The sequence below is a fragment of the Streptomyces sp. NPDC051576 genome (genome assembly GCF_040681835.1).
Classification (GTDB): Bacteria; Actinomycetota; Actinomycetes; order Streptomycetales; family Streptomycetaceae; genus Streptomyces.
The window spans coordinates 285075-341726 of record NZ_JBFAZO010000014.1; the positions used below are offsets into that span (position 1 = coordinate 285075).

A 56652-nucleotide genomic window follows, 5' to 3' on the forward strand; every position below is an offset into this window, starting at 1 on the left:
TCAAGGACCCGTCCTACAAGGACACCCTCTACGTCGACGAACTGGTCGCGCCCGGCACCGTCAACACCATGCCCGAGGCCACCCTGAACGCCACCGCCGACCACGGCGACATCCACGGCGACACGGTGACCGGCGGCTACGCACAGGCGCGCGCCGACCTGGACGCCGTAGAGCGTCTGGGGATTTCCTACGACACCGTCGTCAAGCAGCTGGAGGACGAGGGCGTCGCCAAGTTCGAGGTGGCCTGGCAGGACCTGCTGGGCGCCGTCGCGAAGTCGCTGAGCGGCAAGGGGGTCGACGGGGAATGAGTGAACAGGCGCTGACCGTCGAGGAGTTGACGGACACCCTCGCGGCCGACTGGGACAACCCGCTGCGGGACCCCCGCGACCGCCGGCTCCCCCGTATCGCGGGCCCGTCCGGACTGGTCATCTTCGGGGTCACCGGTGACCTCTCCCGCAAGAAGCTGATGCCGGCCGTCTACGACCTGGCCAACCGGGGCATGCTGCCGCCGGGGTTCTCCCTCGTCGGGTTCGCCCGGCGGGACTGGGAGGACCAGGACTTCGCGCAGGTGGTGCACGACTCGGTGCGCGAGCACTCCCGCACCGAGTTCCGCGAGGAGGTCTGGCAGCAGCTCGCCGAGGGCATGCGGTTCATCCCGGGCGACTTCGACGACGACACCGCGTTCAAGCAACTGCGCGCCGCCGTCGACGAGTTGGACACCTCGCGCGGCACCAGTGGCAACTACGCGTTCTATCTCTCCGTACCGCCGAAGTTCTTCCCGAAGGTCGTCAAGCAGCTCAAGAAGCACGGCCTGGCGGACGCGCGGGAAGGGGCCTGGCGGCGCGCGGTCATCGAGAAGCCGTTCGGCCGCGACCTGAAGAGCGCGCGCGAGCTGAACAAGATCGTGCACGAGGTGTTCGACCCGGACCAGGTGTTCCGCATCGACCACTACCTCGGCAAGGAGACCGTCCAGAACATCCTGGCGCTGCGCTTCGCCAACCAGATGTACGAGCCGATCTGGAACCGGTCCTACGTAGACCACATCCAGATCACGATGGCCGAGGACATCGGCATCGGCGGCCGGGCCGGCTACTACGACGGCATCGGTTCGGCGCGTGACGTCATCCAGAACCACCTGCTCCAGTTGATGGCGCTGACCGCCATGGAGGAGCCGATCGCCTTCGACGAGGAGGCGCTGCTCACCGAGAAGCTCAAGGTGCTCAAGTCGGTGCGGCTGCCCCAGGAGCTGGGCGAGCACACGGTGTTCGGGCAGTACGCGGAGGGCTGGCAGGGCGGCGAGAAGGTCGTCGGCTACCTCCAGGAGGACGGTATCGACCCGCAGTCGAAGACCGACACCTACGCGGCCGTCAAGCTGGAGGTGGACAACCGCCGCTGGGCGGGCATCCCCTTCTATCTGCGCACCGGCAAGCGCCTCGGACGGCGCGTCACGGAGATCGCGGTCGTCTTCAAGCGGGCCCCGCACTCCCCCTTCGACTCCAACGCCACCGAGGAGCTGGGCCAGAACGCGATCGTCATCCGCGTCCAGCCCGACGAGGGCATGACGGTCCGCTTCGGCTCGAAGGTGCCGGGCACCTCGATGGAGATCCGGGACGTGTCCATGGACTTCGCCTACGGCGAGTCGTTCACGGAGTCGAGCCCGGAGGCGTACGAGCGGCTCATCCTGGATGTGCTGCTCGGCGACGCCAACCTGTTCCCCCGCCACCAGGAAGTGGAAGAGTCCTGGAAGATCCTCGACCCGATCGAGGAGTACTGGGCACGGCACGGCAGGCCCGCGCAGTACTCCTCGGGCAGTTGGGGTCCCGAGGAGGCGGACGAGATGCTCGCACGAGACGGACGGAGCTGGCGCAGGCCATGAAGATCGACCTGAGCGACACCACGGCAAGCAAGATCAACAAGGCGCTGGTGCAGGGTCGCCGCGACATCGGCACCCCTGCCGTGGGCATGGTCCTGACGATGGTCATCGTCACGGACGAGGAGAACGCCTACGACTCGATCAAGGCGGCCGAGGAGGCCTCGCACGAGCATCCCTCGCGCACCCTGGTCGTCATCAAGCGGCAAGCCCGCACCCCGCGCGACCGCACCGACTCCCACCTCGACGCCGAGGTCCGGGTGGGCGCCGACGCCGGCACCGGCGAGACCGTTGTCCTGCGGACCTACGGCGAGGTGTCCGAGCACGCCGACTCCGTGGTGCTGCCGCTGCTGCTGCCGGACGCGCCGGTCGTCGTGTGGTGGCCGTCCGAGGCCCCCGAGGTCCCGGCGAAGGACCCGCTGGGCGCCCTCGCCCAGCGCCGGATCACCGACCTGTACGCGGCGGAGAACCCCCTCGAAGCCCTGGACACCCGCGCCCGTTCCTACGCGCCCGGCGACACCGACCTCGCCTGGACCCGGCTGACCCCCTGGCGCTCGATGCTGGCGGCGGCCCTCGACCAGGCCAAGGCGAAGATCACCTCGGGCGCGGTGGAGAGCGAGGCCGACAACCCCGCCGCCGAACTGCTGGCACGCTGGCTGGAGGCCCGGCTCAAGGTGAAGATCGACCGCGTGGTCACCGCGGGCCCGGTCGTCACGGCCGTCCGGCTCGGTACCGCCGCCGGCGAGGTCGTCATCGACCGCCCCGAGGGCCCGCTGGCCACGCTGACCCTGCCCGGGCAGCCCTCCCGCACCCTCGCGCTGAAGGTCCGCACCACCTCCGAACTGATCGCCGAGGAACTCCGGCGCCTGGACGCCGACGAGATGTACGCCATCGCCCTGCGGGCCGAGGGCACCAAGGAGACCCCTGCTCATGTCTGACTCCCCCAAGCTCGTGCGGCGGCCCGAGTGGACCGCGCTCGAGGATCACCGCGCGGGTCAACTGCACCCGCAGTTGCGTGAGTTGTTCGCGGCGGACCCGGGGCGCGCGGAGCGCTACGTCGTAGGCGTCGGCGATCTGCGCATCGACTACTCCAAGCACCTGATCACCGACGAGACCCTCGCCCTGCTCCAGGAACTGGCCACCGCCACCGGCGTGTTCGGGTTGCGGGACGCCATGTTCCGCGGCGAGAAGATCAACGTCACCGAGGACCGCGCGGTCCTGCACACCGCGCTGCGCGCCCCCCGGGATGCGGTGATCGAGGTCGATGGCGAGAACGTCGTGCCGCAGGTGCACGCCGTGCTCGACAAGATGGCCGGCTTCGCGGACCGGGTCCGCTCCGGCGAGTGGACCGGATACACGGGCCGCCGTATCCGCAACGTCGTCAACATCGGCATCGGCGGCTCCGACCTCGGTCCGGCCATGGCCTACGAGGCGCTCCGCGCCTTCACCGACCGCTCGTTGACGGTCCGCTTCGTGTCGAACGTGGACGGCGCCGACCTCCACGAGGCGATCCGCGACCTCGACCCGGCGGAGACGCTGTTCATCGTCGCGTCGAAGACGTTCACCACGATCGAGACGATCACCAACGCGACGTCCGCCCGGAGTTGGCTCCTCGACGGGCTCGGCGGCGACGACAAGGCCGTGGCGAAGCACTTCGTGGCGCTGTCGACCAACGCCGGGAAGGTGTCGGACTTCGGTATCGACACGGACAACATGTTCGAGTTCTGGGACTGGGTCGGCGGCCGTTACTCCTACGACTCGGCGATCGGCCTCTCCCTCATGATCGCCATCGGCCCGGACCGCTTCCGGGAGATGCTCGACGGCTTCCACACCGTCGACGAGCACTTCCGCACCGCGCCCGCCGAGTCCAACGCGCCGTTGCTCCTTGGCCTGTTGGGTGTCTGGTACGGCAACTTCCACGACGCCCAGTCGCACGCCGTGCTGCCCTACAGCCACTATCTGTCCAAGTTCACCGCGTATCTCCAGCAGTTGGACATGGAGTCCAACGGCAAGTCGGTGGACTGGGACGGGAATCCGGTGGAGTGGCAGACCGGCCCGGTGGTGTGGGGCACGCCCGGCACGAACGGGCAGCACGCCTACTACCAACTCATCCACCAGGGCACCAAGTTGATCCCGGCGGACTTCATCGGCTTCGCCAACCCGGTCGGTGAGCTGAGCGAGGGGCTGAAGGCGCAGCACGACCTGCTGATGGCCAACTTCTTCGCGCAGACACAGGCGTTGGCGTTCGGCAAGACGCCCGACGAGGTGCGCGCGGAGGGGGTGGCGGAGGAGCTGGTGCCGCACAAGACGTTCAAGGGCAACCACCCCACCACCACGATCCTGGCCCGCGAGCTGACCCCCTCCGTCCTCGGCCAGCTCATCGCGCTCTACGAACACAAGGTGTTCGTGCAGGGCGCCATCTGGAACATCGACTCCTTCGACCAGTGGGGCGTCGAGCTGGGCAAGGTCCTCGCCAAGCGCGTCGAACCCGCCCTCACCGACGGCGCCGACGTGCCGGGCCTGGACGCGTCGACGACAGCCCTTGTGGCCACTTACCGCACTCTCCGCAATTCCCAGGATTCTCAGGAAGTGAACTGACATGCAGCTCGGACTCATCGGTCTCGGCAAGATGGGCGGCAACATGCGCGAGCGGATCCGCCGCGCCGGCCACACCGTCATCGGCTACGACCGCAACCCCGAGGTCTCCGACGTGAGCGACCTGGCCGAACTGGTCGCGAAGCTCGAAGCCCCGCGCACGGTCTGGGTGATGGTCCCGGCCGGCGCTCCGACCCAGTCGGTCGTCGACGAACTGGGCGAGCTGCTCCAGCCCGGCGACACGGTGGTCGACGGCGGCAACTCCCGCTGGACGGACGACGAGAAGCACGCCGAGGAGCTGGGCGCCAAGGGCATCGGCTTCGTGGACGCGGGTGTCTCCGGCGGTGTGTGGGGTCTCCAGAACGGCTATGCGCTGATGGTCGGCGGCGACGCCGAGCACATCGCCAAGGTGCAGCCGGTCTTCGACGCCCTCAAGCCCGAGGGCGACTTCGGCTTCGTGCACGCGGGCAAGGTCGGCGCCGGGCACTTCTCGAAGATGGTCCACAACGGCATCGAGTACGCCATGATGCAGGCCTACGCCGAGGGCTGGGAGCTGCTGGAGAAGGTCGACTCCGTCACGGACGTACGTGAGGTCTTCCGCTCCTGGCAGGAAGGCACCGTCATCCGCTCCTGGCTGCTCGACCTCGCGGTCAACGCCCTCGACAGCGATGAGCACTTGGACAAGCTCAAGGGCTACGCGGAGGACTCCGGCGAAGGCCGCTGGACCGTCGAGGCCGCCATCGACAACGCCGTGCCGCTGCCCGCGATCACGGCCTCCCTCTTCGCGCGCTTCGCGTCCCGTCAGGACGACTCGCCGCAGATGAAGATGGTTGCGGCGCTGCGCAACCAGTTCGGCGGCCACGCCGTCGAGTCGAAGGAGTAGCGCGCCGTGGGGGATCTTCTGCTGGTCCGCCACGGTGAGACGGAGTGGAGCGTGTCGGGCCGGCACACCGGTTGGACCGACCTGCCCCTGACCCCGCACGGTGAGGAACAGGCCAAGTCCCTCGCTCCGCTCCTCTCCGGCCGGACCTTCGCACTGGCGCTCACCAGCCCGCTCGACCGCGCGATACGCACCGCCGAACTCGCGGGCATCACCGGGGCCGCACCCGACCCCGACCTGCACGAGTGGGACTACGGCGGCTACGAGGGCGTCACCACCGTCGACATCCACCGCACCCGCCCCGACTGGTACCTGTGGACCGACGGCGTGCCGCCGGGACCGGCCGGACACCCCGGCGAGTCCCCGGACGAGATCTCCGAGCGGGCCGACCGGGTGCTGAAGCGGGTGGACGGCGCGCTCGTGGACGGTGACGTGATCCTGGTGGCGCACGGCCACTTCCTGCGCGTCCTCACGGCCCGCCGACTCGGCCTGCCGGCGGCGGACGGCCGGCTGTTCCAACTGGCGACCGGCACCGTCAGCCGCCTCTCCACCGAGCACGACCGTCCCGTGATCGCGGAGTGGAACACCCGCCCGTAACGGCACAACTCCACGGCCCGGACCGCGCGTTGGCGCGCGGTCCGGGCCACCGCCGTCCCTGGGCCCACGGCATCCGCCGGGCTAGAGTCGCCTGTTGATGGAGATCAACGATCTGACACCGGCCGAGGAACAGGTCTGGCGGGCCTTCCCGTTGGGCGAGTCCGTGGACTTCCGTACGGCGGAGGACGAGGACGTGGCGGACGGCCGCGACTGGGGGCCCGAACGGACCGTCCGCGCCGAGGTGTTGCGGGCCCTGCTGCTCAACGGGCCGCAGGAAGCGGGCGAGATAGCCTCCCTGAGTCTCGCGGGCGCCCGGGTCGTCGGCCGGCTCGATCTGCAGTACGCGACGATCGACCACGCGGTCCGGCTGCGGTACTGCTACTTCGACGAGGCACCCCGCTGCTACGCGGCCCGGCTGCGCGAACTCAACCTCGGCGACTCCGTCCTGCCGGGGCTCACCGCACACGCGATGCGGGTGGACGGCGTGCTGCGGCTGACCCGGGCCAGGTTCCACGGACTGGTACGGCTCGCCGGGGCGAAGATCGCCGGGAGCCTGTTCATGGAGAGCGCGCGGATCATCGCTCCGGACGCGGAGGAGCCGGTGCTCCAGCTCAACCAGGCTGCCGTCGGCGACGATCTCCGGGCGGCCGGACTGCGCACGCTGGGTCAGATACGGCTCAGTGGCGCGAGTGTCGCCGGGTCGGTCAACCTCAACACGGCGCACCTCTCCAACCCCGGGGGCTCCGCCATCGACGCCGAAGTACTCGTCGTGGAGGGCAACATCGTGTTCCGGGAGGCCCGGGTGGAGGGCTGGACCGGTCTGCGCGGAGCCCGGATCTCGGGCCGGCTCGACCTGTCGTACACCACCCTGTCGAACCCCGGCGGCCCGGCGCTGCTGGCGAGCAGCATCACGATGGGGGAACTCTGGCTGCGCGAGAGTCCGCCCGTCGAGGGGAGTGTCGTGCTGCGCAACGCCCAGATCGAGGTCCTGCTGCTGGACCCGAAGGTGCTGCCGGACCAGGTCTTCCTCACCAGTCTCGCCTACACCACGCTCATCCCCCACGAGCCCGCCGAACGCCGGCTCACCATGCTGGAACGCGACGGTGACGGCTATGTCCCGCACGCCTACGAGGAGTTGGCCGCCGCCTACCGCCGCGTCGGCGACGACCACGCGGCCCGCTTCGTCCAACTCGCCAAGCAGCGCCGCCTGCGCCGCACCCTCCCGTGGTACGGCCGGCTCTGGGGCTACGTCCAGGACGCCACCGTCGGCTACGGCTTCCGCCCGCTGCGCGCCTGCGCCTGGCTGCTGTCGCTGCTGGCCATCGGCTCCGTCGCCTACGGCCTGCACCACCCCCGCGCCCTCAAGGTGTCCGAGGCCCCGCACTTCAACCCGGTCTTCTACACCCTCGACCTGCTGCTGCCGGTGATCTCCTTCGGCCAGGAGGAAGCGTTCGCACCGGCCGGCTGGTACCAGTACCTCGGCTACGGCCTGATCATCACCGGCTGGATCCTGGCCACGACCGTCGTCACCGGCGTGACCAGGACCGTCAGCCGCCAGTGAGGTGCTTCGCCGCCCGCGTCCCGGTCGTAGAGGATGCCGAGGTCCTGGTACGTGTCCAACTAGTCCTCGGCGACGTTGAATCGGGCCGCGAGGTCGACCCTTCGAGTGTGCAGTCAGTCGACAGCGAGGATATGGGAAAGACTCACGGCGGGGCGGCCAAACATGTCTGTCAGCGTGCGCTGCTGGCGCTCGGTCAAGGAGGCCAAGAAGATCACTGCGTCAGCGTCGGCCCGGTCGCAGGCCTGAGCTACCTCGCGGACTTTTCCGTAACTCAGCAGAGTCCGTGAGGAGTAGGGCAGACCCATCTTCTGGACCCCACCATCCGAAACGCCTCGTCGTTGCGTAATCTGCACGACGACCCGAGCGCCGCGCGCTGCCAGTTCTGTGGCTGCCGCTGCCATGAGTGTTTCGAAGTCCTTCTGCTTCGCAGAGAAGTAGCCGACCAGGACTACATCAGCGCCCGCGGACGTGAGTCGGAACGCTTGGCGCCGGGCCGGCTCCGGCCCACGGCGAGCCAGGCACCGGTCGCGCCTACGGGGCTGATGCATGCGTCATAGGCTAAATGCCTGGCCAACTGCAGCGATACCCCGTTTCTCTCTGGCCGAGCTTGGCGAGCAGGGTCACAGCCACTCGTTGATGACGGCGATGGTGACGGTGGCTTCGTAGCGGACGGCGAGCTTGTCGTATCTCGTGGCCACGGCCATCTGGTCGGACTTCTCCGGGATGGTGCAGCGGATCCCGCGTTTGCGCAGGTAGTCGCGGTTGGCTCGGGATCCGGAGGCCTTGTCCGCCCTCACGGGAACGTCGCGCCAGCGAGCGCCGGTCCGCGTCCGTCAACGTATGCCGTTGGTCAACTGCCGCTTGGCCCACCGCCGACACCGTCCAGACCGTCACCGCCCCGAGCGGCTGAACTCCGCCCCCTACCCCGCGAGTTCGGCTCTCGCCGTGGGATATGGGCATCGACTCGCGCAACTCCTGCGGCCGACCGGACACCCCGCCCCGCGAACACCCCGAGCCGACACCATGCGGATCGCCCCCGCGACTCCCACCCCCCGGCCGGACGACGGGCCCCCGAACACCCCGGGACATCGAACACCTCACGGGCTCCGGCACCCGTGGGTTGCCACGCCTGCCACGCGCTCACCAGCGCCCACCGTCCAGACCGCCACCCCCGCAAGCGGCTGAACTCCACCCCGCCCAAAAAAACCTACGCGTTGGACCACCCCCGCGTACACAGCACCAGCCGGTACCCGTCCGGGTCCTCGATCGTCACGCCCCACTCGTTCCAGTACGGGTTGGGGGACGGCACCCGCTTGCCGCCGTGGTTCTCAAGCCGGGTGATCAGGTCGTCCGGTACCGGGCCGTCGAGGTAGATCACGAGGAGGTCCTCCTCCGTGGGGCGTGGCTCGACCGGGGTGCCGGGTTCGTGGACGAGTTCCAGGTGCCAGTCGGCGTCGGGCCGGCCGAGCATCAGCAGGTCGTGTTCGCCGGGTTCGGTGCCGGCCTCGGCCCGCCACAGGACAGCGAGCCCGAGGCCGTCGGACCAGAAGCGACCGGCCACGGCGAGGTCCCTGGACGGGCGGGCGATCCTGATGTGGCTGCGGCCGTTGACGGGCATCGTGACCTCAACTCCCTTGCTCCCGAACTTCGGTGACAGGCCTCGCAGCCTAGGCGGACCCCGATCGACGGACCATCGGCCATCCGTCCTGCGCCTCATGTCCTAGGACCGCCATCCGGGACTCACCCCCCGTTGACAGTTGACGTTTCGCGCAAGAACATCGGCCGGAACGAGCAGAAAAGAACAGCGCCGCTGCACGGCAACACCCTGGACTCTCCCGTCTCCCGCGGAAGGACACGAGTGGTGCGCATCCTTTCCCGCAAGTTCGGCTGCCTCCTCGCGACCGCGCTGACCGTTGCCTTCCTGCCGTCGACGGCGCACGGCACCCCGGCGAGCGCCCCGGCCGGGCCGACGGTTTCCGCCTCCTCCGCCAAGGTCTCCCTCCACGTCCCGCCCACGCACGGCGCACCCGGCTACTCCGTCACCATCCCGATCACCGGCCAACTCGCCCTGTCCACCAGCAGATCGGGCCACACCGTCCTCGCCACCGCCGCCGACGCCCTGCGCTTCAGATCCGGTTCCGGCTCCGGCGACACCTGGCAGCACGCGACCGCCCTCACCGACTGGCACTGGCGCGACGGAACCCTCACGTTCACGACCGGCACCACACTCCCCGGCACCGAGATCGAGGCACAGCTCACCCCGACCTCCGACCGCTACCAACTCGACTGGGCGGTAAGGGGTGTTGAGGCGACAGAACTCAGCCTCAGCTACGACCTCCCGGCCTCCGGCCACTGGTACGGCCACGGCGAGACCAGCACCCCGTCCGGCGGGCCGTACACCGACCAGCCGTGGCCGCTGGATGCCGGGCAGGTAGAGCAGCCGGACTTCGGCCCGGCCTCGTACCAGATGGTGGATCCCTTCTGGTACACGGAGAGTTCGGCCGGTCTGTACGTGGACACCGGCGACACCATGGATGTCTCCCTCAACGCCGGCCAGGACGGACTGGGCCGCTTCGGCATCGACTCGGGCGGCACCTACAAAGCCACCGTGTTCGTCGAGTCGACCCCTCGCGCGGTCTACGACGACTACATCGGCATCGTCGGCAAGCCGCGCCAAAGTGACGCGACGTACGAGCAGTTCGAGAAGCCGCTGTGGAATTCGTGGGCGCAGTTCTACACCGGCGTCGACCAGGAGAAGCTGCTCGCCTACGCAACCGCCCTGCACAGCAAGGGACTTGGCGGCCACACCGTCCAGCTCGACGACAAGTGGGAGTCGAACTACGGCAACATGACCTTCGACCCGAAGGCCTACCCCGATCCGAAGTCGATGTCGGACCGCATCCACGCCCTGGGCTACGACTTCGGCCTCTGGGTCACGCTCTGGATCAACCTCGACTCCACCAACTACCAGTACGCGGCCGACCACGACTACCTCCTGCACGACGCGGCCGACCCGACGAAACCCTGCACGGTCACCTGGTGGAACGGCACCGCAGGGATCGTCGACCTCGGCAACCCGGCGGCGAAGGCCTGGTACCAGGGCAACCTGAAGACCCTGATGGACAGTTACGGCGTCGACGGTCTCAAGTTCGACACCCGCTTCTTCGACGACCACTGCGCCCCGCGCGCAGGCCACACCCGCACCGACTACCAGCGGCTCGGCTCCGAACTCGCCGACTCCTACGACCTCCAGGGCGCCGGCATCCGCGTCCACTGGGGCAGCGCCGCGCACCAGGCCGGGTTCGTCGTCCGCCAGATAGACAAGGGCACCGGCTGGAACTCCCTCCGGGCGTCCGTCTCCCAGAACCTCGCCCTGTCCACCATCGGCTACCCCTTCGTCGAGACCGACATGATCGGCGGCTCCGACGGCCAACCCCCGCCGACGAAGGACGTCCTGGTCCGGTGGGCGCAGTCGGCCTCGTACATGCCGCTGATGTACGCGTCGACATCCCCCGCCGGCACGACGGATGTGACGACCGGTCAGGAAGTGTCCTACGACGGGCAGACCGTCGCCCTGTACCGCGAGGCGATCGCCCGCCACGAGCGGCTGGCGCCGTACATCTGGGACCAGGTGCGGCGCACACTGCGGACCGGTGACCCGATCGTGCGGCCGCTGTTCTTCGACTTCCCTCAGGACAGGGCGAGTTACACGATCACCGACGAGTGGATGCTCGGCCCGGCGATCCTCGCGGCCCCGAACCTCACGGGGTCGGCCGCGCGCGACATCCACCTCCCGGCGGGTACGTGGTACGACACCGTCCGGGGTACGACAGTACGGGGACCGGTGACACTGAAGTCGTACGCGACTCCGCTGACCGTCACCCCCGCCTTCGTGAACCTGCGCGCGCGGGGCGCCGACAAGGCGCTCGCCGCCCTGCGCCGCCAGTAGGGGCCTCCGCGCGCACCGGCCGATTTCAGGGGCGGCCGGTGCGCGCGGGCCCGGGGCCGACTGTCGTTTCCCCCGACCGGCTCCCAGGCCAACTTGCCGGTCTCGCTCGCCATCCCCGGGCCGACGGCCCCGAACACCGTACCGATAACGCCCACGGACACCAGGTCCATCACCTCGTACACTCCCCCGTCGTCCGCCCACCGCACGACGGATCAACCCTGGCGCCGGTGCGGACAAAGGAAAGTGACGACCGCTCAGCCCCGGTTCTCCCCCGCCGGAATCCCGTAAGCGCGCTCCACCCGCAGCCGCAGCACCAACCGCCGATCCCGCACCATCGCCGCCCGGTACTCGTCCCAGTCCGGATGCTCGCCGCTGATGTCGCGGTAGAGCCGGACGAGCTCCTCCACCGTGTCGTCGTGCGGGTCCGCGGCGACCGGTGTGAGGTCGGCCGTGCCCTCGGCGACCGTGTACGCGCGGAAGTCGGGGCTGGTCACGTGGTACGAGGCGCGGGGGTCGCGGCGGAGGTTGCGGGTCTTGGCGCGGTCGTCGGTGATCGAGACGCGGATGACGCGCTCGTCGGGGTAGTAGACGTGGCCGACGTTCGACAACTGAGGCCGGCCGTCGCTCTTGAGGGTGACCAGCACCCCGCCGTGACCGTCGGACAGCAGCCGGAGGAGTGGTGCGTCGTCCTGTGTCGTGTTCTGGGTCATATCAGCGACAACGGGTGCGGCGCATTCACCATTCCCGGTAGACACTGTCTGCGGCGGCCTGGTAGACAGTGTCTATGAGTGATTCGGAAACAGCGGCCGGACTGCGGGACCGGCTTGTCGACGTCGGTGTGGAGCTGGTGGCGGGGGAAGGGGCGCAGGCCCTCACGCTGCGGGAGATCGCCCGGCGGGCCGGTGTCTCGCACGGGGCGCCGCGCCGCTACTTCCCCACCCACCTGGAGCTGCTGTCCGCCATCGCGCGGCGCGGTTTCGCCGAGCTGGGCGAGCGGGCGGCGGGGGTGGTCGGGGACGGTACGGCGAGCCCTCGGGAGCAGGTCGCGGCGCTGGGGCGGGTCTATCTGGAGTTCGCGCTCGGCAATCCCGGGATGTATGAGCTGATGTTCCGTCATGACCTGCTGGAGAGCGGGCACTTGGGGCTGCGGGACACCAGCCTGCCGTTGTTCGGGGTCCTGGTGGATCTCGTCGGCCGGGTCCGTCCCGGTGCGGACGCCCACCCGGTCGCGGGCGCGCTGTGGGCGAACCTGCACGGCATCGCCCAGCTCTGGAGCTGGGGCAGTCTCCAACTGGCCACCGGCGCCGACGACTTCGTACCCCTGCTGCGGTCCGCTCTCGACGCGCACCTCGGTCCGGAGGCCGCCCTGTGACCGCGCGTCGGCGGCTGATCCTGGCGAGCAGTGCGGCGGGGGCCGCGATCGTCGCGCTGGACGGGACCGTACTCACCGTCGTACAGCCAACGGTGCAGCGGGAGTTGGGGGCCTCGCTCGCCCAGGTCCAGTGGACCGGCACCGCGTATCTGGTCGCCGTGGCGGCCCTGTTGGTGTCGGCGGGGCGGATCGGCGACCGGTACGGACATCAGCGGGTGTTCGGGCTCGGCATGCTCGGCTTCGGGGCCGCCTCGGCCGGGATCGGACTTGCCCCGAACGTCGGGTGGATGATCGGACTCCGGGCCGTACAAGGGGTGTTCGGCGCGCTGCTCCAGCCGGCCACGCTCGGCATGCTGCGTGCCGCGTTCCCGCCGGACCGGCTGGGCATGCCGATCGCCGTACGGACGAGCGTGATCGGTCTCGCGGCGGCCGCCGGGCCGCTGGTGGGCGGGGCGTTGGTGGGTGCGGTGGGCTGGCGGGCCGTGTTCTTCCTCCATGTCGTGCCCTCGCTGGTGTTCGGGGTGCTCGCCCTCACTGTGCGCGGGCCGGAGTCACGGGAGTCGAACGGCGTGCGGCTGGATCTGCCCGGGGCCCTGCTGCTCGCGCTGTCCCTGGCCGCGCTCGTCCAGGCGCTGGTGGATCTGCCCGGCTCGGCCGGCGGACTCGCGGTCTGCGTGCTCGCCGGTGCCGCCTTCGTCCGGCACGAGCGCCGTACCGCGCATCCGCTGCTGCCGCCGGACGTCGTCGGGTCGGCGGCGGTCCGCGGTGCGCTCGGCATGCTCCTCGCGGCCTCGGCCGCGTTCTCCGGGACGCTGTTCGTCGTCACCTACGTCCTCCAAGGGGCGTTGGGGCTCAGCCCCTTCCAAAGCGCCCTGCGGGGACTGCCGTTGGCGGCGGCGATGGTCCTCGCCGCACCCGGCTGCGCGATCCTGCTGCGCAGGGCGGGGGCCCGCCGTACGGCCGTAGCGGCGACGGTGGTCCTGACCGTCGGGGTGCTCGTGCTGGCGCGGGCCTCGGGGACGGTCGCGGTGTGCGCCGGATTCGCCCTGCTGGGGGCCGGGTTCGGGACGGTGATGGTGGCGGCGACCCAGGTGGTGGTGCGGGCGGCCGCCGTGGAGTCGGCCGGGGTGGCGGGCGGGCTCAAGCAGACCGTGGCGAACGTCGGCCCGGCGCTCGGCGTCGCCGCAGGGAGCGCTCTCATGGCCGCGAGCGGCCGGGAGTGGGCGCTCGGTGTGCTCGCCGCGACGGCTCTGACCGGCGCTCTCGCGGGTCGCGCGCTGCCGGGCCGGACAGTCGCGTCGCTCACACATCCCCCCGTTACAGGAGACCGCGCAGGTGTTCCTGAGCGACGATGAGTTCCGAGGTGTCCGGGGCCGGGTATGCGGGACCCCACCTCGTGAACGTACTTCGGAGGAGAGCCATGGCACAGCTGCGACAAGAGGTCGACCCGGACGAGGTCGGACTGGACCACAAGGCGTTGGACCGCCTGGACCAGCACTTCGCCCACTACGTCGACGTGGAGCGCCTGCCGGGCTTCCTGGTGTCCGTGGCCCGCGGCGGCCGTGTCGCCCACCTCACCGCCCACGGGCACCGCGATGTCGCGGCCCAACTGCCCGTCACGCCGGACACGTTGTACCGGATCTACTCCATGACCAAGCCGGTCACCGCGGTCGCCGCGCTGCTCCTGGTCGAGGAGGGCAGGCTCTCCCTGGACGACCCGGTCGGCGACCATCTCCCGGCCTTCGCCGACATGCGGGTCTACGACAGCGGTTCGGGTGCCGACGTGAAGACCCGGCCGGTGGAGCAGCCGATGCTGATCCGGCACCTGATGACCCACACCTCGGGCCTGACCTTCGCCTTCTACCACTCGCACCCGGTCGACGCCCTCTACCGGGAGGCGCACCTGGAGTCCTCCGTGCCGCCCGGCGCGAACCTGGCCGAGACGGTCGACGTGTACGCCTCTCTCCCGCTCCAGTTCGAGCCGGGCACGCAGTGGAACTACTCCGTCGCGTCCAATGTGCTGGGCCGGGTCATCGAGGTGGTGTCCGGGCAGCGGCTCGACGAGTTCTTCGCCGAGCGGATCTTCCGGCCGCTCGGCATGCGCGACGCCGGCTTCCAGGTCCCGGACGAGAAGGCCGACCGGCTCTCCGAGTTGTACGGCGACGCCGACGGCGGCGGGATCGAGCCGATCGCCGGACTGCCGCTGCGGGGCGGCCGGCCGCGGTTCCTGTCGGGCAGCGGCGGGATGGCGGCGAGCCCGTACGACGTGCACCGGTTCGCGGAGTTCCTGCGGCGCCGGGGCGAACTCGACGGCACCCGGCTGCTCGCCCCCGAGACCGTCGACCTGATGACCAGCAACCACCTCCCCGGCGGCGCCGACATGCGCGCCTTCGGCAGCCCCGCGCACCAGGAACCCGGCAACGACGGCATCGGCTTCGGCCTCAGCGTCTCCGTCGTCATCGACCCCGAGCGCACCCAATCCCCCACGGGGCTGGGCGCGTTCGGCTGGAGCGGGGCGGCGACGACCACGTTCTGGGTGGACCCGGGCCGCGATCTCACCGTGCAGTTCATGACCCAGCTACGGCCCAAGTCCTCCCTGAAGATCGTCCCCGAGCTGAAGCAGCTGGTGCACGAGGCGATCGTGGGCTGATCCGCGAAGGGCGGTCTACCGGTCCACCCTCAGCGTGAACTCCAGCCCCTCCCCCGCCAGTTCGCTCAGCCACTCCCTCGACCGCTCCGCCGTCTCCGCCGCCCGGTTCAGATCGGACGGCAGGTCGTCGGAGAGGATGTGGCGGACGGCGAGGGACAGGGGGCGGGAGACACAGCGGGCCATCGCGCTCTCCTCCTCGTCGCCGACCAGGTCGAGGAGGTAGCCGCCGGACCAGGTCGCACCCGTGTCGGCCCGGACGTCCAGGGACACGGCGAGGACGACCCGGTCGTGGTCGGCGTCCGTGGTCGGGTAGGTGGCGGCCAACTCCCGTGCCAGCGCGGCGATCCGGGTGTCGTCGCCCGCCTTCAGTTCCTCGAACACGGCGTCCCAGGCCCGCAGCCAGCCCTCCAGCCGCAGCGTGCCGCGCACGAACGTGCGGGGTGTCCAGGCCGCCGGCAGCCCGTACTGCTCGATGAACGGCACGCTGTCCCGGTTGGGATAGACCTCGAAGGTCTCGCCGTCGACGACATGCGGCCGTGTCACCTCCCACGGCCGGTCGGCGACCGTCTCCGCCCCGTCCTCCAGATACCGGGCCGGCGAGCGCAGCGCGCCCAGCACTCCGGCCGGGGCCCAACTGAAGCGGTACCGGAAGTCGTTGGGCACCGCGGGGACCCCGCCGCAGTACGAGGTGAGGCTGTAGGTGGCCGCCGTGTCCGCACCGATCGCTTCCCGGGCGCGGGCGACGAGGCTGTGCGCGAAGAGGTGGTCGATGCCGGGGTCGAGTCCGGCCTCCGTGAGGACGACGATGCCCGCCTCGGTAGCCGCCGGTACCTGTTCCAGGACGGCGTCCGAGACATAGCTGGAGCAGGCGAAGTGCGCCCGCCTCCGCACACAGACGGCCAGCAGCGCGGCGTGTTCGGGCGCGGGCAGCATGGAGACGACGATGTCTCCGGGCGCCAGTTCCGCGGTGAGCGCGGCGAGGTCGAACGCGCGCGGTTCGGCGCGTCCGGTCAGGCCCAGGTGGTCGAGGGCCCGCGCCGCGCGGTCCTCGGTACGGTGCCAGAGCCGCACCCTCGGGGCGGCGTCACAGAGCAGGGCGAGCCCGCTGCCGGTGGACAGCCCGGCGCCGATCCAGTGGACGGTTCCGCTCGCGCGCACCACGTCAGACATGGTCCGACTCCCCTTCCGCGACGGCGATTCCGAGCGCACGGGACGTCGTACGGAACAGGTCGAGGCAGCGCCCCCACGCACCGCCGGTCCCGAAGGCCAGGAGTTGGGGCAGTAGCGCGGCCGAGAAGTCGGTGCTGGACTCCCTCGGCAGCAGCGACGGCAGGTTGTCGATCGCGATGAGGTCGAGCGGGGGCCGCTCGCGCAACTGCCGTACGGGGGCAGCCCATTCGGTCGTACGGTCGTAGACCGGCAGCACGTTGAGGGGTGAGCCCACGTCGCAGGTGACGTCGGAGACGGTGCGCAGGCGGCGGGTGGTGTCGTCGAGGTCCTCCTCGCGGAGGAAGGGCGGTACGGGGGTGGTCGCCAGGACACAGTTGACCAGTGCGTCGTGGGCCAACAGGGCGGGGCGGTCCAGGGCTTGGGTCTCGGCCAGATCCCAACAGGTCGGGTCGATGCCGGCCGTGGCGAAGGCGGCCCGTGCTCCCCGGCCGCTGCGGCCCAGCGCACCGATCACCAGTGCGCTGAACTCCGCGTCCCCGGCGGTGGGTTGGAGCGTCTCGTCCAGCTCCTCCTTCGAGGTGGGGGTGAGCGGTGCGCGCAGTCGGCCCCGGTGCTGGAGCACGGCCAGGGCCGCGCCCAGGTAGCCGGCCCAGAAGCCGAACGCGGCGAGGCGGCGTCCGTCGTCGTCCACCAGGTATTCGAGGTCGAGCAGTGCACCGCCCCCGGCGCCGAAGCGCCGCAGCAGGTCCGCCGCTCCCGGCTGGCCCTTGTAGGCGTGCCCGAAGAAGATGTGGCGGTGCCTCAACTCGACGGGTTCGTCCGGGAGTTCCTTCAGGCCGAGGATCACCGCGTCGTCCGGCGCCGACACCCAGGAACCCGCGGGCGCCACTTTGGCGCCGACCGCCTCGTACTCCTCGATCGGGAAGATCCGCTGCGGCGACTCCTCGACCGTCAGGGCCACCCCGCTCTCGACGAGCCGGCGGGCGTCGGAGGGGACGACCGGGGTGCGGCGTTCGGTCGTGCGGGCCTCGTGGCGCAGCCACAGATGCAGCTCGGTCATACCAGGTTGTCCTCCGGGCGCGGGGCGTCGGCCGCGAACCGGCCGGCGCTCAGGGGGCTGACGTCCACGAAGGGTACGTGGCCGAGGTACAGGTCGCGGAGCACCTCGCCGACGGCCGGTCCCTGGAGGAAACCGTGGCCGGAGAAGCCGGTGGCGTAGAGGAAGCGGGAGACCGAAGTCGCCTCGCCGATCAGGGCGTTGTGGTCCGGGGTGTTCTCGTACAGCCCCGCCCAGCCGCCGGTGCGGCGCAGGTCCAGGAGGCCGGGGGCGCGTCGGCGCATGGCCTCGGCGAGGCGCGGGATCCAGCGGTCGTGGGTGTCGGTGGCGAAGCCGGGACGCTCGTCGGGGTCGGACATGCCGACGAGGAGGCCGGGGCCCTCGGTGTGGAAGTAGAGGCTGGTGGTGAAGTCGATCGTCATGGGGAGGGTGGGCGGCAGCCCCGGCACGGGTTCGGTGACCGCGATCTGGCGGCGCAGCGGCTGTACGGGCAGATCCACGCCGGCCATCGCGCCGATGCCCCTGGACCAGGCGCCGGCCGCGCAGATCACCGTGCCGGTGTCGATGCGGCCCAGGGTCGTCAGCACGCCGGTGATCTGGTCGCCGTAGGTCTCGATGCCGGTGACGTCGGTGTGGCGCAGGATCGTCGCGCCGTGGGCGCGGGCGGCGGAGGCGTAGCCGTGGACGACGGCTTCGGGGGTGCAGTGGCCGTCGTCGGGCGAGTAGGCGGCGGCGAGGAGCCCCTCGGTGCTGATGAGCGGGGAGAGGCGGCGGGCCTCGGCCGGGTCGATCATGCGGCTGGGCACACCGAGGGAGTTCTGCAGCCGGACGCCCTTTTCGAAGGAGGCGACCTCCTCGGGCGTCGACAGCAGGAACAGATAGCCGACGCGATGTAAGCCGATGTCGTACCCGGTGTCCTCCTCGAAGCGTTCGAAGGCCTCCAGGCTGCGCGCGCCCAATTGCACGTTGAGCCCGTCGGAGAACTGGGCGCGCACTCCGCCGGCCGCCTTCGAGGTGGACCCGGCACCGAGTTCGTCCCGTTCGACCAGGACCACGTCTCTCACGCCGGCGCGGGCCAGGTGGTAGGCGATGCTGGTCCCGATGACCCCGCCGCCGATGACGACGACCTCAGCCTGACGCTTCACGGGCGCTCCTTCTTGCCGCGTCGACGACGGCCCAGGCCGCGGCCGCGTCCTGGATGCCGAGTCCGACGCTGTTGTAGTGGACGATGTCGTCCGGTCGGGTGCGGGCGCGGCGGCGTCCGGTGAGTACGGCGCCGAGCGGGATCAGGTCGTCGGCGGTGAGCAGTCCCTCGCGCAGGGCGTCGATGATCGGTCCGGCGTGTCCGGCGGCGGTCTCCGGGTCGTCGACCACGACGGCCGCGGATCGCCGGAGTACCTCGGGGTCGACCTCGCTGCGGGTCGGTTCGAAGGAGCCCACGCTGACGACGGTGCAGCCGGGCGCCAGCCAGTCTCCGTGCACCACGGGTGTGGTGCTGAGGGTGCAGGTCGCGACCAGGGACGCGCCGGTGACGGCCGCCCGCGCGGTGTCCACCGGCTCGACGGGGAAGGGCAGTTCGGCGGCCAGGGTCGCGGCGGCGCGGGTGCGGCGCTCGGGGTTCGGGCTCCACAGGCGTACGGACTTCAGGTCCCGGACCCGGGCGATCGCGCGGACATGGGCGAGGGCCTGGGTGCCGGAGCCCAGGACGGCGAGGTGCGCGGCGTCGGGGGCGGACAAGGCATCGACGGCGACGGCGCTGCCCGCGGCCGTGCGCAGGGTGGTCACCGCCGTGCCGTCCATGACCGCCACCAGCTCACCCGTGACCGGGTCCAGTGCGCTGATCACCGCGTGCACGGTGGGCAGTCCGGCGCGGGCGTTGGCGGGGTTGACGCTGCCGAACTTCGCCACCGCCCCGGTGTCCGCCGACAGCCGGGAGACATAGGCGAAGACAACGCTGTCGTCGAAGCGGCTCGGGTGCATGATCTTGCCGGGCAGATCGGCTTCGCCGTCACCGAGCGCGGTGAAGGCCGCGCGCTGCGAGGCGATGGCCGCGTCAGCACCGAGCAGGCGGGTGACCCGGTCGCCGGAGAGGAAGAGGACGTCGTCGGTCATTCCCTCTTCCTATCCGGACCGCGCTCGCCGGAATCAGGACCAGTGCGCCACCGCGTCCAGATGGGGCAGGTGGTGGTCGAGACGCTCACGCTTGGTGCGCAGGTAGGTGATGTTGTTCTCGCAGGGCTCGATCAACAGCGGTACCTCTTCGGAGACTTTGATGCCGTGTTCCAGCAACGACTCGCGTTTGCGCGGGTTGTTGGAGAGCAGGCGGACGCTTGCCACCCCCAGGTCGTGCAGGATCTCGGCGGCGACGCCGTAGTCGCGGGCGTCGACCGGCAGGCCGAGGGCGAGATTCGCCTCGACGGTGTCCAGGCCCTCCGCCTGCAATGCCATCGCACGCAGCTTGGCGAGCAGGCCGATGCCGCGGCCCTCGTGCCCTCTCAAGTAGACGACTATGCCCCGGCCTTCGGCGACCACGGCCCGCATCGCGGCGTCCAACTGATCGCCGCACTCGCAGTGCTGGGAGCCGAAGGCGTCGCCCGTCAGGCACTCCGAGTGCAGCCGGGTGAGTACGTCGTCCGTGCCGATGTCGCCGTGGACCAGGGCCACTTGCTCGTCACCGCGGTCGTGGTCCAGGTAGCCGATCGCCTGGAACTTGCCGTACACGGTGGGCAAGGGAGCATTCACGACGCGCTCCACGCCCGTGGGCTGTGGAGACTTCTTCTTGCCGAGTACGCCAATGTTTTCTGTCATGATCTGGTTCCTAAGCAGAGACGAAAGGCCGTGAAACAATGAATGGTTCGGGCTCACGGACGGCGGCATACGGACTGGTGCCGGCGGACACCACACAGGACGTACGGGTCAGGGGGGCAGGTGTCTCAACGCAGGTCGCTGTCCTTCCGGTCGGCAGTTTCGAGCAGCACGGCCCGTTTCTTCCGCTGGCGACCGACACACTCGTCGCCTGTGCCGTCGCCCGGGAGATCGCCGCGGCGTACCCGGTGCATCTCCTCCCTCCGGTGACCATGTCCTGTTCGCACGAGCACGCGGCCTGGCCGGGGACCGTCAGCATCTCTTCCGTGACCCTTCATGCGGTGGTGCGGGACATCGCGGACTCGCTCCGCCGGTCGGGGGTCGAGACCCTGGTGGTGGTCAACGGTCACGGCGGAAACTACGTACTGGGCAACGTCGTTCAGGAGTCCTCCGCGCGCGGTGAGCGGATGGCGCTGTTCCCTGCCGCCGAGGACTGGGAGACGGCGCTGGAGCGGGCCGGGGTGCTGACCTCGCCGCTCACCGATATGCATGCGGGGGAAATCGAGACCTCCATTCTTCTGCACGCTCATCCCGAATTGATCCGTCCCGGTTATGAGACCTCCGATTTCGTCGCCGACGACCGTCGCCATCTCCTAACGCTCGGAATGTCCGGCTATACCGAGTCGGGCGTCATCGGGCGGCCTTCCCTGGGTTCCGCGGAAAAGGGGAAGACCTTGCTGGCGAGCCTCGCCGATTCCTTCGGCGCGTATTTCTCGATGCTGACCGCCGACGAATGAGCGGCTGCCGGGTCCGGTACGTCGGCGCCGGGCCCGGCGGTGCGCAGTCCCGCGTACCAGCGGGCGACCAGGACCAGCAGGCCCGGTGCGGCGGCGGCGAAGCTGAGGACGCCGTAGATGACGGCGACGGACAGTCCGCTGCTCGCGCCGAGGCCGGCGGCGCCGAACGCCCAGGCGGTGACGCCCTCGCGGGGCCCCCAGCCGCCGACGTTCAGCGGCAGGCCCATGGCGACCAGCGCGAGGACCGCGATCGGCAGCAACTGGGCGACGGAGGCGGCCGATCCGGCGGCATGGGCGGCGACCACGAACATCGCGAGGTGGCCGGCCAGGATGACCAGCGAGGAGAGGGCGACGCCGGGCCAGTTGGCGCGGGAGAACAGTCCGGCGCGGACCTCGTCGAGGGTGGTGCGCAGGGCGCGGCCCCGGCGGGCGGCGGCGGGCGAGCGGTTCATCCGTACGGCGGCCACGACCGCGAGCGCTCCGACGGCGGCGAGCAGGACCAGCGGGGCGATGCTGCGGGCCTCGGACATCACCGGGGAGTCCAGGCCCAGCAGGACCGTCACTCCTACGAGGGCCAGCGCGAGCTGGCCCGCGACGCGTTCCAGGACGACGGCCCGTACGGCGCGGCCCATGTCGCCGGCGCTCTGTCCGTGGCGGACCGCGCGGTGCACGTCGCCGAGGATGCCGCCGGGCAGGGCCGCGTTCAGGAACAGGGCGCGGTAGTAGTCGGCGACGGCGGGGCCGAGCGGCAGCTTGATGCGCAGCCCGCGTGCCACCAGCGCCCAGCGCCAAGCGCTGAACACCGTGGTGACCAGGCCGATGCCGAGTCCGATCAGCAGGGTCGGTACGTCGATGCGGCGCAGGCCGTCCAGGAAGACGCCGGTGCCCAGGCGCCAGAGGAGGACGCCGAGGATGGTGATGCCGGCGACCGTGCCGAAGTGGGTGCGTACCGCGCGGGAGTTCACCCGGTTCAGGATCGCGCGCAGGACGCGGCGGGCGCGGGAGGCGGGGTCGGCGGCGGGGCGCGGGGCGGTGACGATCACCCCGATGCGGTCGCCGGAGACGGCCGCGCTGTGCAGCGGCGGGGTGTGCGCGGGGCGTCGGCGCACCTCCTCCACGGGGGCCTGGGCGCGCAGTTCGAGTGCGACCGGCGCGGTCCGGTCGATGCGCGCCCGGCGGGTCCTGGTGCCCGTTCGCGGTGCGACCGTCCGCATCGTCTCGACGCTCATGACGTCCCCCCTGTGGGCCGGGCCAGCGCCAGCAGATCGCTGTGGTGGACCAGCACGGTCAACTCCCCTGCCGCGCAGGCCGCGAGGCGCCGCGCGAGATAACGGTCGGCGCGCTCCTTCAGTTCGGGCCGCTCTTCGACGGCCGCGCCGACCCAGCCGCGCAGCCACTCGGCGGTCAGCGCGAGATGGTCCGGGCCGAGCCGCCAGGTGCTGGGGTGGACGCGGACCGTCGCGCCGTGCGCGGCGAAGGCCTCGCAGGTGACGGTGACGGCGTCCGGGCCGAGGAGTCCGTCGCGCCGCTGGTGGGCGTTGAAGGCGTCGGCGATCTCGGCGTCCATCGGGTCGGCCGGGGTGAGTTCGACCCGCCCGGCGACGGACAGGGTGAGCAGCGCGGGGCAGCCGGCACCGACACAGGCGGCGACGAGGGCGTCGACCTCCTCGCGGGTGAGGACGTCGAGCAGGGCGGATGCCGTCACCAGCGAGGCGCCGACCAGCGCGTCCGGGGTCAGCCGGGCCACGTCGCCGCGCCGGGTCTCGACCGTGACGCGGCTGCCGTCGGCGGCGGCGCGCGGGGAGGCCACGGCGGCGAAGTGCAGGAGGTAGGGGTCGCGGTCGTGCAGGATCCAGTGCTGGGCGCCGTCGAGGCGGGGGGCGAGCCACCGCCCCATCGAGCCGGTGCCGCAGCCCAGGTCGTGGATGACGACCCCGGACCGCCCCGGCAGATTGGCCAGCCGGATCCGCAGCGGGTCGAGCAGCTCGGGCGCTCGCGCACCGGCGTCGGCCCCCTCCCTCAACTCCAGCCACTCGGGCGCGTACCGCGGCGGATCGTCGGGCCCCACATCCCGCAGCCGTACGGTGGCCCGCTCACCGGGACGGCTCGCGGGACCGGCACCGGGGATCACGGCACCGGACACGGCCGACACTGTCGGCCCGCCGACCGTCGGCAGAGCGGACCCTGCCGAGGCCGGAGCCTTCGCCGCCGCGGCCGCCGCGACCGCCCCGTCCACCGGCGCTGGGTTCGCCATCACGTCCTCCGGTCCCGTCTGTTCGGCCGTCGCGTTCATCGGCGCGGGCTGCGTCGGCGGGACCAGCATGCCCAGGGGTACGCCCCTGGGTCCCGGCTGTGCCGGAATGCGCCGGCCCACGGCCTCGGTGGTCGTCGTCTTCCTCATGCCGCCCTCCGGGATTCGCTGGGAAGCCGGGTGAGTACGCCGGCGAGGCTGCGGGCCGTGGTGGCCCAGCCGTCGAGGGCCGCGCGCCGGCCCCGGGCCGCCGCCTTCAGACGCCGGCGTACGTCGGCCTCGCCGAACCAGCCGCGCAGTTCGGCGGCGAGGGCGGCGGGGTCCTCCGGCGGGACGAGGATGCCGGGCACACCGCCGTCGGGGGCGCGGCCGACCGCCTCGGGGAGGCCGCCGACGTCGGTGGCCAGCACGGGGATGCCGCGCGCGAGGGCCTCCGTGACGGCCATGCCGTAGGTCTCGGCGTACGACATGAGGACCATGAGGTCGGCGGAGGCGTAGCTCGCGTCGAGTTCGGCGCCGGCCTGCGGGCCCGCGAGGTGCAGCCGGTCCTGAAGACCGTGGCGCTGGATGAGGCCGCGCAGGTGGTCGACGTATTCCGGGTCGTGGCCGAGGCCGCCGACGCAGACGCAGGTCCAGGGCAGGTCGGCCGCCGCGGCGAGGGCCTCGATCAGCCGGTGCTGGCCCTTGCGCGGGGTGACCGCGGCGACGCACAGGAGGTGGGAGACGCCGTCGGTGCCGGAGGCGAGCGGGGCGATGTCGGCGCCGGGGGTGGCGACATGGACACGCTCGGGGGCCAGGCCGTGGTGGGAGACGAGGCGGCGGACCGCCCAGTCGCTGGTGCCGATGACGGCGGACACCGCGCGCAGGACGGTGCGTTCCTTGGCGTCCAGCTCGGCGGCGACGGCGGCTTCCAGGCCGGTCTCGTCGCCGAGCGGGAGGTGGACGAGGACGGCGAGGCCGAGCCGGTCGGCCTCGGGGACGACGATCTCGGGGACTCCGCAGGCCACGATCCCGTCGAGGAGCACGGCGGCGCCGTCAGGCAACTCGCGCAGCGTCCGGGCGAGTTCCGCGCGGGCGGCCGCGTCCGGCCGGGGCCACTCGCCGTCCACGGCGTGCTTGTGGACCTGCCAGCCGAAGCCGGGCAGGTCCAGGCTGACGCGCCGGTCGTAGGCGTTGCCGCCGCTCGGCGCGGCCGGGTCGTCGACACCGCCGGGCATCACGAAGTGCACGGTGCGCAGGGACATGGGGATGATCTCGGCATTCCGGGAGGCCGCGCGCTGCGCGGGCAGGAATCCCAGCGAGGGGGCGCGGTCGATGGTCACGTCGCTCACAGGGCACGCTCGTAACTCGCCCAGGCGACGTGCGACTCGTGCAGGGTGACCTGGAGAGCGGCGAGTCCGCGCGCGCCCTCGCCCAGCGCGCCCTTGTCGATCCGCTCGGCGAGCCGGTCGGCGATGACCTTCGCGAGGAACTCCGTCGAGGTGTTGACACCGGCGAAGTCGGGCTCGTTGTCGAGGTTTCTGTAGTTCAACTCGCTGACCACTGCGCCCAGTTCCTGGGTGGCCAGTCCGATGTCGACGACGATGTTGTCGTCGTCCAGCTCTGCGCGGCGGAAGGTGGCGTCCACGAGGAACGTGGCTCCGTGCAACCGCTGCGCGGGCCCGAACACTTCGCCGTGGAAGCTGTGGGCGATCATGATGTGATCGCGGACGGTGATGCTGAACAACGGACGACCCTCCAGGTGCGGCGCGTCTGGTCCCCCGGCTGATCCCTGCCGGGGGATGCCGTGTAGTACGGCTGCACGCCTCCCCCTGTTCAGCCCTCTCTCACTCTTTTCTCAGGTCAGACGCTCTTGTCGTAGGGACTGGTGGTACGGAATTGAACGTTTCTCAGCCGAGGTCGGCGTAGCGGACCCGGTGGCACAGGGCCACAAGCTCTCCTGAGGCGAGTCTCGGCAGCAGCTGGGGCAGCTCCTCGAAGTCGCTCTCGCCGGTGACCAACGCGTCGAGCGCGGGGTCGGCGAGCAGGTCCAGGGCGAGGGCGAGCCGGTCGGCGTAGCTGCGCTGGGCCCGGTTCGGGGAGACGGTGCCGACCTGGCTGCTACGGATGACCAGACGGCGGGAGTGGAAGGCCTCGCCGAGCGGGAGGCTGACCTTGCGGTCGCCGTACCAGCTCAGTTCGAGCACCGTGCCCTCGGCGCTGAGGAGTTCGAGCGCGCGGGCGAGGCCCTGTTCGGTGGCGCTGGCGTGGACGACGAGGTCGCACTCGCCGAGCGCGTCCCCCGGCAGCGCGAACCCGACCCCCAGAGCCTCGGCGGTCTTGGCGCGCTCCGGGTCGGCGTCCACCAACTGGACGCGTACGCCCGGGAAGCGGGCCAGCAGCGCGGCCACCGAGCAGCCGACCATCCCGCCGCCGACCACGGCGATCCGGTCGCCGATCAGCGGGCGCGCGTCCCACAGGGCGTTGACGGCGGTCTCCACGGTCCCGGCGAGGACGGCCCGCCCGGCGGGCACGGAGTCGGGCACCGGTGTCACGGCGCTCGCGGGGACGACGTAGCGCGTCTGGTGCGGGTAGAGGCAGAAGACGGTACGGCCGAGCAGCGCGTCCGGGCCCTCCTCCACCACCCCCACATTGAGGTAGCCGTACTTCACCGGACCCGGAAAGTCGCCCTCCTGGAAAGGGGCCCGCATCGCCGCGTGCTGGCTCTCGGGCACACCCCCGCGGAAGACCAGCGTCTCGGTGCCGCGGCTCACGCCCGACCACAGGGAACGGACCAGCACCTCGCCCTCGGCGGGGTCCGGCAGGTCCACCTCGCGGATCTCGCCGTGACCCGGAGCGCCGATCCAGAACGCCCGTGCGGTGCGCTTCATCGGAATCCTCCTGAACGATCGGGAAGCTGTTCACGTACGGGTAACCACAGGCCGCGCACAGTACGCGGCGTTGATCGACTCTGTCATCTGGCCGGAGGGTGTGCGGTGGCCCTGAACAACACATACGAAGCAAGGCTGGTCCAGCAGGAGACCGCTGTGGGAGCGGGCGTTCAGATCCTGTTGCTGGCGTTGCTCGGCACGGCGATCGGGATGGGCCCGGCGGGCTGGCTGACCGGCCTGGCGTTCGCGATCGCCACCTGGGCCGTGCTCTCCCAGGCGCTGCACCGGACCCGGACCCGTTCCTTCGGTCCGGCCAACCGGGTCACGCTCGGCCGGGCCATCCTGGTCGGCGGGGTGACCGCGCTGGTCGCGGACTCCTTCGAGAGTTCGCCGCCGGTCACGCTGCTCGTCGGACTGACGGCGGTGGCCCTGATCCTGGACGGCGTCGACGGCAAGGTCGCCCGGCGCACGGGCACCTCGACCGCGCTGGGGGCGCGCTTCGACATGGAGGTCGACGCGTTCCTGATCCTCGTGCTCAGCGTCTACGTCTCGACGCGGCTCGGCCCGTGGGTGCTGCTGATCGGCGCCATGCGCTACGGCTTCGTCGCCGCGGCCCGCGTCTGGCTGTGGCTCAACGCCCCGCTCCCGCCGAGCACGGCCCGCAAGACGGTCGCCGCGATCCAGGGCATCCTGCTGCTCCTCGCGGGCGCGAACCTGCTGCCGCACGCGGCCAACATCGGCGTGGTCGCGCTCGCCCTGGGCACGCTGGTCTGGTCGTTCGGCCGGGACATCCTGTGGCTGTGGCGGACCTCGCGGGTCGAGGAGATCCCGGCGGAGGAGAAAGTGCTGGAACTGGTCGCGCAGTAGGACCACTCGCACCGAAGGGCCCGGACCACCAGCCGGTGGTCCGGGCCCTTCGTCATGCCGTGACTGCTTACTTCGGTGCTACGTCGGCTACGACCGCGGCGACCGGCTGCGGACGACCGCGAACGCGCCCGCCGCGAGGCCGAGTACGCCCACGATCAGCCCGGCGATGCCGAGCCCCCGGGCGGTGGAGTCGCTGCTCGAACTCGACGAGGAGGCGGAGGTCGTCTTCGTGTCGGAGGCCGACGTCGAGGCGGAGGCGGCCGGGGCCGCGTCGCCGTCCTCGCTCTCCTTGGCGGTGAGCTTGAGGACGGGCGCCGGGTTCTCCGGCTCGTCGTCGCCGGCCGCGGCCTCCTCGATCCAGCGGACGACGTCGCCGTCCGAGTAGGTCTGGAGCGTCTTGAAGGACAACTGGTCGGTGTCGTCGGGCAGTTGACCGAAGGCGACGTTGAAGTCCTCGTACTGCCCGGCGCCGATCTTCCCGCCGGTCCAGGTGATCTCGGAGACGGCGTCGGTGATGGTGCCGTCGTCGGTCTTGACCGGTGTCTTGAGCTTGCTGGTGGTGACCTTCGCGGTCCAGCCGTTCTGCGGGGTGACCAGCACGCCGAGGACGGGGTGGTCGGTGGGCAGATAGACCTGGACCTTGGTGGTGCTGGCCTTGTCCTCCTCGTTGGGGACCCGGAAGGTCAGCACGCCGTCCGTGGCGCCCTTGGCGTAGCTCTCGGGGTGGACGGTGACATGCGCGGAGGCGACACCCGCGGCGGCCAGGACTCCGGCGGTGGCGAGCGCGGCGACGGTTCCTGCGCGGCGCAGGGTGGTGCGGTATGCGGACATGGTGAGGTGATCTCCGTACGGGAAAAGGAAGTTGGGGGGTCAGGCGGGGTACGGGATCGGAGCCGGTGGTCCGCGGCGGTTCACCGCGTGCCGGAGAAGGAGTTGGCGCAGAGGGCTCGCGTCGGCCGCCGTGCGCCCGGGACGGACCAACCGTGCGGGCAGTGGTGCCGGGGCAACCCGCCACCAGGCCACCAGCCCCGGCACGAAGGCGACGGCCCAGCGCAGCAGCGACCACAGCGCGGCCTCCCCGCGCCGCAGCCACCAGGCCGCGACGAGGGCGGCGAGGACGTGGGCGGCCACGGCGTGCGGGGTCATCGCCTGCGTCTGCCGCATCGGAGCCATGGTGTGCCCCGACATGTGCGCCATGCCGGCCATCGCCATCCCGGCCCGGGGCCGCGCGAGGTCGAAGCCGAGGTGCAGCCCCGCCTGGGTGGCGAGCATCGCGGCACCGATACCGGCCAACGACCGCTCCCGGCCCCCGAGCAGACACCCCATGAAGAACACCACGACGAACCCGGCGCCGTCCGCCCACAGCGGAGGCGTCGCCCCGGTGGCGAGTCCGTGCCCGGCGGCAGCCAGGAGCACACACACAGCGGCGAACACCGCGGCGCGCAGACTCCGTACCGCCGGGGAAGCGCTCATGGTGACGGATCCTCCCACGGGCCGCTGCCGCCGCAGCCGTCGATGGCTGTTTAGGGGGCAGCTCATATCTGGTTCATGGCTTGGTACGGGGGTGAGGGGTGGGGCGTTCAGCCGGGGTGGGCGGACTCGGGCGGGGATGGGGCTGTTTACCGGGATACGGCATCGGTCCGGCCGCGTGGCAGCGCCGCCATCGCCGCGAGCGGTACGGCTGCCGGCGCCAACCACGGGACGGGCGCCGGGAGGCCCGGGTCGAGGAGGGTGCCGGTGGCCGCGCTGCCGAGGAGGACGATCAGGCCGGAGACGGAGGACAAGGCTCCGGTGTAGAGGCCGAGGCGGCCGGGTTCGGCGAGGTCCGGGAGCCAGGCGCGGGCGACGGGGGCGATGAGCATCTGGCCGAGGGTGAGCAGGACGACGAGGGCGGTGGCGGGCAACAGGCCGGTGGTGCCGGTCAGTTGGGCCGGTCGGGCCACCGCCACGGCCGCGAAGCCTACGGCGATCAACGCCAGCCCGGCCGCCATGGACCGGCGCGGGTCGAGCCGCTCACCGGCCCACCGGGTGACCGGCAACTGCGCGGTCACCACCAGGAGCGAGGACAGTGCGAACAGCCAGGCCAGCGGCGCCTGCGAGCCCGTCGCGCGCTCCACCTCCTCGGGGAGGGCCAGATAGAGCTGGTTGTAGGCGAGGAGATAGGCGCCGTAGGCACAACACAGCGCCAGAAAGGGCCGGTTGCGTGCGAGCGCCCGCGCACCGCCCCTGTCCGTCGCCCGGGTGCGTCCGGGGATGTGCTGCGGCAGCAGCCACGCGTGGCCCGCGAGGACGAGCACGAAGATGCCGGCTCCGGCGAGACAGGTCACCCGGAAGTCCACCGCGAGCAGCAGCGCACCGAGCAACGGCCCTGCGAACGCGCCGAGTTGACCCGCGACGGTGAACAGTGCGAGCACCCGCGTCCGGGACCCGCCGCCCGACTGCTCCCACTCGACCGCCTGGCGCACCACCTCCGACTCCACCGCCGGTGAGAACAGCGCGGCGGCGAACCCGATGAGCAGGACCGCGCCGATGACCGCCGAGGTCCGTTTGGCATACCCGAGCCAGCCGAACCCGGCGATCCGGAGCACGCACCCCGCGAGCACCACGGGCCGTACGCCGTACCGGTCCGCCAGCGCCCCGCCGACCACGAACAGCCCCTGCTGGCTGAAGGTCCTGAGCCCCAGCACCAGTCCGACGAGCCAGCCCGCCATGCCGATCACCTCCGCGAGATGCTCGGCGAGAAACGGCAGCACGGCGAAGAAGCCCAGGTTGAAGGCGAGTTGAGTGAGGATCAGCAACCGCAGCAGTGGCGAGAGCGGGGTCCGTACGAGGGTGGCTGTGCTCACCGCGCCGCCAACTCCCGCCGCCCGGACCCCCGCAGGCTCCCGACCGCCGTCACCGCTAGCGCCCCGAGCAGGGCGAGTACGGCGGCGGGAGCGAGGACGGCCCAGGGGGCGCGCTCGGCGTAGGGCTGGTTCTCGGCGAGGAGCAGACCCCATTCCGGGGAGGGCGGTTGGGCGCCGAGGCCGAGGAAGCCGAGCGAGGCGAGGGCGAGTGCGACACCGGGCAGGCGGAGCAGGGCGTGCCGGGTGACGGGTGGCAGGACGGCGGGCAGCAGTTCGTGGCGCAGGATGTACCAACTCCCCGCGCCCAGGCCCCGGGTGGCGGCCAGATGCAGGGTGGCGCGTTCCTGCCGCAGCAGCGCGGAGGTGTGCGCGGCGAGCGGGGTCCACGCGAGGACGGCCACGGCGAGCGCGGGCGTCCCGCTCCCGCCGCCGGCCACGGCGGTGACCAACAGTGCGGCGAGCACCGGCGGTACGGCGTTCACCGTGTCGACGAGGGGTCCCGACAGCCGGGGCAGCATCCCGAGCAGAAGACCGGCACCCAGCGCGACGGCACTGATCGCGAGCGCGAGCAGCAGGGTGTCGACCGCGCCGTGGGCGACCCGCGCGAGGAGATCCCGGCCGAGCGCGTCGGTGCCGAACGGGTGGGCCCAGGTGGGGTGTTGGAGACGCAGTCCGGTGTCGAGCGCGAGGGGATCACGGGGCAGCCCGAGCGCGACGACACCGAGCAGCAGGGCGCCGTACACAACAGGCAAGGCCCGTCCGGGTGTTGGGGCCGGCCCGTGGAGAGACGGCAGCGCGCCTGCCCTCAGTGCCGGTCCGACGAGGAGGCGGGTCGCGAGGCGGGCGAGTCCGGCGGCGACGGCGGCGAGCAGGAGGAGGGCGAGAGTGCCGGCCTGGAGGACGGGCAGGTCCTGGGCCAGGGCCGCCTGGAGGGTGGTGCGCCCGAGTCCCGGAATGTCGAAGATCTGCTCGACGGCGACGGCCCCACCGGTCAGCCCGACGACGAACAGTCCCATGTTCGGCAACAGCCCCGGCAGACAACGCCGTACGGCCTGCCGCGCGATGGTGCGCTGCGTCAGCCCCCGCGCGGCGGCGGCCCGCGCCCACGGCTCCTCGAACGCCCCGGGCAACAGATCGTCGAGCAACCGCCCGAGCACAGCCCCGGCGGGCAGCCCCAGCGCAAGAGCCGGCAACACCATCCACCGCGGCCCGTACCACCCGAGAGCCGGCAACCACGCCCACTGCACACCGACGACGGTGGCCAGCACGGACGCGGTGAGGAACTCGGGGAGCGCGGCGAGGACGGCGGAGCCGCTGCCACCGGGAGGCCCGGACTTTCGTACGGCGGGCCGACCCGTCCGTCCACCCGTCCACAACGTCCGGGCGCACACCACCCCGGCGGTCCCCACGGCCACCACCATCGCCGCGCCCATCAACAGCAGGGACGCGCCCAGTGCTTGGAGGACTCCGGGCAGGACCGCGTCGCCGGAGATCCACGACCGTCCGGCGTCACCGCGCGGCAGGCCGCCGAGCCACTGGATGAGGAGCTTCAACGGGCCTTCGTCGATGCCGAGTTGGGCACGGACTGCGGCGAGCACCTCGGGGTCGGGGTCGCGTTCCGCCGAGCGGGCCTTGAGGACGGTGAGGGCGGGGTCGGTGCGGGAGAGCCAGGGCAGCAGGCCTATGGCGCACACGAGGGCGGCCGCGAGGAAGGCGCGCCACAGGAGGGCGGTGGTGCGGTGCGGCATGGTTCAGCGCCGGGTTCCGGTGCCGACGAGGGTGCGCTCGTACGGGTCGAGGAGGACGCCCTCGACGGAGGTGCCGACGCCGGTGACGATCCGCTGGTGGACGAGCGGTACGACGGCGTCGGTGCCGAGGATCCCGGCCTCGGCCGCCAGCGCGGCGCTCTGGCGCGCGGAGGTGTCGGCGGTGCGCTCGGCCTTCGCCACGGCCCGGTCGACGTCCTTGTCGCACAGCAGGGCCAGGTTGTAACCGCCGTCGCAGGTGTAGTCACTGGCGAGCACGGCGACCGGATCACCGGTGTCCACCAGGGTGTTGCGGGCGACGACGAACGCGTCGAACCTCCCGGCCAGCGCGTCGCTCTCGATCCGCGCGTACTCGCGCACCTCCAACTCGACCGCGAATCCCGCCTTTTCCAACCGCTGCTTCAACACCTGGGCGACTTCGGGGAGTTCGGGCCGGTTGTCGTACGTCGCGAGGGTGATCGCCGTCCCGTGGGGTGCCGTCGGCTTCGCGCGCCCGACCGGCTGCTCGCGCTTGCCCGCGGCCCAGGTGACGGCGGGGCCGTAGATGCCCGTGCCGGTGTCGGCGTGGCTTTCGTAGACGCCCTTGGCGAGGGCCGCGGTGTCGACGGCCTCGCGAGCGGCGGCGCGGAGCTTCGGGTCCTTGAACGGGCCCGTACTGGTGTTGAGTTGGAGGCCGGTCGTGCGGGTGGTGGCGGTCTCGCGGCGGGTGGCCGCGTCGAGGGTGGCGGCCTGGGCGACGGGTATCGCCTCGGCGATGTCGACCTGTCCGGTGCGCAGGGCGTTGGTGCGGGCGGTGCCGTCGGCGATGAACCGTGCGTCGATGCCCGAGGCGTGGGCGAGGCCGCCCCAGTAGTCGTCGAAGCGGTCGAGGGTGGCCGCCGTGGCGCCGGTGACCTTCGTCAGTTCGAAGGGACCGGTGGCGGTGCCGACCGGATCGGCACGACCCTTGGTGTCGTAGGCCTTCGGGGAGAGGACGGCGAGGGCGGGGCCGGCCAGCCGCAACGGCAGTACGGGATCAGGGGAGTCGGTGGTGACGCGCAGGCGGTCGCCGCCTGCGGGTTCGGCGGTGAGGGTGACGCCGGAGAGGGCGGCGGGGGCGGGCCTGGCCTCGGTGGCGTGGGTGAGGGCGGCGGCCACGCGGGCCGGGGTGACGGCGGCGCCGTCCTGGAAGGTGGCCTCGCGCAGGGTGAACAGCCACGCGCGGTCGCCCTCCCGCTGCCAGGAGCGGGCGAGCGCGGGGGCGGCTGAGCCGTTGGCGTCCAGGGCGGTCAGTCCCTCGGTGACGCCGAGGCGGCTGAGGATGGTGGCGTCGGCGCCGTACGGGGAGAGGTTCTCGGCGGGCGGGAACGCGAGGGCGACGCGCAGCCGGGGACCCCGCTCCCCGGTCGCGTCCCCGCTCTCCTCACCGGCGGAGGCGAAACAGCCGGTGAGGAGTGGGGTGAGGGTGAGCGCAAGGAGCAGTCGGGCGGGTCGAGTTCGTCGTCGGAATCGCATCGCGTCTACCGCCCCGTCGCCAGCTCGAAGTGCACGATGCTCTGCCCGCCACCCGGGTCGTCCCGCTCGTCGTGCACGACCTCGCCGAGCGACCGCCAGAAGGCCTCGGCGCCGGGCACGGCGGGATCGGTGTGCAGATATACGGCGCGGTATCCGCCGTCGGCCGCGGCGAACGCGAGGAGTTCGGCGACGAGGTGCCGGGCGAGGCCGCGGCGCCGGTGCTCGGGGCGGACGTAGACGCGGCGCAGTTGCGCGGTCTCGCCGGAGGGGTAGCGCTCGGCGAGGTGGCGCGGGTTCGGCGGGTGGGCGGGGCCGCGGGAGTCGAGGGCCGCGGTGGCCACGACGGTGCGGTCGGCGGGGTCGAGCGCCACGAGAAGGGTGTGGCGGGCCGAGGCGAGATAGGCGGCGGCCGGGTCGATGATGTCGCCGTGCCAGCGGGGCACATAGCCGGTGTCGAAGTCGCGGTAGACGGTATCGAGCATCACGGCACGCGCACCGTCGAGGTCGTCCGGGCCCGCGGCCCTGATGCAGTAGTCAAGCACTTGCACATCATATGCATTAAGACTCCGGTCCTTGATCGCTCTCGATTTGACAGCCTCGCGGCCACCCCCTAAAACCTAGCCACATGACATTCATTTTCAAAACCGCCAACGCGGCGAACGCGGCGGACCGGTAGTGCGCGTCGCGTTCGTCGGCAAGGGCGGCAGCGGCAAGACCACCCTGTCCGCCCTCTTCGCCCGCCATCTCGCCCGCTCCGGCGCCCCCGTGCTCGCCCTCGACGGCGACATCAACCAGCATCTGGCCGAGGCCCTGGCCCCCGACACCGAACCGGTCACCGCCCCACCCCTGAGCGCCCACCTGGGCGAGCTCAAGGACGTCCTGCGCGGCACCAACCCGCGCATCGCCTCCCGCGAGGCCATGATCAAGACCACCCCGCCGGGACGCGGTTCACGTCTCCTGCGCCTGCTCGGCGACGACGAGGTGCACGCCCGTCATGTGGTCCGTGCGGGTGACGTGCCGCTGATGGCGACGGGCGAGTTCGAGGAGAGCGACCTCGGGGTCGCCTGCTACCACTCCAAACTCGGCGCGGTGGAGCTGTACTTGAACCACCTGGTCGACGGACCCGGCGAGTACGTGGTCGTCGACATGACGGCCGGCGCCGACGCCTTCGCCTCCGGTCTGTTCACCCGCTTCGACCTGACGTTCCTGGTGGCCGAACCCACCCGCAAGGGCGTCTCCGTATACCGCCAGTACCGCGACCACGCACGGGAGTTCGGCATCCGGATCGCCGTGATCGGCAACAAGGTGACCGGCGAGGACGACCTGCTCTTCCTCAAGGAGGAGGTGGGCGACGACCTCCTCACCCACCTGGTCCACTCCCCCTGGGTCCGCGCGGCCGAACAGGGCCGCGCACAGGCCGACTTGGACGCCCTGGAACCCCACAACCGCCACGCCCTGACCGTCCTCCGCGAGGCCGTCGACGGCCACCCCCGGGACTGGCCCACCCTGCACCGCCACGCCGTCGACTTCCACCTGCGCAACGCCCGCGCCTGGGCGGACCGGGCGACGGGCCTGGACCTCGCGGCCCAGGTCGACCCCGACTACGTGCCGGGCCCGACGGCACTGACCTGAAACCACCACCTGTTCACCACTCGTCAACTACCCGACAGGACACCCCTTTTCATGTCTCTCGACGTCTCCCCGAAGCTCCTCGCCGAAGCCGAACAAGGTGACATCCGCGAGGCGGACTTCGTGAACACGGTCCGCACCTCCCTCCCCTACGCCTACGACCTCGTCGCCGGCCTCGCCACCGAACTGCACGACGGCACGGCCGAGTTCACCGACAACCAGACCCCGCCCCCGTCCGAGGCGGAACGCGGCCAACTCCTGCGCGCCCTCGCCAGCGACGCGATCCGGGGAAGCCTGGAACACCACTTCGGAGTGACCCTGGCCTTCCAGAACTGCCATCGGGTGGCGGCGTTCCGGCCGGGGGCACGGGACGGGGAGACCTATGCGCGGTTCACGTCGTCGCGATCCCAAGTGCTGAACCAGTCACCGGAGTTCAGGGACTGCTGACGCACGGCCAACGGGCCGGTCCGGCGCCGCGCTCCGGACCGGCCCAGTCCTCACGGCTTCTGTTCCACCCGAACCCAGTCCACCTCCGCCTGCACTCCCCCGCCCGCGACCTTGTCCACGCTCGACTGCGGCAGCCCCCAGTACGGCGTGGTCACCTGGTTCCAGCCGGCGGGATACGCGCCGCCCAGGGCGAGGTTGAGGACGACGTACTGGTTGTGGTCGTAGACCCACTGGCCGCGGGTCGATTCGAGTTTGTTGCGGGTGGTCTCCTGGACGAGGTTGTCGTCGACGTAGAAGCGCATCGCGGTCGGGGTCCATTCCACCGCGTAGGTGTGCCACTGGTCGGCCGTGCCGCCGGCGGGGTACGTCTGGCGGGCGCCGATGTTGCCGTCGGCGGAGTAGCCGGGGCCGTGGAGGGCCGTGCTCGTCCAGGTCGGGTAGCCGATGTTCTCCATGATGTCGGTCTCGCCGGAGGCGGGCCAGGACACCGACGGGTCGTCGACGTTGCTGCCGAGCAGCCAGAAGGCGGGCCAGAATCCGTCGCCGACCGGGAGTTTCATCCGGGCGCTGACCTTGCCGTAGGTGAAGTCGAAGTGCGTGTTGGTGTCGATGCGGCCGGAGGTGAAGTCGTAGGTGCCGCCGCCCGCCTGGGTGCAGCCCTTGCAGTACTTGGCGGCGAGGATCAACTCGCCGTTCTGCGTGCGAATGTTGTCCGGGGAGTCGACGTACGCCTGTGACTCGCCGTTGACCGGACCCATTTCGGTGCCGGTGCGCACGACCCGCCACTTGTTGCGGTCCAGGGCGGCCGAGGTGAAGTCGTCGAAGAACGTCGTGCGGTATGTGCCCGACTGGTCCCCGGGGAGTGCCGGGTAGGCGGCGGACGCGTTGCCGCCGGTGCCCCAGACCTGGAACTCGTAGAGCGAGTAGCCGAATTGGGCGGTGTAGGGAGCCGGGTTGTAGAAGGAGCGGCGCTCCTTGCCGAGCATGCGGACATAGCGGCCGGTGACCGGCTGGGGCAGGGTGACCGTGTCATGGCGGCCCGTCGCGTCGGCGGGGGCCTGAACATTCGCCCGCCGCGCGGCGATGTCGGCGGCCGACGGTTCGTAGACCGTGCGCCAGGTGGTGTTGTCGTCGGAGACCTGGACCAAGTAGTCGACGGCGTAGGCCGATTCCCAGTAGAGGTCGACCGTGTCGATCGTCGAGGTCGCGCCGAGGTCGACCGAGACCCAGCGGTCGGCGTTCCAGTCGCTGGACCAACGGGTCGCGTCGTCCTTGAGGTTGGCGGGCCAGCCGCCGTCGGTGACGTACGCCGGTGAAGTGCCGTTGTGCTGGTAGTAGTTGGAGTACGCCGGGTGGTTCAGGGCGAGGTTGGTGCGGGTGGTGGACGCGGGGGCCGGTTCGCCGCCGTAGACCTTGAAGGAGAAGAGCGAGTAGCCGTAGGGCGTCGCGCGTTCCAGGCCGCGCAGGCGGACGTAGCGGCCCGTCACCTCCTGGGGGTAGGTGCTCGTGGTGATCGAGCCGCCGGTGCCCGCCGTCTCCGTGTAGAAGGGGGTCCAGTCGGTGCCGTTCTTCGAGACCTCCAGGACGTATCTCTTGCCGTAGGCGGCCTCCCAGTCGAGGGTGACGCGGTCTATGCGGAGGCTGGTGCCGAGGTCGAGGCGGATCCAGGCGTCGTCGGCGAAGTTGCTGGACCAGCGGGTCGAGCCGTCGCCGTCGAAGGCGAGACCGGGGGTGGTGCCGGCGTTCTCGCTGCCGGAGGCGGTGACCGCTGCCGGGTTCACGGCGTAGGCGGCGGCTGCCCGGTCGGTGTCCCAGGTCGCCGCCGCGGCGGCCTGCGGGGCGGGGGCCGCGAGGGCCGGGGTGGCGGTGAGCAGGGCCAGTGCGGTGAGAGCGGTGAGCAGGGTGCGGGAAGGCATGCGGGTCTCCTTGAGGGGCGGGTCTCCTTCTGGGGGTGCTCGTGCTGACGTGCCCATGACACACATGGAACTGATGGGGCTCCGGTGGATGCGGGCTCCCCCGCCCGCACCCACCGGAGCGGTCTTCGTCAGGCCGCGCGCCGGGCCCGGCCGCGATGGTCGCGGATGATCTCCGCGTACCGGTGGCCGGAGCCCTTGATCGTGCGGACCTGGGTGTCGTAGTCGACGTGGACCAGTCCAAAACGCTTGTCGTAGCCGTACGCCCACTCGAAGTTGTCGAGGAGCGACCAGGCGAAGTAGCCGGCCAGCGGGGCGCCCTTGCGGGCCGCTGAGGCGCAGGCGGCGAGGTGCTGGACCAGGTAGTCCTGGCGCTCCGGGTCGTCGACGGTGCCGTCGGGGCGTACGACGTCGGGGAACGAGGAGCCGTTCTCGGTGACGTAGATCCGGCGGGGGCCGTACTCCTCGGTGAGACGGAGCAGGAGGGTCTCGATGCCGGAGGCGTCGATCTCCCAGTCCATGCCGGTGCGCGGGACGCCGAGGCGGCGGACGGCGCGGGTGTGCGGGGCGGGGGCGGTGGGGTCGTCTGCGACGGTCGCCGGGAAGTAGTAGTTCAGGCCGAGCCAGTCGAGGGGTGTGGCGATGGTCGCCAAGTCGCCTTCGCGCTCCGGGAGTTCGACGCCGTACGTCTCGACCATGTCGGCCGGGAAGCCGCGGCCGTGGACCGGGTCGAGCCACCAGCGGTTGACATGGCCGTCCTGCCTGCGGGCGGCCCGGACGTCCTCGTCGCGGTCGGTGGCGGGGTACACGGTGGAGAGGTTGTTGACGATGCCGATCTGCGCGGCGGGCGCGGCGGCGCGGATCGCCTGGGCGGCGAGGCCGTGGCCGAGGAGCAGGTGGTAGGAAGCGCGGACGGCCGCTGTCAGATCGGTCCAACCCGGGGCCATCTTGCCTTCGAGGTGGCCGATCCAGGCCGAGCAGGAGGGCTCGTTGAGGGTCGTCCAGAGGGTGACGCGGTCGCCGAGGCGTTCGGCCACGGCCGAGGCGTACGCGGCGAAGTGCTCGGCGGTCGCGCGCTCGGGCCAGCCGCCTCGGTCCTGGAGCGCCTGGGGCAGGTCCCAGTGGTAGAGGGTGACGGAGGGGGTGATGTCCGCCGCCAACAGCGCGTCCACCAACTCGTCGTAGAACGCGAGGCCTTTGGAGTTGACCGGGCCGTCGCCGCCGGGGACCACCCGGGGCCAGGCGATCGACAACCGGTAGGCGTTGGCGCCGAGTTGACGCATCAGGCCGATGTCCTCGCGCCAGCGGTGGTAGTGGTCGCAGGCGACGTCGCCGTTGTCGTTGTTCGCGATCTTTCCGGGGGTGTGCGAGAAGGTGTCCCAGATCGACGGCGAACGCCCGTCCTCGGCGACGGCCCCCTCGATCTGGTACGCCGCGGTGGCCGTGCCCCACAGGAAGTCGTGCGGGAGTGCGGCGAAGTCGATGGTCACTGAAGTCCCTTTACGGTCAGCGGAGTTGGTCGGACGGTTCACTTGACGGCGCCCGCCGTCAGCCCGGCGACGAGATAGCGCTGGAGCAGCAGGAAGCCGGCGACCACGGGCACGCTGACGACCAGCGAGGCGGCCATGATCTGGTTCCAGTACACGTCGTTGAGCGTGGAGTAGCCCTGGAGTCCGACGGCCAGCGTGCGCGTGCTGTCGTTGGTCATGACGGAGGCGAAGAGGACCTCGCCCCACGCGGTCATGAAGGCGTAGACGGCGACCGCGACGATGCCGGGGATCGCGGCCGGTACGACGACCCGCAGCAGCGCGCCGAGCGGACCGCAGCCGTCCACCAGCGCGGCCTCGTCCAAGTCCCTCGGCACGGAGTCGAAGTAGCCGATCAGCATCCAGATGGAGAAGGGCAGGGAGAAGGTCAGATACGTCAGAATCAGGCCGCCCCGCGAGCCGAACAGGGCGATGCCGGTGGCGTTGCCGATGTTGACGTAGAGGAGGAACAGCGGGAGCAGGAAGAGGATGCCCGGGAACATCTGGGTGGACAGCACGGTGACCGTGAAGACGCGTTTGCCGCGGAACTCGTAGCGGCTGACGGCGTATGCGGCGAAGACCGCGATCACCACCGAGCAGACGGTCGCGGCGACGGACACGATCAGCGAGTTCATGAAGTACTTGGCGAGCGGGACCGTCGACCAGATGTCGATGTACGGGCGGATCGTCAGACCGCTCGGCAGCCAGCGGAACTTGCCCGTGACGTCCGAGAGCGGTTTCAGGGAGCTGGAGAGCATGACGTACACCGGCACCAGGACGAAGCCGGTGAGCAGGGTCAGGAAGATCCGCCGCGACCAGAGGAAGGAGCGGGGCGGGGCCATCGGTGACCTGGTGAGCGAGGAACTAGACATCGGCCGTTTTCCGTCCGCGTGAGGTGAGCACCAGGTACACGCCGGTGACGACGAGCAGGAACAGGAGCAGCAGGACCGACATCGCCGAGCCCGTACCGAAGTTCCAGGTGACGAACGACGCCTGGTATATGTGCACCGAGATGAGGTCCGCGGCCTCCGGTGCCGCTCTGCCGAACAGGACGTACGGCGTGTTGAAGTCGTTGAACGTCCACAGGAACAGCACCAGGACCAGTACCTGGTTGACCGGGCGCAGCGACGGCAGGGTGATGCGGCGGATCTGCTGCCAGATGCCGGCGCCGTCGAGCGCGGCGGCCTCGTACAGCTCCCGGGGGATGTTCTGCAGGCCGGCCATCACGATGAGGAAGGCGAACGGCCAGCCCTTCCACACGTGCACGATCAGCAGCGCGTAGAAGCTGTTGTCGCCGATCAGCCAGAACGACGGCTTGCTGGTGAGGTGCAGTTGGTCGTGCAGGACGTGGTTCACCAGGCCGTTGTCGTGCTGGAACATGAAGACCCAGGTGATGACGGCCGCGTAGACCGGCAGCGCGTACGGGATGAGGAAGAGCGCTCTCAGGAAGCCCCGGCCGCGGAAGTTGTCCTGCATGTAGATCGCGGTGACCGTGCCGAGCAGCCAGCAGAAGGCGACCGACAGCAGGGTGAAGACCACCGTGACGAAGAAGGAGTGCAGCAGCGCCTTGCCCACGGGGGCGCTGAAGTCCACCGAGACCTTGTAGTTGTCGAAGCCGGACCAGGGCGCGGTGCCCCAGTCGCGGATGTAGAACTGGGTCAGCTCCTTGAAGCTCATGACGATGCCGATGACCATCGGCACCAGGTGGACCAGGAGTTCGAGGATCAGCGCGGGCAGAAGCAGCAGATACGGCAGTCCGATACGGCGGATCCGGTCACGGCTGCGGCGGCGCGGGCCGGGGGCCGCCGGGTCGGAAGAGGTCTTCCGCACGGCGGCCTCCGGGGTGACAGTGCTCGTCACAGTCGCACTCACTTCGCCGGCATCTGCTGCTGGGCCTTTTCGAGCTCCGCCTTGACCGAGGCGGTGGTCACCGCGCGGCCGGCGGCGGCGTCGGCGAACAGGTTCTTGACGGCCGTACCGACCGCCGTCTCGAACTGCGACTCGTCGGCGACCTGCGGCAGCGCGGCGGCGCTCTTGGCGAGGGTGTCCTTGAGGACGGCGTTCGCGGGGGTGTTGAACGCGGTGTCCTCCTGCGCGGTCTTCACCGGCGGGATGGAGCTGTACGCCGTGTTGAGGATCTTCTGCTCGGCGTCGCTCGTCATGAACTTCACGAACTTGGTGGAGCCGTCGAGGTTGTCGGTGTTCTTGAAGACGGCCAGGTTGATGCCGGCCACCATCGAGTTGACCTGCGCGCCCGTACCCGGGGTGCCGGACTGCACGGGTATCGGGGCGATGCCGTACGAACTGTCGCTCATGCCCTGCGACTTGAGGTTGGCGGACGCCGACTGCCACATCAGCATCGCCGTCTTCCCCTTGGCGAAGTCGCTGACGGACTGGTTCTGCGCGTACTCGGCGTTGCCGACCGGGATGACCTTGTCCTTGGCCATCAGGTCGACATACTGCTTGACCGCCGCCACGACACCGTCGTTGGTGAAGTCGGCCTTGCCGTCGGCGGTGAAGAAGTCGGCGCCGTGCTGCTTGGCGAAGACGAAGGTGTGGTGGATGTTCTCCGAGACGTTGGCGCCCTCGGCGCCGAGCACCTGCTTGCCCTTGGCCTGGATCTTCTTGCCGTCGGCGACCAACTCGGCCCAGGTGGCGGGCGGTTGGGTGATGCCCGCGTCGGCGAAGATCTGCTTGTTGTAGTAGAGCGCGTAGGCCATCGAGTACAGCGGGACGGCGGCCGGGTCCTTGCCCTCGGCACCGGTCGAGCCGAGCGCGGAGTCGACGAAGCGGTCCTTGCCGCCGATCTTCGCGAAGTTGGCCGTGTTCCACGGCAGCAGCGCGCCGGTGGCCTGGAGGGAGGCGCTCCAGGTGTTGCCGATGTTCAGCACGTCGGGGCCCTGGCCCGAAGTCGTCGCCGTCAGGATGCGGTTGAGCAGGTCGGACCAGGGCACGACCTCCAGCTTCACCGTGATGCCGGTCTGCTTCTTGAACTTGTCGAGTTCGGGCTGGAGGACCTTCTTGTCGATCGCGATGCTGGCGCCCTGGTTGGAGGCCCAGTAGGTGAGCGTCTTGGGCGAGTCGTTGGACCCTCCGCCCGTCGACGAACCGCCTCCGCAGGCCGTGGCCGCGAGGGCGAGTGACATGGTGACGGCGCCTACGGCCGCGGCTCGGATGCTGCGCATGCTCCGGGTGTCCCTTCAGGGAATGCACTCACGACTTAATTTAGGACGTGAGTTAAACCTCGGAAGCCAGACGCGTCAAGAGTTTGGACGCCCCTCGTCGAACTCGGTCGTATCTCTTGACGGCCGCGTTCACGGACCTGAAGCATTCCTCCGCGAGAGAGCGCTCCCAACCCCACCGGCGTTCATTTCATGAACAAGGAGAGCCGCCTTATGTCCCCAGTTCCCCGCAGAACCGTCCTCGGCGCCGCCGCCGCGGCGTCCGCGCTGGCCGGGCTGCCGACGCCCGCCTCAGCAGCCCCCGCGGTTGTACGGCCGCGCGCCCTCCCGGGTGGCGGCGACCTCGGCCCGAACGTCATCGTCTTCGACCCGTCGACGGCCGGCATCCAGGCGAAGCTGGACCAGATCTTCGCGCAGCAGGAGACGGCCCAGTTCGGCACCGGCCGCTACGCGCTGCTGTTCAAGCCCGGCACCTACTCCGGGCTCAACGCTCAACTCGGCTTCTACACCTCGATCGCGGGCCTCGGCCTGTCCCCCGACGACACCACGATCAACGGTGATGTCACGGTCGACGCCGGCTGGTTCAACGGCAACGCCACGCAGAACTTCTGGCGTTCGGCGGAGAACCTCGCGCTGGTCCCCGTGAACGGCACCGACCGGTGGGCCGTGGCTCAGGCGGCCCCCTTCCGTCGGATGCACGTGCGCGGCGGGCTCAACCTCTCCCCCACGGGCTACGGTTGGGCCAGCGGCGGCTACATCGCGGACAGCCGGATCGACGGGCAGGTCGGCCCGTACTCGCAGCAGCAGTGGTACACCCGCGACAGCGTGATCGGCAGTTGGCTCAACGGCGTCTGGAACATGGTGTTCTCAGGCGTGCAGGGCGCTCCCGCACAGGGTTTCCCCAACCCGGTGTACACCACCCTCGCCACGACACCGGTCTCCCGCGAGAAGCCCTTCCTGTACCTCAACGGCACCGAGTACCGCGTCTTCCTCCCCGAGAAGCGCACCAACGCGAGCGGGGTGACCTGGGGCAACGGCACACCGCGCGGCACCTCGCTGTCCCTGTCGCAGTTCTACGTCGCGAAGCCGGGCGTCACGGCCGCGACCCTCAACCAGGCGCTGACACAGGGACTTCACCTGCTGCTGACGCCCGGCATCTACCACCTCGACCAGCCGATCCAGGTGAACCGTGCCAACACCGTTGTCCTGGGCCTGGGTTACGCCACCCTCGTCCCCGACAACGGCGTCACCGCCCTCAAGACCGCCGACGTGGACGGCGTACGGCTGGCCGGTTTCCTGATCGACGCGGGCACGGTGAACTCCAACACCCTGCTGGAAGTGGGCCCTTCGGGCACGACCACGGACCACTCCGCCAACCCCACCACCGTCCAGGACGTGTTCGTCCGCATCGGCGGCGCGGGCGCGGGCAAGGCCACCACCAGCATGGTCATCAACAACCGCCACACCATCGTCGACCACACCTGGGTCTGGCGCGCCGACCACGGCACGGGCGTCGGCTGGGACACCAACCGGGCGGACTACGGCGTCGTCGTCAACGGCGCCGACGTGCTGATCACCGGGCTGTTCGTGGAGCACTTCAACAAGTACGACGTCCAGTGGAACGGCGAGCGGGGCCGCACGATCTTCTTCCAGAACGAGAAGGCGTACGACGCCCCGAACCAGGCGGCGATCCAGAACGGTTCGGTCAAGGGGTACGCGGCCTACAAGGTCGCCGACAACGTGACCGTGCACGAGGGCTGGGGGCTTGGTAGTTACTGCTACTACAACGTCGACCCGACGATCGTGCAGCACAACGGCTTCGCCGCGCCGAACCGGGCGGGCGTGAAGTTCCACGACCTGCTCGTCGTCTCGCTCGGCGGGCAGGGCCAGTACGAACACGTCATCAACGAGACGGGGGCGGCGACTTCGGGCACGTCGACGGTCCCGTCCACGGTGGTGTCGTACCCCTGAGGTCGTGGCGGGTGCGGGCCGGAGCTCCCCCTCCGACCCGCACCCGCCACCGTCACACCCGAGGCGTGATCTCCGCCATCGGCGACCAACCCCCGCCCGCCACCTCGACGTTGATGATGTCGGGAGTCGCCGCGACGACGTCCGGCATCCACGCCATCGCCGCCTTGAAGTGCTCGGAACCGACATGCGCGGCACCGGCCTCCGGCGAGGCGAACGCCTCCAGCAGCACGAAGCGGCCGGGGTCGGCCACGTCCACCGACCACTCGAAGAACAGGTTCCCGGGCTCGGCCCGGGTCGCCGCGGTGAAGTCGGCGACGCGGTCGAGCCATTGGTCGCGGTACTCGGGGCGGACGGGGAAGCGTACGGCGATGAAGATCATGCGGGGCTCCTGGGGCGGGGGCGGGTGTCGTCGTCCTGAGAGTGCCCTGCCCGGGCGGGCGGCGGGAGGTGCCTCGCCGCGGATGCGTCGCGACCGGGGGCGGGAATCGGACGGTCGCCCACGGACAGGCGTACCACCGGGAGCCTGTCTCCTCGGGACCGGAGTCGGGAGGCGTCCCGCACGGAGACACCTCCCGTCCGTGCGTCGCCACCGCGCCCGGCACCCGCGCGTGCCCAGCGGCCGGACAGTGAACGTCTCCCCGCCCCGCATCAGAACGCGCAATCTCCATGCACAGCCTGCGAGTTTCCCCCAGGGACAGGTGTACCGCCGAGAGCCTGCCTCCCCCGGGCCGGCAGCGGGAGGCATCCCACACGGAGACACCTCCCGCCCCTGCACCGCTACCGAGCCGTCACCACCCCGCCCGGCACCCGCGCATACCCCGTCGGCCGCGCGGTGAACGTGCCCCGGCCCTGGGTTCGGCTGCGCAATCTCGTTGCGTAGCCGAAGAGTTCGGACAGGGGAACGGTCGCCGTGACGAGGGCCGAACCGGGGCGGGTCGTCGAGCCGGTGACGTGGCCGCGGCGGGCGGACAGGTCGCCGAGGACGGCGCCGAACGCGTCCTGCGGGACGGTGACCGTGACCTCGACGACCGGTTCGAGGAGGACCGTCGCGCAGGCGCGCAGGGCGTCGCGGAGGCCGAGTCGGCCCGCCGTGCGGAACGCCTGCTCCGAGGAGTCCTTCACGTGGGTCGAGCCGTCGGTCAGCGTGACGCGCAGCCCGGTCACCGGGAACCCGCCGATCGGCCCGTCGGTGAGGGCGTCACGGCAGCCGGCCTCGACCGAGCGGACGTACTCCTGCGGCACCCGTCCACCGACGACCGTCGAGCGGAACTCGAAGCCCGGGTCGTCCAGCGGTTCGACGTCCAGCACCACATGCGCGAACTGGCCCGCACCGCCGTCCTGTTTGACGTGCCGGAACACGAACCCCGACACCCCGCGCACGACCGTCTCCCGGTGGGCGACCCTCGGACGGCCGACGTCGACCTCCACGCCCGTGGCCAGGCGGATCTTCTCCACCGCGACCTCCAGGTGCAGTTCGCCCATGCCGGACAGCACCGTCTGGCCGGTCTCGGAGTCGGTCCGCACCACCAGCGAGGGGTCCTCCTCGGCGAGGCGCGCGAGGGCCGACGTCAGCCGGTCGGTGTCGGTGCTCCGCCGTGCCTCGACCGCCACGGAGACCACCGGGTCGGCCACCGTGGGCGGTTCGAGGACGAGCGGGGCGCCGGGTGCGCACAGGGTCGAACCTGCGCGGGCGGACGTCAGTCCGACCACGGCGACGATGTCCCCGGCGACCGCCCGGTCCAGGCGTTCGTGCCGGTCGGCCTGCACCCGCAGGATGCGCCCGATCCGCTCGGTGCGCCGCGCGCCCGAGTCCCACACCGTGTCTCCCTTCTCGATCGTGCCCGAATAGATCCGCAGATACGTCAGCCGGCCGGTCGCCGTCGCGCTCACCTTGAACGCCAGTGCCGCGAGGGGGACTTGGGGGTCCGCCCGCCGTTCCTGCTCGACACCTTCGTACGTCCCCCGGACCGGCGGTACGTCCAGCGGCGAGGGCAGGTACGCCACCACGGCGTCCAGCAGTGGCTCGATGCCGCGGTTGCGGTAGGCCGAGCCGCACAGCACGACCACACCGTCCCCGGTGCGGGTCAGGTCGCGCAACGCCGTGCCCAACGTCTCGGCGGACAGGGCGGATTCGGCGTAGAACTCCTCCAGAGCGACCGGATGCAGCTCCGCCACCGCCTCCTCCAGAAGCCGCCGACGCCGCCGCGCCTCCTCCAACAGAGCGTCCGGCACCGGGAGTTCCGTCATCGCGCCGTCACCGTCGGCCCACACCAGTGCCCGCATCCGCAGCAGATCGACGACTCCGGTGAAGCCGTCCTCCGTGCCGATCGGCAACTGCGCCACCAGCGGCGCCGGATGGAGCCGCTCACGGATCGACGCGACGGCAGTGTCGAGGTCGGCGCCCGCGCGGTCCAGCTTGTTGACGAAGGCGATGCGCGGCACGCCGTACCGGTCCGCCTGGCGCCACACCGACTCGCTCTGCGGCTCCACACCGGCGACGGCGTCGAACACGGCGATCGCGCCGTCGAGGACGCGCAGTGAACGCTCGACCTCGTCGGCGAAGTCGACGTGGCCCGGGGTGTCGATCAGGTTGAGGCGGTGACCGTCCCAGGCGCAGGTGACGGCCGCGGCGAAGATGGTGATGCCGCGGTCGCGCTCCTGGGGGTCGAAGTCGGTGACGGTGGTGCCGTCGTGGACCTCACCGCGCTTGTGCGTGATGCCGGTGAGGTGGAGGAACCGCTCGGTGACGGTGGTCTTGCCGGCGTCGACATGGGCGAGGATGCCCAGGTTGCGGACGGCGGTGAGCGGGTTGACGCGAGGGCGTTCGGTGCGCACGGCCCGTGGCCTTTCGAGAGTGATTCCGAGCAGGGCGGCGCGATTCCCGTACGAGAGAGGCCAACTGACGTGACGTCAGAGACTGTCAGGGGCGTCAGAGACTCGTCACGGGCGTCCGGTGCCGGCCGCGCGGCGGGCACCGGAGGGACGAGGACACGAGGATCACTGCGGTGCGGTCACGCACAGCGGGCTCCCCTCACTCGTCAACGGATGTGGCGAGTGTAGGGAAGCCCGGGGTGATGAGGCACCAGGTTTTCGGATGCGGATCAGGCGCAGGTGGGCACGCCGTCCAGCCAGGCCGGGCCCTTGATGTAGATGTTGGTCATCCAGGCCTTGTAGTCGGGCAGATAGGCCCAGGCGTCGTTGGTGTAGCCGTCGGAGGTGACGACCTCCGCGTGCTTCTGGCACTCGACGCGGATGGTGGTGGAGTCGGGGAAGGCGTACACGCGGGCGGCGCTCACCGAGGGGGCCGACTTCGTCCAGACCCCGGTGCCCCAGGTCTGGAAGACATGCCCGGTCACCGCACCGGTGTTGACGCGCACGGCGCCGAAGTAGTCGCCGCCCAGGCGGACATCACTGACCATCAGATGGGTGCCGGACTGCTTCGCCTCGACCATCTTGCCCGCGCCGAGGTAGATCGCGATGTGGTGCAGGCTCTGCGAGGTGCCGTAGGCGAGCAGGTCGCCGGGGAGCAGCGGGGCCTCACCCTGGGCGGCGGTGAAGCGGGCGGCGGCGCGGACCGTGTAGTACTGCTGGCTCGCGACGCCGCCCAGGATGTCCGAGCCGGTGGCCTGCGCGTAGGCGTACCGCACCAGGCCCGAGCAGTCGAAGCCGAGCCGCTCGGGGTCGTGGTCGCTGGCCGGGTCGGTGGGGTCGACCTGGCCGTAGGTGGCGCCGGGCTGGGCGCCGTGGCCGCCGCCCCAGGTGTACCAGGTGCCCGCGTCGACCTGGGCGCAGGCGGCGGCGATCGCGCGCTCGGCCGCGGCGGAGCCGCCGGACGCGAGGACTCCGCAGCCGCTCGCCGCCGGGGCTGCCGGGGCTGCGACGGCCGCCGGGGCCCAGAGGACGAGGGCGAGCAGCCCGATGAGTGTGCCGATGATTCCGGTCCGCCGGAGCATGCCGGGACCCCCGATTTCTGTGTGCGACAAGTGGTCGTGCACCAGCCTGCCGAGCGGGCCCCGGCCGGTCGAGGATCCTGCGTCACCCCACCCGGAAGGGCAACGGGAAACCCTGGGGAAACCCCCTCCCACCAGGGGCACTTGGCCGCCCGTGGTCATGGCCGCGCACACCCCGGGGTGAAGGACACGGGCAGGGCCGGCAGCAGCGTCCTGCGCTCCTGCGGCCCGATCGCACGGCGCAGCCGGCAAATGCGCGTGAGCCGGGCGCCGAGGTCCAGGTCCCACAGTCGTACGGTCCCGTCGTTGCTGCTGCTGGCGACGGTCCGGCCGTCCGGGGCGAACACGACGCCCCACACCGCGTTTGTGTGTCCGGTGAGGGTGGCCCACGGTCGCCGTCCGGTCACGTCCCAGAGCCGTACCGTACGGTCGCTGCCGCTGCTCGCCAGGAACCGGCCGTCCGGGGAGAAGGCGATGCCGCGCACGGATCCGGTGTGGCCGGTGAGGGAGGTCTCGGGGCGGCGGTGGCGGACGTCCCACAGGCGGACGGTGCCGTCGTTGCCGCTGCTGGCGAGGGTGTTGCCGTCGGGGCTGAAGGCGACGCCCCGGACGGCGCCGGTGTGTCCGGTGAGGGTGGCGAGCGCGCGGTGGGTGGCCGTGTCCCACAGGCGGACGGTCAGGTCGTCGCCCGCGCTGGCGAGGGTACGGCCGTCGGGGCTGAACGTGACATCGTTGGCGGAGTCCAAGTGGCCTTTCAGGACGGCGAGTTGGTGGTGGGTCGGCACGTCCCAGAGGCGGACCGTGCGGTCGGCGCCCGCCGAGGCGAGGGTCCGGCCGTCCGGAGCGAACGCGACGGAGAACACGTCCCCGGTGTGGCCGGTGAGGGTCGCGAGCGGGCGGTGCGAGCGGACGTCCCAGAGCCGGACCGTACCGTCCGAGCCCGCCGAGGCGAGGGTGCGGCCGTCCGGGTCGAACGCCACCGAGAACACGCTCTCGTGGTGGCCGGTGAACGTGGTGACGACCCGGCGCCGGGCCACGTCCCACAGCCGTACGGTGTGGTCCGCGTCGGCGGTCGCGAGGAGTTTTCCGTCCGGGCTGTAGGCGGCCTGCGAGACCTCGGTGAACGGGCGGGCCGTCAGGACCGGTCCACGCAGGTCCCACAGCACGACGGACTGGTCGAACCCGCCGGTGGCCAGGGTCGTCCCGGTGGAGTTCACGGCCACCGACATCACATAGTCGGTGTGCCCGGCGAGGACCGCGGCCGGCCGGCCGGTGCGCACGTCCCACAGGCGGGTCGTACCGTCGCCGCCCGCGCTGACGACCGTGCTGCCGTCCGGTGTGTAGGCGACCGCGTTGACGTCGTCGCTGTGTCCGGTCAGGGTCGCCGTGGACCGGTCCGAGGCCACGTCCCACAGGCGTACGGTCCGGTCGACACCGCCGGAGGCCACGCTCCGCCCGTCCGGCGCGAACGCCACGCCGAGCACTTCGTCGGTGTGCCCCCGCAGGACGGCGAGGGGGCGGGCGCGGTCGGTGTCCCACAGGCGTACGGTCCGGTCGGAGCCGCCCGAGACGAGGGTCCGTCCGTCGGGGGCATAGGCCAGCGTGTTGACCCGGCCGGTGTGTCCGACGAGCCGGGTCCCGGTCGGGTGGGCGCCGCCCAGGTCCCACAGTTGGACCGTTCCGTCGTCGGCGGCGACCGCGAGGCCGCGGCCGCGTGGGTCGAAGGCGAGCGCGCGGGCACCCTTGGTGCTCGCGGGCAGCAGGGTCCGCACCCGGTGGTCGTCGGTGCCCCAGATCCGTACCGGCCCGTCGGTGGAGGTGGCCGCGACCGTGGCCCCGCGGGGACCGAAGGCGACCGACCGGACCCGGCCGGGGACGGTGAGCGTGGCGGTCGTACGGCGGTCGGTGGTGCGGCGCAGTTGTACGGTGCCGTACGAACCGGCCGTCGCCAGCAGCCCGCCGTCGGGTGCGAAGGCGACCGCGTTGACCGGCCCGCGGTCGCCGACGAGGCGGGCGGAGAAGGCCTGGGCCTGGGTGCTCAGCAGGGCCCCTCGGGCCTCGGGGGTGTGGTCGGCGCGGTAGGCCGCCTCGGCGAGCAGCATCGACGCCTCGGGCTGGCCGCCGGCCAGGGAGGTGGACTGCACGGCGAGGGCCTGGGAGCGGGCGACGCGTTCCTGGTCGAGGGCGCTCGCGCGCTGTTGGTAGGCGAGGCCGCCGGCGGTCAGGGCGAGGCCGAGGAGGACGGCGAGGGTGGCGAACAGGGCCTGCCTGAACCGGATCTGACGCTTCGCCAGGTGTCGGCGGATGTCCTCCTCGGCCTGGCTGGCGTGCAGGAAGGCCTCTTCGCGGGGGCCGAGGCGGCTGCGGCCGTCGAGTTCGTCGGCCCAGGTGCGGACGGTGTCGAGGCGGGTGCCGCGGTAGAGGGCGGACGGGTCGTGGTGCTCGCGCTCCCATTCGGCGGCGGCGTGGGCGAGTTGCTGGTGGATGAGGAGTCCGGCGCGGTCGGCGTGGATCCAGTCGCGCAGCCGGGGCCAGGCGTGCAGCAGTGCCTCGTGGGTGATCTCGACGGTGTCGCGGTCCACGGTGATCAGGCGGGCCCGCACGAACACGTCGAGGGCGGCCGACGCGGCGTCGGCGTCGGCGAGTTGTTCCATGAGGGCGCTGCGGCCGGCCCGGCGCCGGGTCGCGACACTCCCGTCGTCCGACACCTGGACGAGCCGGGACAGCACCCGCCGGATGGTCTTCTGCTCGGCCGGGTAGAGCTGGGCGAACACGGTCTCGGCGGTGCGGGCGACGGCGCCCTGGATGCCGCCGGTGCGCTCGTAGCCCGCCACGGTGAGGGTGGTGTCCTCGCGCTGCTGCCAGGTGGCGAGGAGTGCGTGGGAGACCAGGGGCAGGGCGCCGGACGGGGTGGCGTCCGGGGTGGTGGGGTGGGGCGCGGTGCCGGGTTCGTCGCGCAGGCCGGCGTCGCGCAACAGCAGTGGTACCAGGCCGGGTTCGAGGGTGACGCCGGCGAGTTCGGCGGGGCGGGTGATGGATTCGCGCAGCTCCGCCACGGACATGGGGAGCAGGACGAACAGGCCGTCGGTGAACACCGGGGCGAGTTCGGGGAGTTCGAGGCAGCGTCCGGAGAAGTCGGCGCGGACTCCGAGGACGACGACGGCGGCGGCGTCCTGGACGGTGGAGAGCGCGCGCAGGACCCGTACGAAGGTCCGTCTCTCGCTGTCGTCGCAGCAGAGGGTGAAGAGTTCCTCGAACTGGTCGACGAGCAGCACCGGTCGGACCGGGGGCGGGCGGCGGCCGTCGGGGCCGGGCGGGGCGTCGTCCGAGCGGGCACGGACCGCCTCCAGCAGGGCCTCGGGGCGGTCGGCCAACTGCCGCGCGGTCAGGTCGAGATCGCTGCCGAGGACCTTCGCCGCCCGTTCGAGGAGTTCCTCCAGCGGATGGGCGGTGGGGGTGAGTGCGACGACCGGCCAGCGGTCGGCGCCCGGCATCGGGAAGCCGCCGGGACGCCCGAGTGCCGGTACGAGTCCGGCGTTCAGCAGCGAGGACTTGCCGGCACCCGACGGGGCGACCAGCAACAGCGGTCCGCCGCCCACCCGTTGGAACACCCGCTCGACGAGGGCGGCGGTGGCCCGCTCCCGGCCGAAGAACCAGCCCGCGTCCGCCGGGGTGAACGCCGCAAGTCCGCGATACGGACAGGCGGGTGCCCCGGTGTCGGCGGACGGTCCGCCGCCGCGCTCCGCCGGGGCGGCCTCCCGCACCAGCCGGAGCAACTCGCCCTCGGCGCGCAGGATGTGGTCGCACTGACGGGCTACGTCGACGGTCGCGCGCTTGACGCCGGTCTCGATCTTGCTGAGATAGCCCTTGCTGTAGTGCGTCCGATGCGCGAGGTCGGCGAGCGACAGTCCGCGTTCCCGGCGCAGCCGGCGTAGCTGCGCGGGAAAGGACGGTGTGGTCTGCACGGGGCTTTCCGGCTGGTCGGTCCGGTCCGCGCCCGCTTGTTCGTGTGCCTGGTCCCCCAAGGCGTCCCCCCTGGCACTGGCCTGCCCGGATCGTGAGACGGCGGATGCCCAGGTTACTGCGGGGGTCGGACAGGGAGCCAAGACTTTCACCTGAGTGGCGAAAACGGGACTGCCGGGACCGGCGTGGACCGGTCCCGGCAGTCGCTCCCCCGTGGTCTGCGTGGCGGAAGGTCCGCTACGGCCGGTTGAGCTTGATGGAGTTGATGGGGGTGAGGTTCGTGTAGGTCCACTGGTCCTGCGCGAGGTGCTCGACGCAGTTGGTGCCGCCGTAGTTGTTGCACAGGTCCGCGCCGGCCCCGCCGTACTGGTTGTTGAGGACCCAGTGGTACCCGAACTGGTTGCTCAGGTTGTGGGCGCCGTAGCTGGCGTACTGGTTGGTCGGGTGCGGGCTGTCGACCGGGTTGACGCCCTCCGCCCAGATGCACACGTTCCCGGACGCGCATCCGTACACCGTGCTGTTGCTCGCCGGCGCGGCCTGGGCGGCACCGGTCATCGCCACCACCGCGGTGGCGGCGGTCGCGAGCGCCGCGGCGGCACTCAACATCTTGCGCATGTTTCCCCCTAGTGGGTCTCCTGCGTGGTCGCAGGCCGTGCTTCGTGCTGACGGGGATCAGCCTGTCCCGGTGGACCACCGGGGTCGACGGGTTTCCTGTTGCCCGTCCGGGCGGGGCCCGGGAAACCGTGTGTGACCTGCGATGTCACGCGGGGGTGGTCAACGCGGCCGCGTCGGCCGTCGTGCGCCGAGGCCATCGCCACGCTCTCGCCGCCTATGACATCGGGGACGGCCGGCGGGCCGTGGCGGCGGGGCCGGCTCGTCTCCGGTGCGGCGCCGGATCAGCCCCGCCCCTTGCCGCGCGGGATCGATGGCCCATCGCGCGCGGCGGGATCTCAGCGTGCGCAGACGGTGACGGAGTCGGGGTTCGGCAGGGGCAGGGAGTTTCCGGTGGCGGTGAGCAGGCCGGAGCGGGAGTCGATGGCGAAGAGGTCGAGGGTGCTGCTCGCCTCGTTGGCGACGAACATCCAGCGGCCACCGGGGTGGACGGTGAAGCTCCAGGGTTTCAGGCCCCCGCTGGGGATGCGCTGGAGGAGGGAGAGCTGCCCGGTCCCGCGCTCGACCTCGTGGACGACGAGGGTGTTCTCGCCTCGGCTCGATGCGTAGACGAAGCGGCCGTCGCGGCTGATGGCCAGTTCGGCGCCGCTCTTGGTGCCGGTGAAGTCGGGAGAGTCGACGGCGAGACTCTGACGGAGTGTCAACTCGCCGGACCTTCCGTCCCAGTCGAGGAGTTGGAGTTCGGCCGTCAGTTCGGTGAGGAGATACGCCTTGCGTCCGTCGGGGTGGAAGACGAGCCGTCGCGGGCCGGCACCGGCGTCGGTGGCGTAGGCGCCGGGGCCGTCCTCGCCCGCGGACAGCGCGCCCGTCGTACCGTCGAAGCGGTAGACGAAGACCCGGTCGGCGCCGAAGTCGGCGACCAGGGCGTGGCGGCGGCCGGGTGCCACGACGACATGGTGCGGGTGCGGGCCCAACTGCCGTGGGCTGGGCCCCGATCCGGTGTCCGTGACGACCGACACCGGTGCGCCGAGGGAGCCGTCCCGGTGGATCGGGAGTGAAGTGGCCTGGCCCGCCTCGAAGTTGGCGACGAGCAGGGTGTCCGAGGGCCGGTCCACGCCGAGGTGGGACAGGCCACCGCCGGCCGTGCCGCCGCCGTCCGTGCTCACCTGACCGGTCTGTGTCAGCGCGCCGGTCGAGCGGTCCACGGCGAACACGGTGACGATTCCACCGTCGAGCTGGCTGCCGACGTAGAGCACCGGACGGTCCGGATGCGCCGTCACCCAGCCCGAACTCACCTGCGCCACCGGCCCGATGGACGTCAGGAGCCCTTCAACAGGGTCGAACCGGACCCCGTACACCTGTCCGTTGTTCCAACTGCCGACATAGAGAAGATCGGGTCTCACCTGCGGCGCGGCCTCGGCCGACGGCGCTGCCACGGCGGCCGCGGTCGCGGACACCGCCATGGCGCCCAACATCGTTCTGCGGGACACAGCCCTTTTGATCTCGACCATGGGAAGCAACAGTCGTCCCGAATCGCCGCACAGTCCACAGCGCGCACGAAGCTGTGCGTGCGGCCGGCGCAAGCTTAGGTTTCAGGACGGGGCAGCCGGTCTCCCTACTGGTCAGGGGCGTTGGGGCGGGCGAGGCCGAGGTCGTAGGCGAGGATGACGGCCTGGATGCGGTCGCGGGCGCCGACCTTCGCCAGGACCCGGCCGACGTGGGTCTTCACCGTGGACTCGGACAGGAACAGGCGCTCGGCGATCTCGCCGTTGGTCCAGCCCCTGCCGATGGCGACGAGGATCTCCCGCTCGCGTTCGGTGAGGGAGCGGATGCGGGGGTCGTCCGTCGCGGGCGCTGTCACGGATCCCTCCGGTGAGCTTCTCGGCAGGTGCTGGGCGTAGGCGTCCAGCAGGCGACGGGTCAGTGCGGGGGCGATGACGGCGTCGCCGGAGGCCACCGCGCGGATGCCGGCGAGGAGTTCCTCGGGGTGGGCGTCCTTGAGGAGGAAGCCGCTGGCTCCCGCGCGCAGTGCCTCGTGGGCGTACTCGTCGAGGTCGAAGGTGGTGAGGATGAGGACGCGGGAGCGGTCGCCGGCCGCGACGACCCTGCGAGTGGCCTCGATGCCGTCCATGCCGGGCATCCGTACGTCCATCAGGATCACGTCGGGACGCAGCTCGGCGGCCATGCGCACCGCCTCGCCGCCGTGCGCGGCCTCGCCGACCACCTCGGTGTCGGGGGTGGCCTCCAACAGCATGCGGAATCCGAGGCGTTGGAGGGGCTGGTCGTCCACGATGAGCACGGTCGTCATGCCGCTCCCCCGATCACGTCGGGCGGGGTGAGGTCGAGGGTGGTCCGTACCGTCCAGCCGCCGCCCGGGGCGGGGCCCGCGGTGACGGTGCCGTGGTAGAGGGCCGCGCGTTCTCTCATGCCGGCGAGTCCGTGTCCTTCGTCGTGGCTCGGTGCGGGTCCGGTGCCGGCCGCGCCCGGGCCGGTGTCGTGGCAGTCGATGGACACCCGCGCGTCCTCGACGGTCACCGCCAGCTCCACGCGGGTGTCGTGGCCCGCGTGCTTGAGGGCGTTGGTGAGGGCCTCCTGCACGATGCGGTACACGGTCAGCTGGACCCCTCGGTCCAGGGCGGCCGGTTCGCCACCGGTGCGGTAGACGACCTGCGGACCGGCGGCGCGGATGCGGGCGCACAGCGCGTCGAGGTCGGCGACACCGGGCTGGGGGCTGAGTTCGGGGGCGTCGGGGGTGGGCGTCTGGACGCGCAACACGCCCAGCATGCGGCGGAGTTCACCGAGCGCCTGCCGGCCGGTGTCGCCGATGAGGAGCAGGGCCTGCTTGCCGCGTTCGGGCGCGAGGTCGGTGGCGTAGGCGCCGCCGTCGGCGAGGGTAATGATGACGGAGAGGTTGTGGCCGATGATGTCGTGCATCTCCCGGGCCACCCGGGTGCGTTCGGCGGCGGCGGCGAGCCTGCTGCGCTGGTCGCGTTCGATCTCCAGGCGGGCCGCGCGGTCGCGCAGCACGGCGAGCTGGGCGCGCCGGATGCGGACGACGAAGCCGAGCGCCACGGCCGCGGTGATCGTGCTGAACAGGACGAACAGGGCGTCCAGGACCGGCACTTGGGAGGGCAGCCGGAGGGCGAACAGTCCCAGCGCGGCGAGGGTGACGGCGCAGGCGGCGGGCAGCCGCCGCAGTTGCCCGTGCAGGACGAGGCTGTAGAGGGAGATGAGCAGCGCGACGTCGGCGCGCAGCCACACCCCCAGCCCCGCCTGGACGAAGAACACCGCGGCGATCAGCGCGAAGGCCAGGGTCGGCCTGCGGCGCCGCCACAGCAGCGGCAGCACCAGGCCGGCCTGGAGGGCGATCGTCGCCGGCCAGGGCAGATGGATGAAGCTGTTGTCGAAGCCGCGCCGCCGGCCGTCGTCGTCGTCCACCAGGTCCGGCAGGCAGAACATCAGCGCGACCAGGACGACCAGGGCCGTGTCCAGCACCCACGGACGCCTGCGGTCGCCCTGCTTGATCCGTCGCCCGAGCCGGGACAGGCGGCCGACCAGTGGGTGACTCCCCGGGAGGTCGGCCTCCGCGAACGGCGCGTGGACGGGGTCGTCGAGGCTCATCGGTGTCACCTGTCCATTGTGGGCCCCGCACGGACGCGGCATCCGACCGATGACCAGGCCGGATGCCGCGTCGCGCGCCTCAGGCGTCGGTCCGCACCAGCCGGTAGGCGGCCCCGGCCAGCGCGAGCGCCGTCCAGCCGAGGAAGACCAGCAGCCCGGCGCCGGGCGAGAGGGTCGTCGAGTCGTGGGTCAGCGCGAACATCGCCTCGCCCGCGTTGCTCGGCAGGTACGGGCTGATGTTGTCCTGCCAGGAGCTGGGCAGCAGCGAGATCAGTCCGGGCACCAGCATCAGGGTGGCGACCAGGACGGAGATACCACCGGCGACCGAGCGGAGCAGCGCGCCCAGCGCGGTGCCGATCACACCGACCAGGCCGAGGTAGAGACCGGCGCCGAGCAGACTGCGTACGACTCCGGAGTGGGAGAACGTGAGGGCCGCGGGGG

The 56652-nt window shown here is 71.3% G+C and carries 48 protein-coding genes and 2 pseudogenes (2 of these 50 running past the window's edge); 16 read left to right on the forward strand and 34 right to left on the reverse strand.

What is annotated here, in order from left to right; genetic code table 11:
- The 7 genes from tal to AB0M63_RS38480 form a co-directional block, all read left to right on the forward strand.
- Positions 1–308, forward strand: the 3' end of a protein-coding gene (gene tal, locus AB0M63_RS38450) for a transaldolase (protein ID WP_366022607.1). The gene continues 838 nt to the left of window position 1, outside the view; 308 of the gene's 1146 nt are visible here — the last part of the coding sequence; the start codon falls outside the window, past its left edge; it ends in the stop codon at positions 306–308.
- The gene (gene zwf, locus AB0M63_RS38455) at positions 305–1876 is read left to right on the forward strand and encodes a glucose-6-phosphate dehydrogenase (protein WP_355923128.1); all 1572 of its coding nucleotides are present in this window, start codon (positions 305–307) and stop codon (positions 1874–1876) included. The genes tal and zwf overlap by 4 nt, the downstream gene beginning before the upstream one ends.
- Entirely contained in the window at positions 1873–2808 is a 936-nt protein-coding gene (opcA, locus tag AB0M63_RS38460) for a glucose-6-phosphate dehydrogenase assembly protein OpcA (RefSeq protein WP_355923126.1), read from the forward strand. Before zwf ends, opcA begins: the two co-directional genes overlap by 4 nt.
- Positions 2801–4468, forward strand: a complete 1668-nt coding sequence (gene pgi / locus AB0M63_RS38465) for a glucose-6-phosphate isomerase (RefSeq protein ID WP_366022608.1) — start codon at positions 2801–2803, stop codon at positions 4466–4468. Before opcA ends, pgi begins: the two co-directional genes overlap by 8 nt.
- A gap of 1 nt (position 4469) precedes the next feature.
- Positions 4470–5348, forward strand: coding sequence for a phosphogluconate dehydrogenase (NAD(+)-dependent, decarboxylating) (gene gnd / locus AB0M63_RS38470; protein ID WP_355921903.1), 879 nt, complete (start codon positions 4470–4472; stop codon positions 5346–5348).
- A 6-nt stretch (positions 5349–5354) separates the two neighbouring features.
- Entirely contained in the window at positions 5355–5942 is a 588-nt protein-coding gene (locus AB0M63_RS38475; RefSeq protein ID WP_355921900.1) for a histidine phosphatase family protein, read from the forward strand.
- A 97-nt stretch (positions 5943–6039) separates the two neighbouring features.
- Complete coding sequence (locus AB0M63_RS38480) at positions 6040–7503, forward strand: membrane-associated oxidoreductase (RefSeq protein WP_355921898.1); 1464 nt, start codon at positions 6040–6042, stop codon at positions 7501–7503.
- A gap of 113 nt (positions 7504–7616) precedes the next feature.
- Here the strand turns inward: AB0M63_RS38480 and AB0M63_RS38485 are convergent, their stop codons facing one another.
- The 3 genes and pseudogenes from AB0M63_RS38485 to AB0M63_RS38495 all read right to left on the reverse strand — a co-directional run bounded on the left by AB0M63_RS38485 (position 7617) and on the right by AB0M63_RS38495 (position 9121).
- Complete coding sequence (locus AB0M63_RS38485) at positions 7617–7904, reverse strand: hypothetical protein (RefSeq protein WP_366022609.1); 288 nt, start codon at positions 7902–7904, stop codon at positions 7617–7619.
- A gap of 219 nt (positions 7905–8123) precedes the next feature.
- Positions 8124–8366 (reverse strand): annotated as a pseudogene (locus AB0M63_RS38490) (IS5/IS1182 family transposase); the annotation flags it as partial.
- 344 nt (positions 8367–8710) lie between these two features.
- Positions 8711–9121 carry a VOC family protein gene (locus AB0M63_RS38495; protein ID WP_366022610.1) on the reverse strand — a complete coding sequence of 137 codons (411 nt, stop codon included), beginning with the start codon at positions 9119–9121 and terminating at the stop codon, positions 8711–8713.
- Positions 9122–9364: 243 nt separating this feature from the next.
- Here AB0M63_RS38495 and AB0M63_RS38500 point away from each other — a divergent pair, with 243 nt between their 5' ends.
- The gene (locus AB0M63_RS38500) at positions 9365–11452 is read left to right on the forward strand and encodes a glycoside hydrolase family 31 protein (RefSeq protein ID WP_366022611.1); all 2088 of its coding nucleotides are present in this window, start codon (positions 9365–9367) and stop codon (positions 11450–11452) included.
- 254 nt (positions 11453–11706) lie between these two features.
- On the opposite strand, the gene AB0M63_RS38505 is transcribed toward AB0M63_RS38500, so the two are convergent.
- Positions 11707–12162: a PPOX class F420-dependent oxidoreductase gene (locus AB0M63_RS38505; RefSeq protein ID WP_355921887.1), complete on the reverse strand. Its 456-nt coding sequence runs from the start codon at positions 12160–12162 to the stop codon at positions 11707–11709.
- A 74-nt stretch (positions 12163–12236) separates the two neighbouring features.
- Between AB0M63_RS38505 and AB0M63_RS38510 the strand changes: the two genes are divergently transcribed.
- The 3 genes from AB0M63_RS38510 to AB0M63_RS38520 all read left to right on the forward strand — a co-directional run bounded on the left by AB0M63_RS38510 (position 12237) and on the right by AB0M63_RS38520 (position 15474).
- A complete protein-coding gene (locus AB0M63_RS38510) occupies positions 12237–12824 on the forward strand; it encodes a TetR/AcrR family transcriptional regulator (protein ID WP_366022612.1) in 588 nt (195 codons plus the stop codon).
- Entirely contained in the window at positions 12821–14179 is a 1359-nt protein-coding gene (locus AB0M63_RS38515; protein ID WP_366022613.1) for an MFS transporter, read from the forward strand. Before AB0M63_RS38510 ends, AB0M63_RS38515 begins: the two co-directional genes overlap by 4 nt.
- A 65-nt stretch (positions 14180–14244) precedes the next feature.
- Entirely contained in the window at positions 14245–15474 is a 1230-nt protein-coding gene (locus AB0M63_RS38520; protein ID WP_366022614.1) for a serine hydrolase domain-containing protein, read from the forward strand.
- 15 nt (positions 15475–15489) lie between these two features.
- Here AB0M63_RS38520 and AB0M63_RS38525 read toward each other — a convergent pair whose 3' ends face one another.
- The 5 genes from AB0M63_RS38525 to ribA are packed head-to-tail and all read right to left on the reverse strand — an operon-like array spanning position 15490 to position 20509.
- The gene (locus AB0M63_RS38525) at positions 15490–16644 is read right to left on the reverse strand and encodes a saccharopine dehydrogenase family protein (protein ID WP_366022615.1); all 1155 of its coding nucleotides are present in this window, start codon (positions 16642–16644) and stop codon (positions 15490–15492) included.
- Positions 16637–17704, reverse strand: a complete 1068-nt coding sequence (locus tag AB0M63_RS38530) for a saccharopine dehydrogenase (RefSeq protein WP_366022616.1) — start codon at positions 17702–17704, stop codon at positions 16637–16639. Before AB0M63_RS38530 ends, AB0M63_RS38525 begins: the two co-directional genes overlap by 8 nt.
- Positions 17701–18846, reverse strand: a complete 1146-nt coding sequence (locus AB0M63_RS38535; protein WP_355921869.1) for an FAD-binding oxidoreductase — start codon at positions 18844–18846, stop codon at positions 17701–17703. The genes AB0M63_RS38530 and AB0M63_RS38535 overlap by 4 nt, the downstream gene beginning before the upstream one ends.
- On the reverse strand, positions 18830–19813 hold the full coding sequence (locus tag AB0M63_RS38540; RefSeq protein WP_366022617.1) for an ornithine cyclodeaminase family protein: 984 nt from the start codon (positions 19811–19813) through the stop codon (positions 18830–18832). The genes AB0M63_RS38535 and AB0M63_RS38540 overlap by 17 nt, the downstream gene beginning before the upstream one ends.
- Before the next feature lie 33 nt (positions 19814–19846).
- Positions 19847–20509: a GTP cyclohydrolase II gene (ribA, locus tag AB0M63_RS38545; protein ID WP_355921863.1), complete on the reverse strand. Its 663-nt coding sequence runs from the start codon at positions 20507–20509 to the stop codon at positions 19847–19849.
- A 38-nt stretch (positions 20510–20547) separates the two neighbouring features.
- Between ribA and AB0M63_RS38550 the strand changes: the two genes are divergently transcribed.
- Positions 20548–21303 carry a creatininase family protein gene (locus AB0M63_RS38550; RefSeq protein WP_366022618.1) on the forward strand — a complete coding sequence of 252 codons (756 nt, stop codon included), beginning with the start codon at positions 20548–20550 and terminating at the stop codon, positions 21301–21303.
- Between the two features lie 152 nt (positions 21304–21455).
- On the opposite strand, the pseudogene AB0M63_RS38555 reads toward AB0M63_RS38550, so the two are convergent.
- From AB0M63_RS38555 to AB0M63_RS38575, 5 genes and pseudogenes are all read right to left on the reverse strand, one after another.
- Positions 21456–22532, reverse strand: a pseudogene (locus AB0M63_RS38555) (lysylphosphatidylglycerol synthase transmembrane domain-containing protein); the annotation flags it as partial.
- Positions 22529–23704, reverse strand: coding sequence for a class I SAM-dependent methyltransferase (locus AB0M63_RS38560; protein ID WP_366022619.1), 1176 nt, complete (start codon positions 23702–23704; stop codon positions 22529–22531). The gene AB0M63_RS38560 and the pseudogene AB0M63_RS38555, both read right to left, overlap by 4 nt.
- Positions 23701–24885, reverse strand: a complete 1185-nt coding sequence (locus tag AB0M63_RS38565) for a glycosyltransferase family 4 protein (RefSeq protein WP_366022620.1) — start codon at positions 24883–24885, stop codon at positions 23701–23703. The genes AB0M63_RS38560 and AB0M63_RS38565 overlap by 4 nt, the downstream gene beginning before the upstream one ends.
- On the reverse strand, positions 24882–25280 hold the full coding sequence (locus AB0M63_RS38570; RefSeq protein WP_355921855.1) for a 6-carboxytetrahydropterin synthase: 399 nt from the start codon (positions 25278–25280) through the stop codon (positions 24882–24884). Before AB0M63_RS38570 ends, AB0M63_RS38565 begins: the two co-directional genes overlap by 4 nt.
- Positions 25281–25443: 163 nt before the next feature.
- The gene (locus AB0M63_RS38575) at positions 25444–26424 is read right to left on the reverse strand and encodes a dehydrogenase (RefSeq protein WP_366022621.1); all 981 of its coding nucleotides are present in this window, start codon (positions 26422–26424) and stop codon (positions 25444–25446) included.
- Positions 26425–26529: 105 nt separating this feature from the next.
- On the opposite strand from AB0M63_RS38575, the gene AB0M63_RS38580 reads away from it, so the two are divergent.
- Positions 26530–27291 (forward strand): CDP-alcohol phosphatidyltransferase family protein, encoded by a 762-nt coding sequence (locus tag AB0M63_RS38580; protein ID WP_355921849.1) that lies wholly within the window; start codon positions 26530–26532, stop codon positions 27289–27291.
- Between the two features lie 87 nt (positions 27292–27378).
- Here AB0M63_RS38580 and AB0M63_RS38585 read toward each other — a convergent pair whose 3' ends face one another.
- The 6 genes from AB0M63_RS38585 to AB0M63_RS38610 form a co-directional block, all read right to left on the reverse strand.
- On the reverse strand, positions 27379–28122 hold the full coding sequence (locus tag AB0M63_RS38585; protein WP_366022622.1) for a YcnI family protein: 744 nt from the start codon (positions 28120–28122) through the stop codon (positions 27379–27381).
- A 39-nt stretch (positions 28123–28161) separates the two neighbouring features.
- The gene (locus AB0M63_RS38590; protein ID WP_355921843.1) at positions 28162–28764 is read right to left on the reverse strand and encodes a hypothetical protein; all 603 of its coding nucleotides are present in this window, start codon (positions 28762–28764) and stop codon (positions 28162–28164) included.
- A 146-nt stretch (positions 28765–28910) separates the two neighbouring features.
- Positions 28911–30137 (reverse strand): MFS transporter, encoded by a 1227-nt coding sequence (locus AB0M63_RS38595; RefSeq protein ID WP_366022623.1) that lies wholly within the window; start codon positions 30135–30137, stop codon positions 28911–28913.
- Positions 30134–31885: an ABC transporter permease subunit gene (locus tag AB0M63_RS38600; RefSeq protein ID WP_366022624.1), complete on the reverse strand. Its 1752-nt coding sequence runs from the start codon at positions 31883–31885 to the stop codon at positions 30134–30136. Before AB0M63_RS38600 ends, AB0M63_RS38595 begins: the two co-directional genes overlap by 4 nt.
- 3 nt (positions 31886–31888) lie before the next feature.
- Entirely contained in the window at positions 31889–33397 is a 1509-nt protein-coding gene (locus AB0M63_RS38605; protein WP_366022625.1) for an ABC transporter substrate-binding protein, read from the reverse strand.
- Between the two features lie 5 nt (positions 33398–33402).
- Positions 33403–33939, reverse strand: coding sequence for a GNAT family N-acetyltransferase (locus AB0M63_RS38610; protein ID WP_366022626.1), 537 nt, complete (start codon positions 33937–33939; stop codon positions 33403–33405).
- 133 nt (positions 33940–34072) lie between these two features.
- Between AB0M63_RS38610 and AB0M63_RS38615 the strand changes: the two genes are divergently transcribed.
- Both AB0M63_RS38615 and AB0M63_RS38620 read left to right on the forward strand, forming a co-directional pair.
- Positions 34073–35029, forward strand: coding sequence for an ATP-binding protein (locus AB0M63_RS38615; protein ID WP_366022627.1), 957 nt, complete (start codon positions 34073–34075; stop codon positions 35027–35029).
- A gap of 51 nt (positions 35030–35080) precedes the next feature.
- Complete coding sequence (locus tag AB0M63_RS38620; RefSeq protein WP_366022628.1) at positions 35081–35473, forward strand: SCO5389 family protein; 393 nt, start codon at positions 35081–35083, stop codon at positions 35471–35473.
- A 50-nt stretch (positions 35474–35523) separates the two neighbouring features.
- Here the strand turns inward: AB0M63_RS38620 and AB0M63_RS38625 are convergent, their stop codons facing one another.
- The 5 genes from AB0M63_RS38625 to AB0M63_RS38645 form a co-directional block, all read right to left on the reverse strand.
- The gene (locus AB0M63_RS38625) at positions 35524–37389 is read right to left on the reverse strand and encodes a discoidin domain-containing protein (protein ID WP_366022629.1); all 1866 of its coding nucleotides are present in this window, start codon (positions 37387–37389) and stop codon (positions 35524–35526) included.
- Positions 37390–37517: 128 nt separating this feature from the next.
- Positions 37518–38876: a GH1 family beta-glucosidase gene (locus AB0M63_RS38630; RefSeq protein ID WP_366022630.1), complete on the reverse strand. Its 1359-nt coding sequence runs from the start codon at positions 38874–38876 to the stop codon at positions 37518–37520.
- Positions 38877–38914: 38 nt separating this feature from the next.
- Positions 38915–39754, reverse strand: a complete 840-nt coding sequence (locus AB0M63_RS38635) for a carbohydrate ABC transporter permease (RefSeq protein WP_355921912.1) — start codon at positions 39752–39754, stop codon at positions 38915–38917.
- Between the two features lie 22 nt (positions 39755–39776).
- Entirely contained in the window at positions 39777–40772 is a 996-nt protein-coding gene (locus AB0M63_RS38640) for a sugar ABC transporter permease (protein WP_366022631.1), read from the reverse strand.
- Between the two features lie 8 nt (positions 40773–40780).
- Positions 40781–42097 (reverse strand): sugar ABC transporter substrate-binding protein, encoded by a 1317-nt coding sequence (locus tag AB0M63_RS38645; protein WP_366022632.1) that lies wholly within the window; start codon positions 42095–42097, stop codon positions 40781–40783.
- Positions 42098–42307: 210 nt separating this feature from the next.
- Here AB0M63_RS38645 and AB0M63_RS38650 point away from each other — a divergent pair, with 210 nt between their 5' ends.
- Positions 42308–44065, forward strand: a complete 1758-nt coding sequence (locus tag AB0M63_RS38650; protein ID WP_366022633.1) for a coagulation factor 5/8 type domain-containing protein — start codon at positions 42308–42310, stop codon at positions 44063–44065.
- A 52-nt stretch (positions 44066–44117) separates the two neighbouring features.
- Here AB0M63_RS38650 and AB0M63_RS38655 read toward each other — a convergent pair whose 3' ends face one another.
- The 9 genes from AB0M63_RS38655 to AB0M63_RS38695 form a co-directional block, all read right to left on the reverse strand.
- Positions 44118–44444, reverse strand: a complete 327-nt coding sequence (locus tag AB0M63_RS38655) for a putative quinol monooxygenase (protein ID WP_366022634.1) — start codon at positions 44442–44444, stop codon at positions 44118–44120.
- A 398-nt stretch (positions 44445–44842) separates the two neighbouring features.
- Complete coding sequence (gene fusA / locus AB0M63_RS38660; protein WP_366022635.1) at positions 44843–46900, reverse strand: elongation factor G; 2058 nt, start codon at positions 46898–46900, stop codon at positions 44843–44845.
- A gap of 266 nt (positions 46901–47166) precedes the next feature.
- On the reverse strand, positions 47167–48018 hold the full coding sequence (locus AB0M63_RS38665; protein ID WP_355921803.1) for an NlpC/P60 family protein: 852 nt from the start codon (positions 48016–48018) through the stop codon (positions 47167–47169).
- Between the two features lie 155 nt (positions 48019–48173).
- Complete coding sequence (locus AB0M63_RS38670) at positions 48174–51980, reverse strand: helix-turn-helix domain-containing protein (protein ID WP_366022636.1); 3807 nt, start codon at positions 51978–51980, stop codon at positions 48174–48176.
- A 235-nt stretch (positions 51981–52215) separates the two neighbouring features.
- Positions 52216–52593: a hypothetical protein gene (locus AB0M63_RS38675; RefSeq protein ID WP_355921797.1), complete on the reverse strand. Its 378-nt coding sequence runs from the start codon at positions 52591–52593 to the stop codon at positions 52216–52218.
- Positions 52594–52928: 335 nt separating this feature from the next.
- Positions 52929–54053 carry a lactonase family protein gene (locus AB0M63_RS38680; protein WP_366022637.1) on the reverse strand — a complete coding sequence of 375 codons (1125 nt, stop codon included), beginning with the start codon at positions 54051–54053 and terminating at the stop codon, positions 52929–52931.
- A 152-nt stretch (positions 54054–54205) separates the two neighbouring features.
- Entirely contained in the window at positions 54206–54898 is a 693-nt protein-coding gene (locus tag AB0M63_RS38685; protein ID WP_355921791.1) for a response regulator transcription factor, read from the reverse strand.
- Positions 54895–56211, reverse strand: coding sequence for a sensor histidine kinase (locus tag AB0M63_RS38690; protein WP_366022638.1), 1317 nt, complete (start codon positions 56209–56211; stop codon positions 54895–54897). Before AB0M63_RS38690 ends, AB0M63_RS38685 begins: the two co-directional genes overlap by 4 nt.
- Before the next feature lie 79 nt (positions 56212–56290).
- Positions 56291–56652, reverse strand: partial view of an ABC transporter permease gene (locus tag AB0M63_RS38695; protein WP_366022639.1) — the final stretch only. 484 nt of this gene lie beyond the right edge of the window; 362 of the gene's 846 nt are visible here — the last part of the coding sequence; its start codon lies beyond the right edge, outside the window; its stop codon occupies positions 56291–56293.

What these genes read in the sequence shown, in the direction of transcription:
- zwf (WP_355923128.1), top strand. Translation starts at nt 305, where the DNA reads ATGAGTGAACAGGCGCTGACCGTCGAGGAGTTGACGGACACCCTCGCG.
- opcA (WP_355923126.1), top strand. Translation starts at nt 1,873, where the DNA reads ATGAAGATCGACCTGAGCGACACCACGGCAAGCAAGATCAACAAGGCG.
- pgi (WP_366022608.1), top strand. Translation starts at nt 2,801, where the DNA reads ATGTCTGACTCCCCCAAGCTCGTGCGGCGGCCCGAGTGGACCGCGCTC.
- gnd (WP_355921903.1), top strand. Translation starts at nt 4,470, where the DNA reads ATGCAGCTCGGACTCATCGGTCTCGGCAAGATGGGCGGCAACATGCGC.
- AB0M63_RS38480 (WP_355921898.1), top strand. Translation starts at nt 6,040, where the DNA reads ATGGAGATCAACGATCTGACACCGGCCGAGGAACAGGTCTGGCGGGCC.
- AB0M63_RS38485 (WP_366022609.1), bottom strand. Translation starts at nt 7,904, where the DNA reads ATGGCAGCGGCAGCCACAGAACTGGCAGCGCGCGGCGCTCGGGTCGTC.
- AB0M63_RS38495 (WP_366022610.1), bottom strand. Translation starts at nt 9,121, where the DNA reads ATGCCCGTCAACGGCCGCAGCCACATCAGGATCGCCCGCCCGTCCAGG.
- AB0M63_RS38505 (WP_355921887.1), bottom strand. Translation starts at nt 12,162, where the DNA reads ATGACCCAGAACACGACACAGGACGACGCACCACTCCTCCGGCTGCTG.
- AB0M63_RS38510 (WP_366022612.1), top strand. Translation starts at nt 12,237, where the DNA reads ATGAGTGATTCGGAAACAGCGGCCGGACTGCGGGACCGGCTTGTCGAC.
- AB0M63_RS38520 (WP_366022614.1), top strand. Translation starts at nt 14,245, where the DNA reads ATGGCACAGCTGCGACAAGAGGTCGACCCGGACGAGGTCGGACTGGAC.
- AB0M63_RS38525 (WP_366022615.1), bottom strand. Translation starts at nt 16,644, where the DNA reads ATGTCTGACGTGGTGCGCGCGAGCGGAACCGTCCACTGGATCGGCGCC.
- AB0M63_RS38530 (WP_366022616.1), bottom strand. Translation starts at nt 17,704, where the DNA reads ATGACCGAGCTGCATCTGTGGCTGCGCCACGAGGCCCGCACGACCGAA.
- AB0M63_RS38540 (WP_366022617.1), bottom strand. Translation starts at nt 19,813, where the DNA reads ATGACCGACGACGTCCTCTTCCTCTCCGGCGACCGGGTCACCCGCCTG.
- ribA (WP_355921863.1), bottom strand. Translation starts at nt 20,509, where the DNA reads ATGACAGAAAACATTGGCGTACTCGGCAAGAAGAAGTCTCCACAGCCC.
- AB0M63_RS38550 (WP_366022618.1), top strand. Translation starts at nt 20,548, where the DNA reads ATGAATGGTTCGGGCTCACGGACGGCGGCATACGGACTGGTGCCGGCG.
- AB0M63_RS38560 (WP_366022619.1), bottom strand. Translation starts at nt 23,704, where the DNA reads ATGAGGAAGACGACGACCACCGAGGCCGTGGGCCGGCGCATTCCGGCA.
- AB0M63_RS38575 (WP_366022621.1), bottom strand. Translation starts at nt 26,424, where the DNA reads ATGAAGCGCACCGCACGGGCGTTCTGGATCGGCGCTCCGGGTCACGGC.
- AB0M63_RS38585 (WP_366022622.1), bottom strand. Translation starts at nt 28,122, where the DNA reads ATGTCCGCATACCGCACCACCCTGCGCCGCGCAGGAACCGTCGCCGCG.
- AB0M63_RS38590 (WP_355921843.1), bottom strand. Translation starts at nt 28,764, where the DNA reads ATGAGCGCTTCCCCGGCGGTACGGAGTCTGCGCGCCGCGGTGTTCGCC.
- AB0M63_RS38600 (WP_366022624.1), bottom strand. Translation starts at nt 31,885, where the DNA reads ATGCCGCACCGCACCACCGCCCTCCTGTGGCGCGCCTTCCTCGCGGCC.
- AB0M63_RS38605 (WP_366022625.1), bottom strand. Translation starts at nt 33,397, where the DNA reads ATGCGATTCCGACGACGAACTCGACCCGCCCGACTGCTCCTTGCGCTC.
- AB0M63_RS38620 (WP_366022628.1), top strand. Translation starts at nt 35,081, where the DNA reads ATGTCTCTCGACGTCTCCCCGAAGCTCCTCGCCGAAGCCGAACAAGGT.
- AB0M63_RS38625 (WP_366022629.1), bottom strand. Translation starts at nt 37,389, where the DNA reads ATGCCTTCCCGCACCCTGCTCACCGCTCTCACCGCACTGGCCCTGCTC.
- AB0M63_RS38635 (WP_355921912.1), bottom strand. Translation starts at nt 39,754, where the DNA reads ATGGCCCCGCCCCGCTCCTTCCTCTGGTCGCGGCGGATCTTCCTGACC.
- AB0M63_RS38645 (WP_366022632.1), bottom strand. Translation starts at nt 42,097, where the DNA reads ATGCGCAGCATCCGAGCCGCGGCCGTAGGCGCCGTCACCATGTCACTC.
- AB0M63_RS38650 (WP_366022633.1), top strand. Translation starts at nt 42,308, where the DNA reads ATGTCCCCAGTTCCCCGCAGAACCGTCCTCGGCGCCGCCGCCGCGGCG.
- AB0M63_RS38655 (WP_366022634.1), bottom strand. Translation starts at nt 44,444, where the DNA reads ATGATCTTCATCGCCGTACGCTTCCCCGTCCGCCCCGAGTACCGCGAC.
- AB0M63_RS38665 (WP_355921803.1), bottom strand. Translation starts at nt 48,018, where the DNA reads ATGCTCCGGCGGACCGGAATCATCGGCACACTCATCGGGCTGCTCGCC.
- AB0M63_RS38675 (WP_355921797.1), bottom strand. Translation starts at nt 52,593, where the DNA reads ATGCGCAAGATGTTGAGTGCCGCCGCGGCGCTCGCGACCGCCGCCACC.
- AB0M63_RS38680 (WP_366022637.1), bottom strand. Translation starts at nt 54,053, where the DNA reads ATGGCGGTGTCCGCGACCGCGGCCGCCGTGGCAGCGCCGTCGGCCGAG.
- AB0M63_RS38685 (WP_355921791.1), bottom strand. Translation starts at nt 54,898, where the DNA reads ATGACGACCGTGCTCATCGTGGACGACCAGCCCCTCCAACGCCTCGGA.
- AB0M63_RS38690 (WP_366022638.1), bottom strand. Translation starts at nt 56,211, where the DNA reads ATGAGCCTCGACGACCCCGTCCACGCGCCGTTCGCGGAGGCCGACCTC.